Source organism: Ferrimonas sediminicola, from assembly GCF_005116715.1.
GTDB classification, from domain to species: Bacteria; Pseudomonadota; Gammaproteobacteria; order Enterobacterales; family Shewanellaceae; genus Ferrimonas; species Ferrimonas sediminicola.
Map to the genome: position 1 here is coordinate 225,605 of NZ_SWCI01000002.1, position 57,671 is coordinate 283,275.

General features: G+C 61.8%; 45 protein-coding genes and 1 pseudogene (2 of these 46 running past the window's edge). 39 read left to right on the forward strand and 7 right to left on the reverse strand.

Annotation, left to right across the window (positions count from 1 at the left end; all coding sequences use genetic code 11):
- From prc to FCL40_RS04550, 17 genes are all read left to right on the forward strand, one after another.
- A protein-coding gene (prc, locus tag FCL40_RS04470) for a carboxy terminal-processing peptidase (RefSeq protein WP_229360268.1) crosses the window boundary here: on the forward strand, positions 1–1,444 show its 3' portion. Its footprint begins 599 nt before the window's first position; 1,444 of the gene's 2,043 nt are visible here — the last part of the coding sequence; its start codon lies off the left edge, out of view; its stop codon occupies positions 1,442–1,444.
- 289 nt (positions 1,445–1,733) lie between these two features.
- On the forward strand, positions 1,734–3,101 hold the full coding sequence (locus tag FCL40_RS04475) for a sodium-dependent transporter (RefSeq protein WP_136851767.1): 1,368 nt from the start codon (positions 1,734–1,736) through the stop codon (positions 3,099–3,101).
- A 148-nt stretch (positions 3,102–3,249) separates the two neighbouring features.
- Positions 3,250–5,829 carry an aminopeptidase N gene (gene pepN / locus FCL40_RS04480; RefSeq protein WP_136851769.1) on the forward strand — a complete coding sequence of 860 codons (2,580 nt, stop codon included), beginning with the start codon at positions 3,250–3,252 and terminating at the stop codon, positions 5,827–5,829.
- 34 nt (positions 5,830–5,863) lie between these two features.
- Positions 5,864–6,082 (forward strand): DUF2835 domain-containing protein, encoded by a 219-nt coding sequence (locus FCL40_RS04485; protein ID WP_136851771.1) that lies wholly within the window; start codon positions 5,864–5,866, stop codon positions 6,080–6,082.
- A 302-nt stretch (positions 6,083–6,384) separates the two neighbouring features.
- Entirely contained in the window at positions 6,385–8,460 is a 2,076-nt protein-coding gene (locus FCL40_RS04490) for a DUF1302 domain-containing protein (protein WP_136851773.1), read from the forward strand.
- Between the two features lie 15 nt (positions 8,461–8,475).
- A complete protein-coding gene (locus tag FCL40_RS04495; RefSeq protein ID WP_136851775.1) occupies positions 8,476–9,840 on the forward strand; it encodes a DUF1329 domain-containing protein in 1,365 nt (454 codons plus the stop codon).
- Positions 9,841–9,893: 53 nt separating this feature from the next.
- The gene (locus FCL40_RS04500) at positions 9,894–10,916 is read left to right on the forward strand and encodes a WD40/YVTN/BNR-like repeat-containing protein (protein WP_169306999.1); all 1,023 of its coding nucleotides are present in this window, start codon (positions 9,894–9,896) and stop codon (positions 10,914–10,916) included.
- A gap of 9 nt (positions 10,917–10,925) precedes the next feature.
- On the forward strand, positions 10,926–13,289 hold the full coding sequence (locus FCL40_RS04505) for an efflux RND transporter permease subunit (RefSeq protein WP_136851779.1): 2,364 nt from the start codon (positions 10,926–10,928) through the stop codon (positions 13,287–13,289).
- Positions 13,290–13,542: 253 nt separating this feature from the next.
- On the forward strand, positions 13,543–18,369 hold the full coding sequence (locus tag FCL40_RS04510; protein ID WP_136851781.1) for an NAD-glutamate dehydrogenase: 4,827 nt from the start codon (positions 13,543–13,545) through the stop codon (positions 18,367–18,369).
- A gap of 59 nt (positions 18,370–18,428) precedes the next feature.
- On the forward strand, positions 18,429–19,454 hold the full coding sequence (gene pyrD, locus FCL40_RS04515; RefSeq protein ID WP_136851783.1) for a quinone-dependent dihydroorotate dehydrogenase: 1,026 nt from the start codon (positions 18,429–18,431) through the stop codon (positions 19,452–19,454).
- A 207-nt stretch (positions 19,455–19,661) separates the two neighbouring features.
- The gene (locus FCL40_RS04520) at positions 19,662–20,192 is read left to right on the forward strand and encodes a cell division protein ZapC (protein WP_229360280.1); all 531 of its coding nucleotides are present in this window, start codon (positions 19,662–19,664) and stop codon (positions 20,190–20,192) included.
- Positions 20,193–20,287: 95 nt separating this feature from the next.
- Positions 20,288–22,411 carry a bifunctional 23S rRNA (guanine(2069)-N(7))-methyltransferase RlmK/23S rRNA (guanine(2445)-N(2))-methyltransferase RlmL gene (gene rlmKL / locus FCL40_RS04525; RefSeq protein ID WP_136851787.1) on the forward strand — a complete coding sequence of 708 codons (2,124 nt, stop codon included), beginning with the start codon at positions 20,288–20,290 and terminating at the stop codon, positions 22,409–22,411.
- Positions 22,404–22,631 (forward strand): glutaredoxin family protein, encoded by a 228-nt coding sequence (locus FCL40_RS04530; protein WP_136851790.1) that lies wholly within the window; start codon positions 22,404–22,406, stop codon positions 22,629–22,631. Before rlmKL ends, FCL40_RS04530 begins: the two co-directional genes overlap by 8 nt.
- Entirely contained in the window at positions 22,628–24,541 is a 1,914-nt protein-coding gene (uup, locus tag FCL40_RS04535; RefSeq protein WP_136851792.1) for an ATP-binding cassette ATPase Uup, read from the forward strand. The genes FCL40_RS04530 and uup overlap by 4 nt, the downstream gene beginning before the upstream one ends.
- 9 nt (positions 24,542–24,550) lie before the next feature.
- On the forward strand, positions 24,551–26,488 hold the full coding sequence (locus tag FCL40_RS04540; protein WP_136851794.1) for a DUF3466 family protein: 1,938 nt from the start codon (positions 24,551–24,553) through the stop codon (positions 26,486–26,488).
- Between the two features lie 200 nt (positions 26,489–26,688).
- The gene (gene rmf, locus FCL40_RS04545) at positions 26,689–26,865 is read left to right on the forward strand and encodes a ribosome modulation factor (RefSeq protein WP_136851796.1); all 177 of its coding nucleotides are present in this window, start codon (positions 26,689–26,691) and stop codon (positions 26,863–26,865) included.
- A gap of 101 nt (positions 26,866–26,966) precedes the next feature.
- Positions 26,967–27,449, forward strand: a complete 483-nt coding sequence (locus tag FCL40_RS04550; RefSeq protein ID WP_136851798.1) for a glutathione peroxidase — start codon at positions 26,967–26,969, stop codon at positions 27,447–27,449.
- Between the two features lie 51 nt (positions 27,450–27,500).
- On the opposite strand, the gene fabA is transcribed toward FCL40_RS04550, so the two are convergent.
- Both fabA and FCL40_RS04560 read right to left on the reverse strand, forming a co-directional pair.
- Positions 27,501–28,040, reverse strand: coding sequence for a bifunctional 3-hydroxydecanoyl-ACP dehydratase/trans-2-decenoyl-ACP isomerase (gene fabA / locus FCL40_RS04555; protein ID WP_136851800.1), 540 nt, complete (start codon positions 28,038–28,040; stop codon positions 27,501–27,503).
- Positions 28,041–28,105: 65 nt separating this feature from the next.
- The gene (locus FCL40_RS04560) at positions 28,106–29,704 is read right to left on the reverse strand and encodes a S16 family serine protease (RefSeq protein WP_169307001.1); all 1,599 of its coding nucleotides are present in this window, start codon (positions 29,702–29,704) and stop codon (positions 28,106–28,108) included.
- A gap of 126 nt (positions 29,705–29,830) precedes the next feature.
- On the opposite strand from FCL40_RS04560, the gene FCL40_RS04565 reads away from it, so the two are divergent.
- From FCL40_RS04565 to FCL40_RS18555, 9 genes are all read left to right on the forward strand, one after another.
- The gene (locus FCL40_RS04565; protein ID WP_205729087.1) at positions 29,831–31,111 is read left to right on the forward strand and encodes a tyrosine-type recombinase/integrase; all 1,281 of its coding nucleotides are present in this window, start codon (positions 29,831–29,833) and stop codon (positions 31,109–31,111) included.
- Between the two features lie 291 nt (positions 31,112–31,402).
- Positions 31,403–31,759 carry a hypothetical protein gene (locus FCL40_RS04570; protein ID WP_136851804.1) on the forward strand — a complete coding sequence of 119 codons (357 nt, stop codon included), beginning with the start codon at positions 31,403–31,405 and terminating at the stop codon, positions 31,757–31,759.
- A gap of 245 nt (positions 31,760–32,004) precedes the next feature.
- Positions 32,005–33,258 carry an efflux RND transporter periplasmic adaptor subunit gene (locus FCL40_RS04575; protein ID WP_136851806.1) on the forward strand — a complete coding sequence of 418 codons (1,254 nt, stop codon included), beginning with the start codon at positions 32,005–32,007 and terminating at the stop codon, positions 33,256–33,258.
- Between the two features lie 11 nt (positions 33,259–33,269).
- Positions 33,270–33,983, forward strand: coding sequence for an ABC transporter ATP-binding protein (locus FCL40_RS04580; protein ID WP_136851808.1), 714 nt, complete (start codon positions 33,270–33,272; stop codon positions 33,981–33,983).
- A gap of 10 nt (positions 33,984–33,993) precedes the next feature.
- Entirely contained in the window at positions 33,994–35,307 is a 1,314-nt protein-coding gene (locus FCL40_RS04585) for an ABC transporter permease (RefSeq protein WP_136851810.1), read from the forward strand.
- Between the two features lie 10 nt (positions 35,308–35,317).
- Positions 35,318–36,520, forward strand: a complete 1,203-nt coding sequence (locus FCL40_RS04590; protein WP_136851813.1) for an ABC transporter permease — start codon at positions 35,318–35,320, stop codon at positions 36,518–36,520.
- Between the two features lie 70 nt (positions 36,521–36,590).
- Entirely contained in the window at positions 36,591–37,922 is a 1,332-nt protein-coding gene (locus tag FCL40_RS04595; protein ID WP_136851815.1) for a sigma-54-dependent transcriptional regulator, read from the forward strand.
- A complete protein-coding gene (locus FCL40_RS04600; RefSeq protein WP_229360269.1) occupies positions 37,919–39,286 on the forward strand; it encodes a sensor histidine kinase in 1,368 nt (455 codons plus the stop codon). Before FCL40_RS04595 ends, FCL40_RS04600 begins: the two co-directional genes overlap by 4 nt.
- Positions 39,287–39,372: 86 nt before the next feature.
- Entirely contained in the window at positions 39,373–39,549 is a 177-nt protein-coding gene (locus FCL40_RS18555) for a hypothetical protein (RefSeq protein ID WP_169307002.1), read from the forward strand.
- Positions 39,550–39,558: 9 nt separating this feature from the next.
- On the opposite strand, the gene FCL40_RS04605 is transcribed toward FCL40_RS18555, so the two are convergent.
- Entirely contained in the window at positions 39,559–41,601 is a 2,043-nt protein-coding gene (locus FCL40_RS04605; RefSeq protein WP_136851817.1) for an OPT family oligopeptide transporter, read from the reverse strand.
- 272 nt (positions 41,602–41,873) lie between these two features.
- Between FCL40_RS04605 and FCL40_RS04610 the strand changes: the two genes are divergently transcribed.
- On the forward strand, positions 41,874–42,506 hold the full coding sequence (locus tag FCL40_RS04610; RefSeq protein ID WP_136851819.1) for a trimeric intracellular cation channel family protein: 633 nt from the start codon (positions 41,874–41,876) through the stop codon (positions 42,504–42,506).
- Positions 42,507–42,517: 11 nt separating this feature from the next.
- Here FCL40_RS04610 and FCL40_RS04615 read toward each other — a convergent pair whose 3' ends face one another.
- The gene (locus FCL40_RS04615) at positions 42,518–43,327 is read right to left on the reverse strand and encodes a hypothetical protein (RefSeq protein ID WP_136851821.1); all 810 of its coding nucleotides are present in this window, start codon (positions 43,325–43,327) and stop codon (positions 42,518–42,520) included.
- Between the two features lie 120 nt (positions 43,328–43,447).
- Between FCL40_RS04615 and FCL40_RS04620 the strand changes: the two genes are divergently transcribed.
- Positions 43,448–45,913, forward strand: a complete 2,466-nt coding sequence (locus FCL40_RS04620) for a cation:proton antiporter (protein ID WP_136851823.1) — start codon at positions 43,448–43,450, stop codon at positions 45,911–45,913.
- Between the two features lie 5 nt (positions 45,914–45,918).
- Here the strand turns inward: FCL40_RS04620 and trpB are convergent, their stop codons facing one another.
- On the reverse strand, positions 45,919–47,121 hold the full coding sequence (gene trpB / locus FCL40_RS04625) for a tryptophan synthase subunit beta (RefSeq protein WP_136851825.1): 1,203 nt from the start codon (positions 47,119–47,121) through the stop codon (positions 45,919–45,921).
- Between the two features lie 346 nt (positions 47,122–47,467).
- Here trpB and FCL40_RS04630 point away from each other — a divergent pair, with 346 nt between their 5' ends.
- Positions 47,468–48,190: a YebC/PmpR family DNA-binding transcriptional regulator gene (locus FCL40_RS04630; protein WP_136851827.1), complete on the forward strand. Its 723-nt coding sequence runs from the start codon at positions 47,468–47,470 to the stop codon at positions 48,188–48,190.
- Between the two features lie 55 nt (positions 48,191–48,245).
- The gene (locus FCL40_RS18730; RefSeq protein WP_407644137.1) at positions 48,246–49,301 is read left to right on the forward strand and encodes a phosphotransferase family protein; all 1,056 of its coding nucleotides are present in this window, start codon (positions 48,246–48,248) and stop codon (positions 49,299–49,301) included.
- Here the strand turns inward: FCL40_RS18730 and FCL40_RS18890 are convergent.
- Together FCL40_RS18890 and FCL40_RS04640 are read right to left on the reverse strand one after the other, a co-directional pair.
- A pseudogene (locus FCL40_RS18890) lies at positions 49,292–49,339 on the reverse strand (hypothetical protein); the annotation flags it as partial. The gene FCL40_RS18730 and the pseudogene FCL40_RS18890 sit on opposite strands and share 10 nt — an antisense overlap.
- A gap of 129 nt (positions 49,340–49,468) precedes the next feature.
- Positions 49,469–49,882: a hypothetical protein gene (locus FCL40_RS04640; protein ID WP_136851829.1), complete on the reverse strand. Its 414-nt coding sequence runs from the start codon at positions 49,880–49,882 to the stop codon at positions 49,469–49,471.
- 247 nt (positions 49,883–50,129) lie between these two features.
- Between FCL40_RS04640 and ccoN the strand changes: the two genes are divergently transcribed.
- The 9 genes from ccoN to etrA all read left to right on the forward strand — a co-directional run.
- A complete protein-coding gene (ccoN, locus tag FCL40_RS04645) occupies positions 50,130–51,587 on the forward strand; it encodes a cytochrome-c oxidase, cbb3-type subunit I (protein WP_136851831.1) in 1,458 nt (485 codons plus the stop codon).
- 11 nt (positions 51,588–51,598) lie between these two features.
- Positions 51,599–52,210, forward strand: a complete 612-nt coding sequence (ccoO, locus tag FCL40_RS04650; RefSeq protein WP_136851833.1) for a cytochrome-c oxidase, cbb3-type subunit II — start codon at positions 51,599–51,601, stop codon at positions 52,208–52,210.
- A gap of 11 nt (positions 52,211–52,221) precedes the next feature.
- A complete protein-coding gene (locus FCL40_RS04655) occupies positions 52,222–52,383 on the forward strand; it encodes a cbb3-type cytochrome oxidase subunit 3 (RefSeq protein WP_136851835.1) in 162 nt (53 codons plus the stop codon).
- A 5-nt stretch (positions 52,384–52,388) separates the two neighbouring features.
- On the forward strand, positions 52,389–53,348 hold the full coding sequence (gene ccoP, locus FCL40_RS04660; protein WP_136851837.1) for a cytochrome-c oxidase, cbb3-type subunit III: 960 nt from the start codon (positions 52,389–52,391) through the stop codon (positions 53,346–53,348).
- Between the two features lie 123 nt (positions 53,349–53,471).
- Positions 53,472–53,948 carry a FixH family protein gene (locus tag FCL40_RS04665; protein WP_136851839.1) on the forward strand — a complete coding sequence of 159 codons (477 nt, stop codon included), beginning with the start codon at positions 53,472–53,474 and terminating at the stop codon, positions 53,946–53,948.
- Positions 53,949–53,960: 12 nt separating this feature from the next.
- On the forward strand, positions 53,961–56,327 hold the full coding sequence (locus tag FCL40_RS04670; protein WP_136851840.1) for a heavy metal translocating P-type ATPase: 2,367 nt from the start codon (positions 53,961–53,963) through the stop codon (positions 56,325–56,327).
- A complete protein-coding gene (gene ccoS, locus FCL40_RS04675) occupies positions 56,324–56,482 on the forward strand; it encodes a cbb3-type cytochrome oxidase assembly protein CcoS (protein WP_136851842.1) in 159 nt (52 codons plus the stop codon). The genes FCL40_RS04670 and ccoS overlap by 4 nt, the downstream gene beginning before the upstream one ends.
- A complete protein-coding gene (locus FCL40_RS04680) occupies positions 56,475–57,164 on the forward strand; it encodes a sulfite exporter TauE/SafE family protein (protein WP_136851844.1) in 690 nt (229 codons plus the stop codon). The genes ccoS and FCL40_RS04680 overlap by 8 nt, the downstream gene beginning before the upstream one ends.
- A gap of 59 nt (positions 57,165–57,223) precedes the next feature.
- A protein-coding gene (gene etrA, locus FCL40_RS04685; RefSeq protein ID WP_028108498.1) for an electron transport transcriptional regulator EtrA crosses the window boundary here: on the forward strand, positions 57,224–57,671 show its 5' portion. 299 nt of this gene lie beyond the right edge of the window; the window shows 448 of its 747 coding nt (coding positions 1–448); its start codon is at positions 57,224–57,226; its stop codon lies off the right edge, out of view.

Genomic DNA, 57,671 nt, shown 5'->3' on the forward strand with positions numbered 1-57,671 from the left:
GAGCCAGACTCACAGCGAGGATGTGTTCCAGAACGTCATGGGTGCCTTCGCCTATACCATCGAACCCCACACCAGTTACCTGTCACCGCGCAACGCCGATCGCTTCCAGACCGAGATGAATCTCTCCCTGGAGGGGATCGGAGCCGTGCTGCAGGTGGAGGATGACTATACCACCATCCGCTCGCTGGTCCCCGGCGGCCCGGCGGACAAGAGCGGTGGCGTCAAGCCCGAAGACCGGATCATCAGTGTCGGTCAGGAAGGGGAGAAGCCGGTGGACGTGATCGGCTGGCGGCTGGATGACGTGGTGGATCTGATCAAGGGTCCCAAGGGCACCAAGGTGACCCTGGAGATCCTGCCCAAGAAGGGCGGCAACAACGCCAAACCGAAGAAGGTGGTGATCGTCCGCGACAAGGTGAAGCTCGAGGACCGGGCGGTGAAGTCCGAGGTATATGTCCCGGAACAGGGGCCGAACCAGGGCCGCCGCATCGGGGTGATCGAGATCCCCAGCTTCTACGTCAACATCAGCCAGGATGTCTCCAAAGAGCTGGAGAAACTTGAGCAGGAGAACGTCGAGGCGATCCTCATCGACCTGCGCAACAACGGCGGTGGTTCTCTGTCAGAAGCAACCCTGCTGACCGGCCTGTTCATCTCCCAGGGGCCGGTGGTTCAGATCCGTGACCAGCGCGGCCGCATCAACATCAACCGGGACAGTGACGGTCGCATCAGCTATGACGGCCCGCTGACCGTGCTGGTGAACCGTTACAGTGCCTCCGCCTCGGAGATCTTCGCGGCGGCGATGCAGGATTACGGTCGGGCCATGGTGATCGGCGAGCCCACGTTCGGTAAGGGTACGGTGCAGCAGCACCGCAGCCTGGGTAAGTCCTACGACCTGTTTGACAAGCCCATGGGGCACGTGCAGTACACCATTGCGCGGTTCTACCGCATCAATGGCGGCAGCACCCAGATCAAGGGGGTCACCCCGGACATCGAGTTCCCCAGCTTCTTCCAGCCCGGGGAGTATGGTGAGTCTCAGGAGGACAACGCCTTGCCCTGGGACAGCGTGCCCAAGGCGAACTACCAGTCGCTGGATCTGGTGCCTCAGAGCATGGTGACCACCCTGAGTGCCAACTACGCCAAGCGCATCCAGACCAACCCGGAGTTCGGCTACCTGGCCGAAGATATCGACACCTACCGAGCGGAGAAGGACAAGGGCTACGTCTCCCTGGTGTTGGCCGAGCGCAAGGCGAAGGAGCAGAGTGAGGACGACCTGGCGCTGAAGCGGATCAACGAGCGGCGCGCGCGCCTAGGGGAGGCCCCCATCCAGTCTCTGGACGACGAGCCGGAACGCGAGGGTGATGACCAGGACAACGACTATCTGCTGGCCGAGTCCGCCAACATCACCCTGGACATGGTGGACTGGACCCGGCTCGCCAAACAGAAGTAGCTCGCTCCCACCATCGAAAAGGCCGCCTCGCGGCCTTTTTTTGTCTCTGTCGGGATTGTTTGTGATCCCGCTCCCAATCAGACATCCCCGCCTTTTCGGGGCCAACAGCCAGAGAATGTGGCTGCCCTGGGCCGCCCGGACAGGGATATCCGCCGACTGGTCGTCGGTTCACAGTCTGGCCAGAGTGACTCCGCTGTGGTAAAGCTATAATAAATAAACATTATATTAACAAATGTGGCCGGGTGTCGTCCCCTTCAGCAAGGCACCGGAGCTTCAAGGGAGTCGCAAGATGTCTGAGTATCACGGCAGATGGTCAAACCGTTTCACCTACATTCTGGCGGCCACCGGCGCCGCCGTCGGCCTGGGGAACATCTGGAAGTTTCCCTACATCATGGGGGAGAACGGCGGTGGCGCCTTCGTGCTGGTGTACCTGGTGTGCATCGCGCTGATCGGGGTGCCGGTGATGATGGCGGAGGTGATGATCGGCAAATACGCTCGCCTGGCGCCCTCCCGATCCGTGGTCAAGCTGGCCAGGGACACCGGACGATCCAGCGCCTGGCGGGTCACCGGCTGGGGTGGGGTGATTGCCGGTTTCCTGATCCTGTCGTTCTATGTGGTGATCGCCGGCTGGGCGGTGGCCTACACCTGGTACGGCTTCAGCGGCAGCTTCACCGGCCGGGATGCGGCGGAGATCGGTCAGCTGTTTGCCAGCCTCAATGCCAGCCCCTATCCGCTGCTGGGCTGGAGCGGTTTCATTGTCCTTGGGACCAGCATCGTCGTGGGCAAAGGGGTGCAGAAAGGGCTGGAGAAAGCGGTCAACTACATGATGCCGGTGCTGTTCCTGCTGCTGACCATCATGGTGATCTATGCCGCCAATACCGGTGAGTTTGCCGAAGCGGTCCGCTTCATGTTTGAACCGGACTTCTCCAAGCTGAGCTGGAACGGGGTGCTGATCGCCCTGGGCCACAGCTTCTTTACCCTCTCCCTGGCCTCGGGGATCATGATCATGTACGGCGCCTACCTGCCGGAGGGCACCTCACTGGTGAAAACCTCGGTCTACATCGCCATGATGGATACCCTGGTGGCGCTGATGGCTGGTCTGGCGATCTTTCCGGTGGTGTTCGCCAACGGACTGCCGGCCGGCGCCGGCCCGGGACTGATCTTCCAGAGTCTGCCCATCGCCTTTGGGCAGATGCCCCTGGGGTCACTGTTTGGCGGCAGCTTCTTCCTGATGGTGGTGGTCGCCGCCTTCACCTCCTCCATCGCCCTGATCGAGTCCAGCGTTGCCTGGCTGGTGGAGCATCGGGGCCTGCAGCGCTGGCAGGCGGCGACTCTGGCCGGCTTGGGCATCTGGCTGATGAGCCTGCTAACAGTGTTCTCCCTGACCGGTGCCGAGTGGACCATCTTGTCGCTGTGGGGCGATCTGCGCATGAGCTTCTTCGACTTGCTGGACTACGTCACCGCCAACATCCTGCTGCCCCTGGGCGGGCTGATCATCTCGGTGTTCAGTGCCTGGGCGGTGAAGGAGGAGATCAGCCGCGAAACCCTGGCCACTACCGATGGCCTCTATCGGCTGTGGCAGGTGTGTCTGAGGTACATCGCCCCGGTCTCCATTTCTCTGGTGTTCCTCAACCTGATCGGGGTGCTCAACCTGTAGGGCAGTTGGGTAAATCTGCAGCAAACGCGCCGCGACCGTCAGGAGCGGCGCGTTTTCTTGATATACTGCGCCATCACTCTCACTTCGGGCGTTCACCGGCACGGACTCGGTGGCGACAACCGCCCGTTACGTCCCCAGGAGGAGCAGCATGTCGCAACCCACAGCCCGCCATCGTCTCGATTACCGTCCCAGCCCCTATGTCATCGACACCCTGAACCTGACTGTCGAGCTGGATGATCACGCCACCCTGGTGACCGCGGTCAGCAGCGTGCGGCGCACAGAGGCCGACGCCACCGAGCTGGTACTGGTGGGGGAAGCCCTGGAACTGGTATCGGTGGCCGTCGATGGCATCCCGCTGCCTGGGGAAGCGTGCCGCCTGGAGCAGGGCCAGCTGGTGATCCCCCTGGCTCGGGAGCGGGCCGAACTGACCGTGGTAACCCGCATCGATCCCGCCAATAACACCGCCCTCGAGGGGCTGTATAAGTCTGAAGGCACCTTCTGTACCCAGTGTGAGGCGGAAGGGTTCCGTCGCATCACCTACTACCTGGACCGGCCCGATGTACTGGCCCGCTATACCACCCGCATTGAGGCGGACCGCGCTGCCTACCCCTATCTGCTGGCCAACGGCAACCAGGTGGAGAGTGGCGAACTGCCTGACGGGCGCCACTTCGCCACCTGGGTTGATCCCTTCCCCAAACCCAGCTACCTGTTCGCCTTGGTGGCCGGCGACTTCGATCTGCTGGAGGACAGCTTCACCACCGCCAGCGGCCGCGACGTGGCCCTGCAGCTGTTCGTCGACAAGGGACAGAAGCATCGGGGCCACCACGCCATGGCCAGCCTGAAGCGGGCGATGAAGTGGGACGAGGAGAGGTTCAATCTGGAGTACGACCTGGACATCTACATGGTGGTCGCCGTGGATTTCTTCAACATGGGGGCCATGGAGAACAAGGGGCTGAACGTCTTCAACTCCAAGTGCGTGCTGGCAGACAGTGACAGCGCCACCGACGCCGAGTTTGACCGCATCGAGTCGATCATCGGCCACGAGTACTTCCACAACTGGACAGGCAACCGCATCACCTGCCGGGACTGGTTCCAGCTGAGCCTGAAAGAGGGACTGACCGTATTCCGTGACCAGGAGTTCTCGTCGGATCTCGGCAGCCGGGCGGTAAACCGCATCGAGGCGGTCAAGGTGATCCGCGGCATTCAGTTTGCCGAGGACGCCGGTCCGATGGCGCACCCCATCCGCCCCGATAAGGTGATCGAGATGAACAACTTCTACACGGTGACCGTGTATGACAAGGGCGCCGAGATCATCCGCATGCTGCACACCCTGCTGGGTGAACAGGGGTTCCAGAAGGGGATGACCCTGTACGTGGCGCGCCACGACGGTCAGGCGGTCACTTGTGATGACTTCGTCCAGGCGATGGAGGACGCCAGCGGCGTCGATCTCGCCCTGTTCCGCCGCTGGTACAGTCAGTCCGGCACCCCGGTGCTGACCGTCACCGAAACCTTTGACCCGGCCAACTGTCAATACCGGCTGCACTTCAGCCAGCACACACCCGCCACCGCCGACCAGGCCGAGAAGCTGCCGCTGCATCTGCCTATCAGGCTCGAGCTGCTGGATCAACAGGGTAGGACCCTGGCTCCCCGCGTCAAAGGTCGGCCGTTCGACGGCCTGTTCAGCCTGACCGACGCGGAAGCGACCCTGGTGTTTGACGGGGTGACCGCCAAACCGATCCCCTCCCTGCTGCAGGAGTTTTCCGCGCCGGTGAAGCTGAATTTCCCCCAGAGTGACCAGGAGCGCATCCACCTGATGAGCTACGCCGGCAATGCCGTGGCCAGGTGGGACGCGGCCCAGGGAATTCTCGCCGACGCTCTGTTGGCCAGCCTCGATGACCGCCAGCCGGCGATGGACGCGATCACCGACGCCTTTGGCCGGGTGCTGCGTGATACCGAGCTGGATCCGGCCCTGGTGGCCCAGATGCTGACGCTGCCCTCGGTTGCCACCCTGATGGAGCTGCGCAGTGGCTGCGACGTCCTGGCGCTGTGTCGGGCACGTCGGCAGTTGCAAGCCGATCTGGCCGTCCGGCTTGGCCGGGTGATGGCCGAAGCCTATGATCGCTGTGCCACTGCCGGCGACGCCCCTCATCGCGCGCTGATGAACCTGGTGTTGGCGTACCTGGCCCTGGACGGTGACAGCGGGCGGGTAACGGCCCAGTTCCAGAAGGCGATCAACATGACGGAAACCCTGGGTGCCCTGCGGGCCGCCAACCAGGCACTGTTGCCCCAGAGGACTCAGATGATGAGCCAGTTCGAGGCGCGCTGGCGTCAGGATCCTCTGGTGATGGATAAATACTTTACCCAGCTGGCCACCACCCCCCTGGCAGCCGACGACCTGCTGACGCAGCTGGCAGAGGCGATGAACCACAGCGCCTTCGACATCAGCAACCCCAACCGGGTCCGAGCCCTGGTGGGGGCCTTCGCCGACGGCAACCCCGAAGTGTTCCATCACCCGTCCGGTGTCGGATACCGCTTCCTGACAGAGCAGCTGGAGAGACTCAACGCCATCAACCCCCAGTGCGCGGCGCGCCTCATTACGCCGTTGATCGGTTTCAAGCACCATACGCCGGAACGTCAGGCACAGATGAGGGCCTGCCTGGAGCGGCTGATGGCCAGGGACGATCTCTCCACCGATCTCTACGAGAAAGTCAGCAAGAGTCTGGCCTAGAGGACAGGGGGCGGCGCCAGCCGTCCCCCCGCCCATGATCTACCTCTTCGATCTTTCCATCGGATGGCAGCAGATGCAGCGCTACTACCAGGGCAAGGCCCAGGTGGTGGTGGTGCGCTGCCTGCAGGGCAGGGTGATCCACCTGCACCCTAGGTACCTGCGCCCCTTCCTCACCGCCCGTGGCATTCAAGGCCGCTTTCGGCTGACCCTGGACGCCGATGGCCGCTTCGCCGATCTGCAGCGGCTGATGTAACACACCATTAATAGAGTAATAACTTCAAACGGGTGTTGCATTCTGAGCCGGCGTCGACGCGCGGGGTAAGATGCAAAAATATCAATGACTTACGATATGGCTGAGTGTCAGAGCGTGAGCTGAATCAAATTTTAACCTCTTTTTCCCGCGATAACCTTAGATAAGCTCCTAAAAATTCAGCGGATTTTCCCTGCTAAAAAGGTTGCTCCCCCCAAGCCGTTGTTGTAACAATGGGGTTAATGTGTCGTTACACTGACGACACCCAACAAAACTATAAATTCAGGGAAGGGAGAACCGCGACAATGAGACAAGGCGCTAAGGTTTTTCGCCGCTCTGCGCTGGCTGCCAGTATCGGTATTGTACTGGCGGCTCCGGCCTCAGCCGTTACCTTTAATTGGGGAGAGATAGAGGGGAGCTTTGACTCCACCTGGACCGTAGGGGCGGCCTGGCGGGTCGAAGACCGTGACTACGACAGGGTCGCCAAATCCAGCCAGCCCGGGCTGGACTGGAGCGGCTACGGATTTGATTTTGCCGGGGGCGGGTTCAACGAAGTCTATGGCGGCGATCAGTTGTTTGCCCTGCCTGGCTCCTACTCCGCCAACCAGGACCTGGCCAACCTGCTCTACGACAACGGTGACACCTTTACCGAAGTGTTCAAGGGATTGCACGAGCTGGAACTGGTGTACGACAACATGGGTGTATTCATCCGTGGCATGTACTTCTATGACAAGCGTCTCGAAGACTCAGACTTCGATTACCGCAACCCGGTCTCCGGCGCCAAGTACGACGTGTGCCAAGACTCCAAGGCGTCCGAGTACGCCTGCTCCGACATCCGCCTGCTCGATGCCTACTTCTTTGCCGACTGGCTGATCGGCGACATGCCGCTGTCGGTGCGCATCGGTGAACAGGTGGTCAGCTGGGGGGAAAGCACCCTGATCGCCCACGGCATCAACTCCATCAACCCGGTCGACCTGGCCCGTCTTCAGGCCCCTGGCGCCGAACTCAAGGAGGCCTTCATCCCGGTCGGCATGGTCTGGGCCTCCCTGGGCCTGACCGAAAACGTTAACTTGGAGGCCTTCTACCAGTACCGCTGGGAGCAGACCCGCCTGCCGGTCACTGGCACCTACTTCTCCAGCAACGACTTCGCCGGGGCAGGGGGCTACGTCAACAACGCCCAGCTCGGCTTTACCTCCAACCCGGACAACACCCTGGACTGGGTACTGAGCCAATACGCCCAGCTGAGCAGCGTCGCCGCTCAGACCGCCGGCGCCATGGGGCCGGAAGCCCTGGCGCAGCTGGCGACGGCGGCCATCGCCTATCCCACCAAGGTCACCCTGATCAACCATGAGCAGGAGCCCGATGATCAGGGGCAGTTCGGTATCAAGCTGGGGTACTACGCGCCGGAGCTGAACGACACCGAGTTTGGCCTCTACTACATGAACTACCACAGCCGTCGCCCCCTGATCAGCGGTCAGACCGCCAACTTCGGTGCCGAGGCGATCGGGGCGGATCTGGCGACCCTGGCCGCCCTCAACGGTGAGGTGACCCGCAGTGATCTGCTGGGACTGGACACCTTCTCCAAGGCGGCCCTGGAGTACCCGGAGGACATCAAGCTCTACGGCCTCTCCTTCAATACCACGGTGGGGGACACCTCGGTGGCCGGTGAGATCGCCTACCGCCAGGATGAACCCCTGCAAATCGACGACGTGGAGCTGCTGTTTGCGGCGATGCCGGAGCAGCTGTACAACGCCGATCCCGAGACCTTCGCCATCTTCGAAAACCTGTCCCAGTACGTCAAGCCTGACGGCAGCAAGGTGGGCCCAGGTGAATACGCGCCCGGCTATGTGCTGACCGACAGCACCCAGGCGCAGATGACCCTGACCCACATCTTCGGCCCGATGATGGGCGCAGACAACTTCTTGATGCTGGCGGAGTTTGGCGGCGTCTGGCTCCATGACATGCCCGACGAGGCGGTATTGCGGATGAACGGCCCGGGTACCGAGCGGGCCGGCGCCAAGGGGCGGGAAGACAACCTGGCGGTACTGGATATCCTGCACAACGGGCCGGAGGAGGATGCCTTCCCCACCGACAGTGCCTGGGGTTATCGCCTGGTGGCCAAGTGGGACTACTCCAACGTCGCCTTCGGCTGGAACCTGTCACCCCGGGTGGTGTTCTCCCACGACGTCAGTGGCACCACCCCGGATCCTCTGTTCCTGTTTGTCGAAGATCGCAAGTCCGCGTCGTTGACCCTGGCATTCGATTACCAGAGCCGCTGGTCCGCCGACCTGGCCTACAACGCCTTCTGGGACGGAGAGGGCTCAACCAACTCTATGGAAGACAAAGATTTTGTCTCCTTTAACCTGAAGTTCTCAATCTAAGAGGGGAGAGGAGTAATGCAAGTAAAACCACTTTTTGCGGCCATGTTGGCCCTGAGCTGCAGCTTTGGCGCCCTGGCCAAGGTGACCCCGGAACAGGCAAAGGCCCTGGGTGACACCCTGACCCCGATCGGCGCCGAGAAGGCTGGCAACACCGACGGTTCCATCCCCGCCTGGAGCGGCGGCATCACCGAGGCGCCGGCCGACTACAAGAAGGGGGAGTTTCACACCGACCCCTACGCCGACGATAAGCAGCTCTACACCATTACCGCCGACAACATGGGCGACTACGCCAAGCTGCTGACCCCGGGTGTCAAGAAGATGTTCGAGATGTATCCGGACACCTACAAGATGAAGGTCTATCCGACCCGGCGCAGCGCCTCCTATCCGCAGTTCATCTATGACGCCTCCATCGCCAATGCCACCACCGCCGAACTGGTGGCCGGCGGCAACGGCCTCAAAAACGCCTCCATCGGTGTGCCGTTTCCCATTCCTCAGAATGGCCTGGAAGCGATCTGGAACCATATCCTGCGTTATCGCGGCACCGATGCCCAGATCCTGCGTGGCCAGGCGGCCCCCACCGCCAGCGGCAGCTACACCCTGGTGAAGACCGACGAGAAGATCAAGTTCCTCTACTCCCGCCCCGATGCCGACGCTGTCCAGCTGCAGAAGGACAACCTGCTGTTCTACTTCAAGCAGGTGGTCACCTCGCCGGCGCGCCTGGCCGGTACCGCACTGCTGGTGCATGAGACCATGGATCAGGAGAAGGAGCCCCGCAAGGCATGGACCTACAACACCGGTCAGCGTCGGGTACGCCGAGCGCCCAACGTGGCATTCGACACCCCGGGCACCGCCTCTGACGGCATGCGCACCACAGACGATTTCGACATGTACAACGGTTCGCCCTCCCGCTACAACTGGGCACTCAAGGGCAAGAAGGAGATCCTGATCCCCTACAACAACTACCAGTTGCACGGGGCGGACATCAAATATGAGCAGATCCTCAAGCCGGGCCACATCAACATGGACCTGGTTCGCTGGGAGAAGCACCGGGTATGGGAGGTGGAGGCCACCCTGAAGGAGGGGATCAGCCACCTGTACAAGACCCGCACCTTCTACCTGGATGAGGACAGCTGGCAGGTCAGCCTGGTGGATCTCTACGATAAGCGGGATCAGCTGTATCGCGTCGGCATGGCCCATGCGGTGAACTACTACGACCTGCCGACCCTGTGGACCACCCTGGAGGTGTTCTACGACCTGAGCTCGCGCCGCTACCTGGCGATGGGGCTGGACAACGAAGATGGCGTGGCCAGCTTCGACGAGGAGTTCAGCGTCAAAACCGAGTTTACCACCAACGCCCTGCGTCGCAGCGGTCGGCGCTAAATCTTAAAACAACAATAAGGGGGCAGGTCACTGCCCCCGGTATGGATACCACTATGCGGCTAATGATGTTGATTCCGCTGGCCCTGACGGGCGGTTTCGCCGTGGCGGAGCCACCGGCCCCCACCCCCCTGGCGGCGATTGAAGCGCCGAAAGCCCTAACCAGTCCGATGATGAGCCTCGCCCAGGCGGGCGATGCCCTGGTTGCGGTCGGCAGCCGGGGACAGGTGCTGGTCAAACCCGGGGGAAGTGATGCGTGGCAACAGGCCCAGGTGCCGGTCAGTACCCTGTTGACCCGGGTGTTTATGCTGGACGGTCAGCTGGGCTGGGCCGTCGGCCACGACGCCACCATCCTCCACACCAACGACGGCGGCCACAGCTGGCAGCTGCAGCAGTGGCGGGCCGACCTCGAGGTGCCCCTGCTGGATATCTATTTCCGCAACCCCCGCGAGGGCCTGACGGTCGGCGCCTACGGCCAGTTGTTTCGCACTGCCGATGGTGGCAACTCCTGGCAGTTCGAGTACCTGGACAGCCTGCTGAATGAGGATGACCGGCTCTACCTGAAGGAGTTGCGTGCCGACAGCGAAGAGGATTACCTGGCCGAGCGGGCGGCGATGCTGCCCCATATCAACCGGCTGATCGCCTTGCCCGGAGGCGAACTGTTCATCGTCGGCGAGATGGGGCTGATGGCCCGCTCCGACGACTTCGGCGCCTCCTGGCAGCGTCTGCCCGAGATCTATTTTGGCTCACTGCTGGATATGGCCATGGACGACGAGGGGCGCTGGGTGGCCGTGGGCCTGCGCGGCAATGCCTTCGAGAGCCGCGACCGGGGAGAGAACTGGATGCCGCTGGATCTCGACACCAAAGGCACCTTCAACAGCATCCGGCGCCTGGCGGACGGCACCCTGGTGATGGTGGCCAATGGCGGCGATCTGGCCTATCGCAAACCGGGACAGGCCCAGTTTACCCTGATGCGGGTGGCCAAGGGCCAGGACCTGGTTGACCTGGCACAGAACGGCGACGGCAACCTGTGGCTGGCAGGCAGCCAGGGTGTTCAGGCATTCACCATTGAGAAGTAAGGAGTGTTTATGACCACAAGGATGGTGAACTGGATTGAACAGATGCTGTTCCGTGCCAGGGAGACGGTATTGCTGATGTTCCTGGTGGCCACCGTTGCCCTGGGTTACGGTGCCAGCCAGTTGAGGATGGACGCCGCCTTCACCAAGAACATCCCCCTCAACCACCCCTATATGGCCACCTACCTCAAGCACCGGGAGCAGTTTGGCGGCGCCAACAGCATCATGGTGGCGGTAGAGGACAGCAGCGGCGACATCTTCAATCCCAAGTTCTTCCAGGTACTGCGTGAGATCCACGATCAGCTGTTCTTCATCGAGGGGATCAACCGCAGCCAGGTCAAGTCGCTCTACTCGCCCTCCACCCGCTTTACCGAGGTGGTGGAGGATGGCTTCCAGGGCGGTCCGGTGATCCCCGCAGACTTCAAGCCCACCGAACAGGGGCTGGCGGTGGTTCGGGCCAACATCGAGAAGGCGGGAGCGGTGGGCCGCCTGGTGGCCGACGACTTCAGTGCCGCCATGGTCAGCGCCCAGCTGATGGACAGGGTCTCCCTCGGCGAAGAGGAGCGGGCGCGGGCCCAGAAAGAGGGGCGAACCGACATGACCAAGCCCCTGGATGTGCTCGCCCTGGCCGACACCCTGGAGCGGGAGCTGCGTGCCAAGTACCAGGATGACAGCATCAAGATCCACATCATCGGCTTTGCCAAGATGGCCGGTGATGTGGCCGAAGGGGCCGCCGGGGTGGTGGGGTTCTTTGGGGTGGCCCTGGTGATCACCGCGTTGATGGTGTTCTACTTCTGCCACTGTCCGAAGCTGACCATCCTGCCGCTGTTTTGCTCCATGGTGGCGGTGGTGTGGCAGCTGGGGGGCTTGACGGTGCTGGGGTTTGGGCTGGATCCGATGTCGATCCTGGTGCCCTTCCTGGTGTTCGCCATCGGCGTCAGTCACGGGGTGCAGATGATCAACGCCGTGGGTCACAAGGTGGCCGAAGGGCACAGCGCCAAGGCGGCTGCTCAGTTGGCGTTCCGCAGCCTGCTGGTACCCGGTGGGGTGGCGCTGCTGTCCGATACCATCGGTTTTCTGACCCTGCTGTCCATCGACATCGGCATCATTCGCGAGCTGGCGATCACCGCCTCGCTGGGGGTGGCGGTGATCATCCTGACCAACTTGGTGCTGCTGCCGATCCTGCTCTCCTATGTGAATTTCGGTGAGCGCTACCTCAACCGGGTCAGGGAGGAGCACGCCCGGGTGTCCCCGGTGTGGCAGGCCATCTCGGTGTTTGCCGCCAAGCCCTGGGCACTGGTGATCGTGGTGGTGGCGGTGATCGGCTTTTTGGCCGGGTATGAGAAATCGCAGCAGATGAAGATTGGCGATCTCCACGCCGGCGCCCCGGCGCTGAAGGAGGACAGCCGCTACAACCTGGATACCGCCTTCATCACCGACAAGTTCACCATCACCACCGACGTACTGACGGTGATCGTCGAAGCGTTTCCTGAAGCCTGTACCTATCACCATGTGCTGGAGCGCATCGATCGCTTCCAGTGGCAGATGGCCAACGTGCCCGGGGTGGAGTCCACGGTCAGCCTGGCGTCGGTGGCCAAGGTGGTCAACGGTGGCTTTAACGAGGGCAACCCCAAGTGGCGGGTGCTGCCTCGTACCACCCCAACCCTGGTGCAGTCCGTGGCGCAGATCCCCACCTCCACCGGCCTGCTGAATAACGACTGCTCGGTGATGCCGGTCTACCTGTTCCTCAAGGATCACAAGGCGGACACCATCAACACTGTGGTGGACGAAGTGAAGGCGCTGCAGCAGCAGTTCGATAACGATGAGCTCGGCTTTCGCCTGGCGTCCGGCCCTGTGGGGGTGATGGCCGCCACCAATGAGGCGGTGGAGGCGGCCCAGGGGCCGATGATTCTCTATGTGTATGGCGCCGTATTCCTGCTCTGCCTGATGAGTTTCCGCTCCATTCGCGCCACCATCGCGGTGATCGTGCCCCTCTACCTGGTCTCGACCCTGGCCCAGGCTCTGATGGTGGCCCTGGATATCGGCCTGACCGTCAGCACCCTGCCAGTGATCGCCCTTGGGGTGGGGATCGGCGTGGACTACGGCATCTACATCCTTTCGAGCATGTCGATCATGTTGCGTGAGGGCAAACCGGTGCAGGAGGCCTATCTCAAGGCGCTGTGTGACCGGGGCAACGCCGTGGTGTTCACCGGCATCACCCTGGCGGTTGGGGTCAGCACCTGGGTGTTCTCGGCCCTGAAGTTTCAGATGGACATGGGGATAATGTTGACGTTTATGTTTCTAGTCAACATGTTGGCCGCGATTATTCTCCTTCCGGCAATGGTTAAGTTGTTGTGGTTTAATCGAAAAGCCTGATTGATTTAATAGCACCCCTGAATAAAAAGGCCGCATTTGCGGCCTTTTTTGCATAGAAAGCGTACATTATTGACGCTTTTTTCAGAACTTCCTCATTAACCACTTATAAAGCCCGATTTTGAAAGTGGATTCCGCTCACAGTTCCCCGGAAATGGTGATACACTTCGCTGCATCCGCGGTGCCGAAGGGGCGCCGAAACGGAGCTTAAAAATTACAAAAATCTGGTGCCATTGCAGCAGAGGGAATAAGCAACATGGCTAATAACGACACCATCCCTTCCGTCCTACTCGAAAACGTTGTGGGTCTCATCCACAGCAACCTCCCCAAGCAGGAAGCACTCCTGCTCGAACGCTTTGCCCACGCCTTGTATGGCACGCTCTCCCGTGAAGACCTTCATGCCCGTAGCGACAGCGATCTCTACGGCGCCATCCTCAGCCTGTGGAACAGTCTGAATCAGGTCACGGGCGGTAAGACTTTCAACCGGGTGTTTAACCCGGCCCAGAGTACCCATGGTTGGCAGTCCAACCACACGGTCATCGAGATGATCCAGCCCGACATGCCGTTCCTGGTGGATTCGGTCTCGATGGCGTTCAATCGCCTGGGGGTGACGTCGCACCTGCTGATCCACGTCCCCCTGGCGATCCAGCGGGACAAACAGGGCAGGGTGGTGGAGCTGCGATCCCTGGCGGAAGCCAAGGCCAACGACGAGCGCATCGCCGTGTTCCTCATCGAGGTGGACAGCCTTGCCACCCAGGCGGAGATCGACTCGGTTCACCGTGAGCTGAACTCGGTGGTGGGCGACGTGGCCGCCTCGGTCAACGACTGGGATGCGATGCGCGCCCAGCTCGGTGCCACCGTCAAGGAGATGGAGCAGAGCGACGTCGAGGGCAAGCACGCGGAGGCCACCGAATTCCTCAAGTTCCTGCTCGATCATCACTTTACCCTGCTGGGCTATCGTCGCTACGATCTCAAACCGGTGTCCGGGGACGTGGAACTGAATCCCCGCATGGAGACCGGACTGGGGATGATGCGCAGCAAGGATGACAACAGCCGCCATCTTCTGCTCTCCTCCTTGCCGGAATCCGCCCGCAGAGAGGCCCTGGGCCCGGCGCCCCTGGTGCTGACCAAGACCAACTCCAAGAGTCGGGTGCATCGGCCCGCCTACATCGATTACATCGGCGTGAAGCGCTTCGATAGCAAGGGGCGGGTGATCGGCGAGGACCGCTTCATCGGCCTCTATGCCAGCTCGGTATACAACCGCAGCCCCAGGGAGATCCCTCTGCTTTCCGGCAAACTCAACCGGGTGATGGAGCGATCCAGGCTGGCACCGCGCTCTCACGATTACAAGGCGCTGCTGAACGTCCTGGAAACCTATCCCAGGGATGAACTGATCCAGGCCACCGAGCAGGAGCTGCTGGAGATCGGCCTGGGCGTGCTGCAGATGCAGGACAGGGACAAGGTTCGCCTGTTCCTGCGCCGGGATCTGTTTGGCCGCTTTATCTCCGCCATGGTGTATGTGTCCAAAGACAGGTACAACACCCAGCTGCGGGTAAAAACCCAGAAGCTGCTGGCAGACTATTTCCGCGCCGAGGAGTCGGTGGAGTTTACCACCTTCTTCTCCGAGTCGACCCTGGCGCGCACCCACTACCTGGTAAAAGTTGAAGATAACGATATGGATATTGACGTCATCGAGCTGGAGAATGACCTGGTTGAGCTGGCCCGTTCCTGGGAAGACAAGGTGGACAGCGCCTTGCGCAAGACCTTCGGCCAGGCGAAGGGCAAGGCGATTGCCAACAACTACATTCCCGGCTTCCCCCGCAGCTATAAGGAGGACGTCCTGCCCTCCGCCGCCGTGGTCGATGTGGCCAAACTGACCAAACTGGATGATGCCCACCAGCTGGGTATGCTGTTCTACCAGCCCCAGGAGGCGGTGCTCGATGCCAGCCAGGTCAGGTTGAAACTGTTCCACAAGGATGAGCCCATCCACCTGTCGGACGTGCTGCCGATGCTGGAGAATTTCGGCCTGCGGGTGATCGGGGAGCGTCCCTACTGCATCAACACCAGCGACGGTCAGGTCTACTGGGTCCTCGATTTCAACATGACCCTGTCCGCCAAGGCGGACACCGACATCAACGCCTCCCAAAATCGCTTCCAGGAAGCCTTTGCCCAGGTGTGGGCTAGGGAGCTGGAGGATGACGGCTTCAACCGTCTGGTCCTCTCCGCCGGCATGACCGGTCGCGAAGCCAGCGTGCTGCGCTCCTACGCCAAGTACATGTGGCAGATCGACGGCACCTTCTCTCAGACCTATGTGGAGGAGACCCTGGCCGAGTATCCTCACATCGCGTCACTGCTGGTGAAGATGTTCGATCGCAAGTTCAACCCCAGCTCCAAGGCCAAGCGCGACCTGGAGAAGCAGATCGCCCAGGCCAACACCTACCTGGACGATGTCTCCAACCTCGACGATGACCGCATCATCCGTCGCTACATCTCACTGATTCAGGCGACCCGGCGCACCAACTTCTATCAGCCGGACGCCACCGGCGCGGACAAGAGCTACATCTCCTACAAGTTCTGTCCGGCAGAGATTCCGGAGATGCCGCTGCCGCTGCCCAAGTTCGAAATCTTCGTCTACTCGCCCCGGGTCGAGGGTGTCCACCTGCGTGGCGCCAAGGTTGCCCGTGGCGGCCTGCGCTGGTCCGACCGTCGCGAGGACTTCCGTACCGAGGTGTTGGGACTGGTGAAGGCCCAACAGGTGAAGAACACGGTGATCGTACCCTCCGGGGCCAAGGGCGGCTTTGTCTGCAAGAACCTGCCCACCGACCGTGACGCCATGCTGGCGGAGGGACAGGCCTGCTACAAGATCTTCATCAGTGCGCTGCTGGACATCACCGACAACATCGTCGGTGGCGAGCTGACGCCGCCCAACCGGGTGGTACGTCACGACGAGGACGACCCCTACCTGGTGGTGGCGGCGGACAAGGGGACGGCCACCTTCTCCGACATCGCCAACGCCATCTCCGAAAGTTACAACTTCTGGCTGGGAGACGCCTTCGCCTCCGGCGGCCAGTACGGCTACGACCATAAGAAGATGGGCATCACCGCCCGCGGTGCCTGGGAGTCGGTAAAGCGCCACTTCCGCGAATTGGGGATCAACTGCCAGAGCACCGACTTCACCGTGCTGGGCATCGGTGACATGGGCGGAGACGTGTTCGGCAACGGCATGCTGCTCTCACGCCACATCCGGCTGCAGGCTGCCTTCAACCACATGCACATCTTCATCGACCCCACCCCGGATGCGGCCAGCTCCTACGCCGAGCGCGAGCGCCTGTTCAATCTTCCCCGTTCCACCTGGGAGGATTACAACGGCAAGCTGATCTCCGAGGGCGGCGGCGTATTCAACCGCAGCGCCAAGTCCATCAAGCTGACTCCGCAGATCAAGGCGATGATCGGCACCAGCAAGAATCAGCTGACCCCCAATGAGCTGATTCGCCACCTGCTGATGATGGAGGTGGATCTGTTGTGGAACGGCGGCATTGGCACCTATGTGAAAGCCAGCTCCGAGACCAACGTCGATGTGGGTGACCGTGCCAACGACGTGCTGCGGGTCAACGGCGCCGAGCTTCGCGCCAAGGTGGTCGGCGAGGGCGGCAACCTGGGCCTCACCCAGCTGGGGCGGATCGAATACGCCAAGCGGGGCGGCCGCATCAACACCGACTTTATTGATAATGTCGGTGGGGTCGACTGCTCCGATAATGAGGTCAACATCAAGATCCTCCTCAATCAGTTGGTGACGGAAGGAGATCTCACCGTCAAACAGCGCAACCAGCTGCTGGAGAAGATGACCGACGAGGTGGCCGAGATTGTGCTGCAGGATTGTCGCGACCAGGCCCAGTCCATCTCCGTCACCGAGGGGCTCAACTCGGATCAGCTCAAGGAGCAGATCCGCTTCATGCAGCACCTGGAGAAGGCCGGCAAACTGGACCGCGGCCTGGAGTTCCTCCCCAACGAGGATGAGCTCAATGAGCGCCAGCTGTCCGGTGTCGGTCTGACCCGTCCTGAGCTGTCGGTGCTGGTCGCCTACGCCAAGATGGTGCTCAAGGAGCAGCTGGTGTCGCCGGAGATCACCGACAATGAGTTCCTGGCCCGCCGCCTGGTGAACTACTTCCCGGTGGAACTGCAGCAGCGATTCTCCGCCCAGATGGCCACTCACCCGCTGCGGGGTGAGATCATCGCCACCAGCCTGGCCAACGACATCATCAACGAGATGGGCCTTAATTTCATCCAGCGTATGCAGGATGAGACGGGGGCCGCAGTTGAAGAGGTGGCAATCTGTTACACTATCGCGTGTCAGGTCTTTGATCTCGAAGATCTTAAACAACAAATCAACGCCCTTGAGGACGTTGATGCCCACAGGCAGACCGAACTGCTGAATCAGGTGCGGCGCACGTTGAGGCGGGTAACCCGTTGGTTCCTGCGTCACCGCAACCGTAGCCTGAGCATCGAAGCCGAAGCCGAGTTCTATCGCGGCGTGGTGGAGGAGCTGAATGCAGGCTTCGACAACTTCCTGGTGGAGGACGAAGTGGCGCAACTCTCACAAGAAGAAAGCGCCATGGTGGAGCAGGGCATTACGCCACAACTGGCGCGCCGCATGTCCCACCTCAGTACGCTGTTCTCCGCCCTGGACATCGCCGAAGTGGCCAAGTCTGAAGGCAAGCCGGTGGCCCTGGTGGCCGAAACCTACTTCAAACTGGGTGCCGGCATCGAACTGCACTGGTTCCTGAATCAGATCAGCCAGCAGCCGGTAACCAACCACTGGCAGGCGCTGGCGCGGGCAGCGTTCCGCGAAGATCTGGATTGGCAGCAGCGCCTGCTCACCTCGGTGGTTCTCAAGAACTGTCAGGGCGAGTGCGACGCCGATGCCATCATCAACCAGTGGGTAGAAGAGAACGAACAGACCCTGGATAGATGGTTACACATGATGGCTGAGTTCCACAGCTCCAAGACACATGAATTTGCGAAATTCTCTGTTGCCCTGCGGGAGCTAAACCTGCTGATCATGCGTTGTAATTCCCATGGTTAACCCATAACAACAGAAGCCTCGGCAATTGCCGGGGCTTTTTTTAGCAAGGAGAAAACACATTGTTCTATAAGATTGCACAAAAGTTCTTGTTCCAGACCAATCCGGAATTCGCCCACAACTTTGCAATCACCTCCCTGCGCTGTACCGCCGGCACCCCGCTGGCGATGTTCTACAGCCAGAAGCTGCCCGCGGCGCCCGTGGAGTGTATGGGTCTGACGTTTCCCAATCCGGTCGGCCTCGCCGCCGGCATGGATAAGGACGGCGAAAGCATCGATGCCTTCGTCGCCATGGGCTTTGGCCATATCGAAGTGGGCACCGTTACCCCCAGGCCACAGCCGGGCAACGACAAACCCAGGGCGTTCCGTCTGCGTCCCGCCAAGGCGATCATCAACCGCATGGGGTTTAACAATCTCGGCGTCGATAACCTGGTAAAGAACATTAAGAACAGCAACCGAGGGGACGCGATTATCGGGGTCAACATCGGCAAAAATAAAACCACGCCGTTGGAAGAGGGGAAAAACGATTACCTCTTCTGCATGGATAAAGTGTATGAAGTGGCGGATTATATAGCGGTGAATATTTCATCGCCTAACACTCCGGGTCTGCGCTCTTTGCAGTACGGCGAGATGCTCGATGACCTGCTGTCTGCGCTGAAAGAGCGCCAGTCAAAACTGGCAGAGCAATATAATCGCTATGTACCCATCGCATTAAAAATTGCTCCGGATCTGAGTGATGACGAACTCAAACAGATCTGTGACGCCCTGGTTAAATTCAAATTTGACGGGGTCATTGCCACTAATACCACCCTGGACCGTGAGGCGGTAAAACATCTGCCGGAGCACGCCGAAGCCGGCGGTCTCTCCGGCGCGCCCCTGACCCAGAGAGCCACAGAAGTCATTGCAAAGACAGCTGAATACTTGGACGGGGCCCTGCCGATCATCGGGGTCGGCGGGATCGGCAGTGGCCAGGATGCCATGGACAAGCTGGATGCCGGGGCAAAAATCGTCCAGATCTACACCGGCTTTATCTATGAAGGTCCTGAATTGATTAAGTCGATCACCGAAGATTTTCTCAAGAGAAAATAGAGATCGATCAAATATTGATCAGGCCGCCATTGGCGGCCTTTTTTATTTCCGATCTAATTATGATCGGCGATCGAAAAGATCGCAGTTTCAGATCTTTATTTTTTAAAATAGATCCTTAAAATAATTGGTTTTATTTCTTGCCCAATCCTGAATAGATGGATTAGTATAAAATTCATCCACAAAGAAAGGATGCGTCTCATGTTGCTTATGCCCAGTGCAAATTGGCGTTGGTTTTTCGAACCGCAACACTCCAGGTTGGCGTTAGACCTTGGAGAGGAGATGCTATTCCTCACTCCCTACACCCCCAGCCAGTTGATTCCGGACGCGCTGCACGGCACGGCGTTCTGCGCCGAGCAGGCGGAGTTCTATACCCGCTGCATCAATGAGCTCGGCAAGCAGCTGACTCTGAGCGACCCGCAACTGGTGCAGATCGCCCTCAATGCCACCGCCCTGAGCTTCTTTGCCCTGCCCCGCATGCCCAAGAGCTGGTACTTTAGCCACAGCCAGAGCATCGTCTACAGCAAACCCGCCAAGGTGTGTCGCCTCGACACCGAGCAGGGCGCCGGCCTGTTCGTCGTGGTTCAGGCGGAGGAGCGCAGTTCCCTGGTGATGCTGATCTCCGACTCGCTCGAGCTGGGGTGCAACAAGCGTCTGGCCCCCTTTGAGGCGATCAAGGTGATGAACGATCGCCTGGCACCGGCCCCCAGGGCGGTAAACCACGCCTTTACCGCCGCCTGATTGGCGGTATTTCCATCAGCTTTTAGCCATTTCGGTCAGCTCTGACCGGCACTTAAGGGTATACTAGTGCCTTTAATATCAACTGCCGGAATAGCATGAAGCGTTTCTACGCCGCCGTCCCCAAGGGTCTCGAGTACCTGTTGGTGGATGAGCTGAACGAATTGGGGGCCCAGGAGGTCCGAGAGGGCCTGGCCGTGGTCCACTTCCAGGCGGATCTGACCACCGCCTACCGCATCTGTCTCTGGTCACGCCTGGCCAGCCGGGTGGTGATGGTGGTCACCGATCTGGAGTTTGACGATGCCGACGATCTCTACGTCAAGGTCAAGGCGATCCACTGGCCCTCCCTGTTTAACAGCCTGCGCGGTTTCATGGTGGACTTCCACGGTACCAACCGCGAGATTCGCAACAGCCAGTTTGGCGCCCTCAGGGTGAAGGACGCCGTAGTGGATTGCTTTATGGAGGAGTGCGGTCAGCGTCCCGGCATCACCAAGAGGGACCCGGAGATCCGCATCGACGCGGTGCTCAAGGGCAACAAGCTGAGCCTGGGCCTGAACTTTGCCGGTGCGCCCCTGCATCAGCGCGGCTACCGCACCGAACGGGGCCAGGCGCCGCTGCGCGAAAACCTGGCCGCCGCCATGCTGATCCGCTCCGGCTGGCACAAACAGATGACCCTGCCGCTGGCGGATCCCTTCTGCGGCTCCGGCACCCTGCTGATCGAAGCCGCCCTGATGGCCGCCGACAAGGCGCCGGGGCTGCTGCGTGAGCACTGGGGGTTCCACGCCTGGCTGGGGCACGACGAAGCACTGTGGCAGCAGCAGCACGCCGACGCCACTCTGCGTGCCAGCCGCGGCATCAAACGCTGCCAGACACCACTGTTCGGTCGGGATCTGGACGGCCAGGTCTTGACCCTGGCCAAGCAGAACGCCAAGCGGGCAGGGGTGCGCGAGCTGATCCAGTTCGACCAGGGCGATGCCCTGGAGGCGCGGCCCCTGGGCGATGAGCCCGGGTTCCTGGTGACCAACCCGCCCTACGGTGAGCGCCTGGGCAACCTGTCCGGGCTGATCGGCCTCTACAGCGAGTTGGGCCAGATGCTGAAGCGCCACTGGGGCGGCTGGCGACTGAGCCTGCTCTGTTCCGAGGAGATGCTGTTCAACGCCCTGAGGATGCGCGCCGACAAGGAGTACCGGCTGTTCAACTCCAACCTGGAGGTGAAGCTGTGCAACTACACCATCAAGGGGCGCAGCGAGGCCGAGCTGGCCCTGGCGGCGCCGGCCTCTCTGGGAGGAGAAGAGTTTGCCAACCGTCTGCGCAAGAACCTCAAGCAGCGCAAACGCTGGCTGAAGAAGCAGGCGATCGACTGCTACCGCCTGTACGACGCCGATCTGCCCGACTACAACGTGGCGGTGGACCTCTATCAGGACTGGGTGGTGGTGCAGGAGTACGCGCCACCCAAGAGCGTCGATGAGGCCAGGGCCAAGGCGCGTCTGGTCGACATCATGGGGCAGATCCCCCAGGTGCTGGAGGTGGACCCGGCACGGATCATCCTCAAGACCCGTCAGCGCCAGAAGGGCAAAAGCCAGTACGAGAAGCGCAGCACCCGCTCTGTCGACCTGGTGGTTAACGAATACGGTGCCAAGTTCAAGGTCAATCTGACCGAGTACCTGGACACCGGCCTGTTCCTGGACCACCGCCTGGCCCGCCAGACCATCCAGCAGATGGCCAAGGGCAAGAGCTTCCTCAACCTGTTCGCCTACACCGGCACTGCCTCGGTGCACGCGGCACTGGGGGGCGCCAGCGCCACCACCACCGTGGACATGTCCAACACCTATCTGAGCTGGGCCGAGGAGAACTTTGCCCTGAATGGCCTCCGCGGCCGCCAGCACCAGTTTATCCAGGCCGACTGCCTGCAGTGGCTGGAGCGGTGCAATCAGCAATACGACTTCATCTTTATCGACCCGCCGACCTTTTCCAACTCCAAGAGGATGCAGGCCAGCTTCGACGTCCAGCGGGACCACCTGTTGCTGATGCGCAGCCTCAAACGATTGCTGCGCCCGGGGGGCACCATCCTGTTCTCCAACAACAAGCGCAACTTCAAGATGGATCAGGCGGGACTGGCGGAGATCGGCCTGAAGGCGGAGAACATCAGCGCCCGCACCCTGTCCGAAGATTTCGCCCGCAACAAGCAGATTCACAACGCCTGGCTGGTGACCCATGGCTGAGCCCATCCTCTACCATACCGACGGCTGCCACCTGTGTGACCAGGCGGCTCAACTGCTGGACCGGCTGGGGGGCGGTTACCGAAGGATCGATATCGTCGACTCCGAGGAGTTGGTCGAGCGCTACGGGGTGCGCATTCCCGTCGTGCGCCGCCCCGATGGCGCCGAACAGGGCTGGCCCTTTGACCTGGCCGAGCTACAACGATTTTTGGAAGACTCATGAGCCTGATACGCATCAACGACGGCCAACTCGCCTTTGGCCACATCCCCATGCTGGATCACGCCGAATTTGTCCTGGAGCCGCGGGAAAGGGTGTGCCTGGTCGGCCGTAACGGCGCCGGGAAGTCCAGCCTGCTCAAGGTGCTCGCGGGCATCCAAGAGCTGGACGATGGCACCATCACCAGCGACAGCGGCGTCAAGATCGCCTACCTTCCCCAGGATCCGCCGCGGACCCAGCAGGGCAACGTCTACCATTACGTCGCCCAGGGGCTGGCCGACGTGGGCGACCTGCTCGAACGCTACCAGGGGCTGAGCCAGGCGGTGGCCCAGGACGCCAATGAGACCAACCTGGCCCGGCTGCACCGGGTGCAGGAGGAGATGGAGCAGAAGGGCGCCTGGAGCTCCGAGCAGCAGATCAGCCAGACTCTGAGCCGATTGCACCTGGACGGCGACACCGCCATGTCCGATCTCAGTGGCGGCTGGCAGCGGCGGGCGGCCCTGGCCCGGGCCCTGGTGCGGCAGCCCGACGTGCTGCTGCTGGACGAGCCCACCAACCACCTGGATATCGACGCCATCGAGTGGCTGGAGGAGCTGCTCAAGGGGTTCGACGGCAGCATCGTCTTCGTCTCCCACGACCGGGGATTCATCCGCCGGGTGGCCACCCGCATCGTCGATCTGGACCGGGGCCAGCTCAACAGCTTCCCCGGCAACTACGACAGGTATTTGCAGGCCAAGGAGGAGCTGCTCAGGGTCGAGGAGGAGCAGGCGGCGGAGTTTGACCGCAAGCTGGCCATCGAGGAGACCTGGATTCGACAGGGGATCAAGGCCCGGCGCACCCGCAATGAGGGGCGCGTCCGTGCCCTGAAGACGATGCGCCAGGAGCGCGCCGAACGCATCGGCCGCCAGGGCAATGCCAACATGAAGATGGAGGGGGGCTCCCTCTCCGGCAAGCTGGTGTTCGACATCAAGGGACTGGGGTTCGCCTGGGGGGAGAAGACCATTGTGGCCCCCATGGATCGGCTGGTGAGCCGGGGCGACCGCATCGCCCTGATCGGCCCCAACGGCTGCGGCAAATCGACCCTGATTAAACTGCTGCTGGGCAAACTCACGCCGCAGCAGGGAGAGGTGAAGCAGGGCACCAAGCTGGAGGTCGCCTATTTCGATCAGCACCGCAGCGACCTGGACCTGGACAAGTCGGTGCAGGACAACGTTGCCGACGGCAGGCAGACGGTCACCGTCAACGGCAAGGACCGCCATGTCCTGGGTTACCTGCAGGACTTCCTGTTTGCCCCCGCCCGAGCGCGCAGCCCGGTGCGTTCGCTCTCCGGTGGGGAGAAGAATCGGCTGCTTCTGGCGAAACTCTTCCTAAAGCCCGCAAATTTGCTGGTTATGGATGAACCCACCAATGATCTTGATGTCGAAACCCTCGAGCTGCTCGAAGCCAAACTGGCGGAGTACCCCGGCACGCTGCTGCTGGTCTCCCACGACCGGGAGTTTATCGACAACACGGTCACCAGCACCTGGTGGTTCGGCGGCCAGGGCCAGTGGCACGAATACGTCGGTGGCTACAGCGATGCCCAGAGGCTGGGAGCCCGTTTCTACAGTGAGCAGGCCGCCACGGCCGAGCCCAAAGCCGCCGCCCCCAAGGCGGAGAGGGAGCAGAAGGTCGACATCGCTAAACCGAAGAAGCTCTCCTACAAATTACAACGTGAACTTGATGCGCTTCCTGCTAAGATGGAGGCCCTTGAAGAGGCCATCGAAGCGGCACAGCAACAGATTGCCGAGCCTGGTTTTTTTGACCAGGATCCGAATGACACAAACAAAATTCTGGCCAAACTGGCCGAGGATGAACAGGAATTGGAGTGGTGTTTCAGCCGGTGGGAAGAGCTGGAAACCATGAAAAGTTCAGGCTAAGGGGAAATAATGAGCCTTAAGACGTTTAACTATAAAAAAACCACCCTGGCGTTGGCCCTGGTTACCGCCTGGGGCACCCAGGCCGGCGAACGCCAGTGGCCCGCCTACGAGATCGCCAACCTCAGCGACACCTTCTCCCTGGCAAACAGTCAGCTCGCTGAGACGCGCAACGGCTTTGCCGGCAAGATCAACGATCAGGGGGTGGTGGTCGGCATCGCCCAGGGGATCAACGACACCAGCACCGACGACGACGACAACAACAACGTGGTCGGCGAGGTCGAGGATGTGGTCTACGGCACCGTGGAAGCACTGACACCCAGCACCACCCGTCCGTTCAGGGGGAACAACTTCCCCTTTGAACTGGACGAGTCCGATGGCTGGAAGGCCAACCACGCCGCTCTCGACGGTCAGCTGGCGCCCAATCTGGACGCCGATGCCACCACCGATGCCTTCTACTACGGCCTCAAGCGCTCCAGCGACATCCGGGTCGGGTCGGTGACCGGGCCTCAGCAGAAGATCGACGACCCCAGCCCGTCCGAGGGTGATACCGATCCCTTTTTCTATGTTCGTGACTTCGAGACACGCGCCATCGTCCAGGCCGGCGGCAATGAACTGCTGATCCCACCGGCCTACACCACCTACGAGTCGGACAAGGCCAATGCCTCACCGCTGGAGATCGGCGGTTTCTCCCTGGCGGCAGACATCAATGCCACCGACATGATCGTCGGTTACATGAGCACCGGCTTGAGCAAGGGGGGCGCCAACGCCCTGGATACCTGCTGGGACCGCGAGGCGGACAGCGCCATCGACACCCCCCTGGCGGTGTGTGTGCAGGCGGCCAAGAATAACAACACCATCCTCTATCAGCGCCGGGCCGCGGTATGGCAATACGACAGCGCCGCCAACAGCGCCACCCTGGTTAAGACCCTGCCGCTGCCCTTTACCCCCAGTGACAGCGACACCAATGTCTATGTAGCCCGGGGCCTCGGCATCAACGACAATGGCATCGTCGTCGGTGAGTCAGACCAGCGCAACGACGACGGCAAGCTGATGAGCTACGACTGGGCACAGATCTGGACCACCGACGGCAACGTCATCAGTCCCACCGATCTGAAGAAAGATGGCCTGCGCGGCTCGACCGCCGTCGCCATCAATAACAGCAACATTGCCGTGGGCTCGGTGGAGCGTTACATCGGCGGCTACGCCCGCACCAAGTTCTGGGTGTACGACGTCGACGCCGGTGAGGACACCTTCACCGAACCGCGCGACTTCAACCCCAATGCCGAGACCGAGTTCTCCTCCCTGGCCCGGGACATCAACGATGCCGGCCTGGTGGTGGGCAACATCGAGGTGGACATCCAGACCGGGGTGCTGCGCCGCCGCAACGGCTTCATCTACGACTACAACGCCGATCAGGCCGGGGACAGCAACACCTTTGTCAACGTCAACAGCCTGCTGACCTGTGAATCCCGTGGTTATGTGGCCGATGAGCAGGGCGCCACCGTCGACGGTGAGGGCAACCGCTGGTCCAAGTACACCGTGACCGACGAGACCTCGTTCGCCCAGCCCATCACCTATGAAGTGGACTTCACCGTGGTGGAGGCCAACAGCATCAACGACAACGGCGATATCGTCGGGACCGCCCTGGTGCGGCTGCCCCGGGTAAAGGTGGAGGACGGCAAGGTGGTGACCGAGGAGGTGACCGACCCCAACACCGGCGAGACGGTCACCAAGATCGTCATCGAGACCGACGGCTTCGGTAAGCCGATCACCGATCAGCTGCCCCGTCCCATCGTGCTCAAGGCCAACGGCTCAGCCAGCAGCTGTACCATTCCTCTGGAAACCGCCATCGATCCCAAGCCCAACGAGCGCTCCGGTGCCTCCTGGCCGCTGGCCGGGATCCTGGCGCTGTTGCCTCTGGCCTGGTGGCGTCGTCGTCAGGCGTAACTGACCAGAAAGCCGAACGGGGGGAGCAGTGGCTCCCCTTTTTTTGTACAAAATAGTGCGTTTATTCTCAGTAGCTTAATCTTGCCGTCATCATTTTGTCTTTTTCAGGGGGTTGAACGGGGATGAAAAATCGCCAATAGTGGTGACTGAAGCGCAAGCTTCCTCAACCTGTAGAGACAAAAAAGAAGGATGAGTGTTAAATGAAGAGACAGAAGCGGGATCGTTTGGAAAGAGCAGAAGCACGAGGATTTCAAGCCGGTTTGTCAGGGCGCTCTAGGGAACAGTGCCCCTACCAGTCCCTAGACGCCAAAATGAGATGGTTGGGCGGTTGGCGAGACGCCATCGACAACCGGGTGTCGGGACTATTTAACAAGTAATCCATCTTAAGCCTCCAATTTCGGAGGCTTTTTTCTGCCCGCCTTGTCAATTCGGGACTGGAGTGGGATGCTAGGACCAGAGTTCACTCAGGGAGAGAATGATGAGCCAGCAACAGTTCTACGATTTTTCCGCCCCCTCCAACCGCCACGACAATATCAGCATGGCCACTTACCGGGATACCGTAGTGCTGGTGGTCAATACCGCCAGTGACTGCGGTTTTACCCCCCAGTACCAGGGACTGGAAAAGTTGCAACAGCGCTATGGCGACCAGGGGTTCACGGTACTGGCGTTTCCCTGCAACCAGTTTGGCAACCAGGAGTCCGGCAGCGATGAAGAGATTCGCCAGTTCTGCGATCTGAATTTCAACATCAGCTTTCCGCTGTTCGCCAAGGTGGAGGTCAACGGCCGCGGTGCCCACCCGCTGTTTCAGTGGCTGAAGAGTCAGAAGGGCGGGTTGCTGGGCGACGGCATCAAATGGAACTTCACCAAGTTCCTGATTGATCGGCAGGGCAGGGTGGTGAAGCGCTACGCGCCAACGGTCAAGCCGGAGCAGATCCGCAAGGATATCGAAGCCTTGCTCTAGGACAAAACAGGGGGAGCCTGAGGCTCCCCCTGTTTCTGTCAGCCAGTCGGCTTAGAAGCTGCTGGTGTCCTGGAACACGCCCACCTTCAGGTCGGTGGCCTGGTAGATGAGACGGCCATCGACGAACAGCTCGGCATCGGCCATGCCCATGATCAGCTTGCGGTTGATGGTGCGCTTCAGGTGGATATGGTAGGTCACCTTCTTGGAGGTCGGCAGAATCTGACCGGTGAACTTCACCTCACCCACACCCAGGGCACGCCCCTTACCCTTGGCCCCTTGCCAGGCCAGGAAGAAGCCCACCAGCTGCCACATGGCGTCCAGACCCAGACAGCCAGGCATCACCGGATCGGACTCGAAGTGGCAGTCGAAGAACCACAGGTCGGGGTTGATATCCAGCTCAGCGATCAGCTCACCCTTGCCGTGCTTGCCACCGGTGTCGCTGATGCGCAGGATGCGATCCAGCATCAGCATGTTGTCCTTGGGCAGGCGGGGGGCATCGGTGCCAAACAGTTGGCCGTGGCCGCTTTCGATCAGTTGTTCTTTGCTAAAGTGGTCTACCCGCTCTTGGGGCAGCTCGGCGGTAGCTTGCATAGCTGGACATCCTCTGATTAAGATGCCGACAGATTAGCGAACACCTGTTCTCTGAACAACTCCGATCAGCTGAATCCGAACCGATTTCTGATCCTTTGCCACAGTGTCTGGTGCTCATCCTCTGAGCCGACCAGTTGTTCAAGCCGCAGTTGCACCTTGCCATACAGGCTGTTTTCTGGGTATCGCCCCTCGTTGTCCGCCTCGGCCAGCGGGATGTCGCACACCAGTTCCAGCGCCTGCTCCACCTTATCCACCTGGTAGAGATGGAAGCGGTTCTCCGCCACGGCCCGGATCACTTCGCCGGAGAGATTCAGCTGACGCGCGTTAGCCGTTGGCAGGATCACACCCTGGTTTCCGGTCAGGCCACGGCTGTGACAAACCCGGAAAAACCCCTCGACCTTCTGATTGATGCCGCCGATGGCCTGGACATTGCCAAACTGGTCCACCGCCCCGGTCAGCGCCAGGTTCTGGGCGATGGGGGAGTCGGTGATGGCGGAGATCAGGCTGCAGTACTCCGCCAGGGAGGCGCTGTCGCCGTCGATAGTCTGGTAGGACTGCTCGAATACGATGTTGGCGTTCAGGTGCAGCGGCGCATCCCGGCCAAACAGGCGGTAGAGGCAGGCAGAGAGAATCATCATCCCCTTCGCGTGGATGTTGCCTCCCAGCTCCGATTTGCGCTCGATGTCGGCCACCTCGCCATCCCCGTAATGGACGGTAGTGGTGATCCGCGCCGGCTCGCCGTAGCTGTGGCCACAATAGTCCACCACGGTGAGGCCGTTGATCTGTCCGACCGCTTCTCCCTGGGTCTGCACCAGCACCATCTCCTCCTGAATCGACTCGTGAGCCGACTCCTCCAGGGCATTGTGCATCCGGGTCTGGGCATTGAGGGCCCGCTCAATCTCATCGACGGTCACTTCGTCCAGGCCGGCAGAATCGAGTCGCTTCAGCAACCGGGTCATCTCCGCCCAGCTGAGGCTCAGCTTTTGTTGATGCTCTACCAGCCGACTGGCATGGCGAGCCAGCCGCTGGGCGGCCTCGAGGGAGAGCGGGCGGCCACAAAGTTCCGCGCACAGGGTGGCCACGGCGCTGAGCCAGAGGGGCAGGGCGCCTCTGACGCCGATATCCAGCTCTGGCTGGCACTCGCCGTAGAGCTCAACCACATCGCCGAAGTCACCGTCAAAGCCGCACAGGTTGTCGTACTCGCCACTGGAGCCGATCAACACCAACTGGCACTCGACTCGGCGTTGTTGCCCCTGGTCATCCTGGAAGTAACCCCGGGTCAGCGCCTGGCGCAGTGGCCACCAGGCGGCGGGACGCTCTAGCAGGAACTCCACCGGCATCAGCAGCAGACCGTTGAATGACAGCAGACCCGGGGTATCGCGGTTGCCATACAGGGCGGCGCGGCTGATCACCCGATCCACCAGCCTGGTGGGACGACCGTCGCCCCGGTTGAGCTGGTCGATCAACGCCAGGGGGTCGAGGCCGGGCAGGGTAGCCAGGTAGAGGTGCCGATCCTCACGCTGGCTCAACGCCTGCCAGCACTCCATCACCCGCGGCTGTCCCAGAAGCAGGGGCGGTTGCGGTTGAGGGTGGAAGCCGGCGTCGTCGCCGAATTGTAGGGTCAGCTGAGCTGCACTGAGCCGATAATGTTGCCGATTGACCAAGAGGGTCGGTCTCCGTGGGGAAAAAGGGCGACTATACCATAACTGCTCACCAAAACTGAGCGCCTTGCAGTCGCTTCGGAACATGATACTGTATATGTATACAGCTTATTCTTGATTGGTGACAAAATGACCCCCAGGGCGATGCCGCTGTTCGATACCCTGAGCCGGTTCGAGCAGCCCAACCACAGCGTCAACCTCTATCTGGCCGGCCTGATCCAAGCGGGAATCGCCGACGCCGGCGTGACCTATGAACACAGCTACGACTGGCTGCTGGAGCAGCGCAGCGTGGAGAACAATTTCAAGAGCCACCGCAGCGAGCTGACCATCTTCTTTCACTGGCTGTGGCGGGTGGAACAGCGCTCCATCACCCAGGTGGACCGGCAGGTACTGTCGCGCTACCTGGAGTATTGCCGCCAGCCGCCGCCAGCGCTGATCGGCTACTGTAATCTGTCGCAGTTTAAGAGCTGCGAAGGCGAGCGCCTGCCCAACGACAGCTGGAAGCCGTTCCTCGGAAAATCCCGAGACGGGGCGCCTTTGGCGTATCAACTGTCGCATTCGGCGATACGTACCAAGCTGGCGTTGCTGTCGGCCTTTTTCAGTTACCTCATCGATGTCGATTTCCTCGACCGCAACCCGGCGGCGATCCTGCTCAGGGCCGGTCGCTACAAGCTCAGCCAGCAGCACCAGCGCGCCGGAGAGGATGATGAGCAGCTCAAGGCGTTCAGTGAGCTGCAGTGGTCCTACGTCATGGAGTGCTGTGACCGGCTGGCCGACGCCGAGCCCGAGGTTCATCAGCGGACCCGGTTTTTGATCCACCTGATGTACAGCTGCTATCTGCGCATCTCTGAAGTCGCCGCCAGGCCAGGATACACGCCGGTGATGGGTCAATTCCGGCGCGACCGCAAGACTGGCGTTTGGGGCTTTTTCGTGCCCATGAGCAAATCAGGCAAGTCCGGTACCGTGGCGGTGTCGGATCAGTTGCTGCAGTCGTTGACACGCTACCGCCGTTTCCTGGGACTGAGCGAATTGCCGGCGCCGGATGAGCAGACGCCGTTGCTGGTCCGCCACAGGGCTTCGGGCCGGGGCCGGGACGCCGGCATACGCCAGGCCAACCTGGGAATTCGTCAGCTGCGGGAGATCATCGACGGCGTCATCGCCCAGGCGGCGGAACTGGCCGCCGCGGACGGATTGCACCAGGACGCAGCGGAGATGCGCGCCTTGTCCAGCCACAGCCTCAGGCACACCGGCATCAGCCACGACATCAATCTGCACGGCCGGCCGTTGTCCCACGTGCAGGCGGACGCGCGCCACGACAGCATCGACACCACCAGCCGCTATCTGCACACCAGCCGGGTTGAGCGCCATGAGAGCGCCGCCCGCAAGCCGATGGAGACCCTGGGCCGGTAAAGCCGATAACGCCATTTATCGGCATTGGGAGCAGCCATCCTGCCAATGCCGTGACTCTGACGTCGATGTGCGCACAATGTATATTATGGTAAAAAATATAGGGAGAGGTTGGAGGGTGCAAACCGGCCCCGTCGCCCTCGCTCGAACCCATGCTGCTCGGCGCACCTCCCCGTCAACCCAGGCGTCACTGTTCTCCGGACTCGCAACCCGGGTTTGTGCTGCCTCTTCCTCATCCGATAAGTTGGGAAAGCCGTGTACCCGAGGCGCGTGCTCGCGTCCAGGAAAGCCTGGATGAACGTCATCGACACCCAGACTTTATCCACCCTAGGATCTGACCGAGTGACGGTGAACAACAGGGTCGTCGTGTTTGGCCAGCCTGACGGTGGCAAGTTCACCCTATGCAAGCGCTTCTGCGAAGCCGGCGCTATTCCGCTGCGCTTCCTTGATGCCGTCCTCTCTTATCAGCTGCCGGCTGGTCACCAAGCGGATGGGAATGGTCCTGTTCGTTCAGCCGCGAAGTCTCCAAAGCTAGCAAACCCTGCGACTATGCCCCGGGCTGTGGCAATCGGTGTTGTTAACCCAACTGAAGCCTCTGTCCGAAGGAGTGAGATTTCATGTGGTCCGGTTGCTCAAGCAGCGGCAAACTAAAGTAGCACTGGACCACGACGTACTCTGTCGGCGAAGCCCAACTCACCTTTCGCGTCTACGCCTCATCTGGTCGGACAGCCAAAAGTGTCCGCGGCGGACACATCGGACAGCGCGGACACCGGCGCCCTGCCCTAGCCAAGCTATAAATACCAAACAATTACAATCAGTTAAAAAACATCTCCCTGTTGGCACAACTCCTGCTTTATTCATGGCAAAGGACAATTCAGAGACAAACGGACACTGTGATGATTCAGGATACCTCAGGACAAGATGTCACCCGTCAGCGTCGGCCCAAGCGCCGTTGGCTTGCTCCGGCTATCGGTTTAAGCCTGGTGCTGGCCAGCAGCGGTTACCTATGGGCCAGCTATGGTCAGGGCCAACAAAGCATCAGCGGCAGCCGGTTACAGCTGGCTACGGTCGAGCGTGGAGACATGATTCGTGAAATTGCCGTCCGCGGCCGCATCGTTGCCGCTAATGCGCCGGTGATCTACAGTCCGTCGGCCGGGCGCATCTCCCTTAAGGTTCAGCCGGGCCAGTTGGTGGAAACCGGTCAGCCGTTGGCGATGATTGAAAGCCCGGAGCTGGAATCCGAGCTGTCCCAAGAACAGGCCGTGGCCGCCAGCCTGGCCCTGGATCTGCAGCGCCGGCAACTGGATGCCAGGCGCAAGGAGCTGGAGCTTCAACGTCGTCTGGATCAGGCCAAGGTGAAGCTGGTCGCGGCGGAGCGGGAAAAGCGCCGGGCAGACAAGGCGGCACAAACCTCACTTATCAGCGACATCGACCATCAGCAGGCCCAGGATGAGTTTGCCAGCGCCAAAATCGCCTTTGAGCACGCAGAGCAGGAGATCGCCCTGGCCCACGACACCCTCAAGTTTGAACATCAGGCTGCCGAGGTGGAGCTTCAGCGTCAGAACCTGAAAGTCGCCGAGCTCAGCCGTCAGGTCGATGCCCTTGGCCTGCGCGCTCCGCTTTCCGGGCTGGTGGGCAACACCCTGGTGGAGGAGCGCGAGCAGGTGGCAGCCAACCAGGCGCTGTTGTCGGTGGTAAGCCTGACCGACTACCAGGCAGAGCTTGAGGTACCGGAGAGTTACGCCGATGAGCTGGGGCTGACCATGCCGGTAACACTGTCGGTGGGTGGTCAGGCGCTGCGGGGGGAGATCGCCGGGATCTCGCCGGAGATTGTCGCCAACCAGGTGAAGGTGCGGGTCAGTTTCGACGGCAGCGATCTGCGCCTGCGCCAGAATCAACGGTTGACGGCGCAAATCCAGCTGGAATCCCTGGAAAACGTGCTGATGGTGCGCCGCGGTGCCTTCATTCAGTCCGGCCAGAGCCGAATCGCTTATCGAGTCGAGGGGCAATTGGCCCGTAAAACCCCCCTGTCTCTGGGCGCCACCAGCCTGACCCACGTCGAAGTGGTCGATGGACTCAGAGCCGGCGACCAGATCATCATTTCCGATCTCTCAGGGCTGCTGAAGAGCAGCGAGATCATCATCAAGTAAAGGAGTGCCCCATGCTGCACATGGACAACATTGGCAAGGTGTTTCGCACCGATCTTATCGAAACCCACGCCCTGAGAGGCTTTCATCTTGAGGTGAAAGAGGGAGAGTTTGTCGCGGTCACCGGCCCTTCGGGCTCCGGTAAAACCACCTTCTTGAACATCGCCGGTCTGCTTGAGAGCGCCAGCAGCGGCCGCTACTACCTGGACGGTGAGGAGATCAGCATGCTCAGCGATCGCGAGCGATCCCAGCTGCGCAACGAGAAGATCGGCTTTATCTTCCAGGGCTACAACCTGTTGCCTGATCTCAACCTGTTCGACAACGTCGATGTGCCGCTGCGCTATCGCGGATTCAATGCCGCAGAGCGCAAGCGCCGCATCGAGCAGGCCCTGGAACAGGTGGGCCTGGCGGCCCGGATGAAGCACCTGCCCTCTCAGCTTTCCGGTGGTCAGCAGCAACGGGTGGCCATCGCCCGCGCCCTTGCCGGCGAACCGCGCATGCTGCTGGCGGACGAGCCCACCGGCAACCTGGACTCGATGATGGCCCGCCAGGTGATGGAGCTGCTGGGGGAGATCAACCGGGCCGGCACCACCATCATCATGGTCACCCACGATGCGGAACAGGCGGCTCAGTCCCAACGCAACATCCACATCGTCGACGGTCAGGTGTGCGATCTGGCCATGCTGAGCCGCCGCCCTGCCCCAGAGGCCACTGTGGCGCAGGCCTGAGGAGACAACCATGCTCACTTACTACCTGAAGCTGGCGTGGCTCAGCCTGAAACAGAGCCCGGTGATCAGCGCGCTGATGGTGCTGGCCATCGCCATTGGCATCGGCACCGCCGGCACCAGCCTGACAGTGCATTACACCATGAGTCATAACCCCATGGCCCACAAGGATGGCCGCCTCTACGCGGTGCAGTTGAAAAGTCACCCCGACGGCCAGGATGCCGCCACCGCCGATGGTCTCTACCGCCAGATCACCTACCAGGACGCGGTAAACCTCAGCCGGCAGGCGGGGCCGGTGCGCCAGTCCCCCATGATTCGAACCGGCTTTACCATCAAGCCGTCCAAGCCGGAGGCCTACCCCTTTATCGCCGATGGCCGCGCCGCCACCCGGGATTTCTTCCCCATGTTCGAGGTGCACTTCCTCCACGGCGCCCCCTGGAGCGCCGAGCAGGATCAACTCGCCGCCCCGGTCACCGTCATCAGTCGCAGCCTGAACCACAAGCTGTTTGGCGGCGGCGACAACGTCGGTAGGACCATCGATGCCAACGGCAAGAGTTACACGGTGGTGGGCATCATCGAGGACTACCGGCCTCAGCCGCTGTTTTATGACGTCAACAACGGCGCCTTCCATTCCCATGAGGAGATGTTCATCCCCTTCAGCCTGTTGCCAGTGCACAAGGTGCGAGCCTGGGGTAACACCGACGGCTGGAAGCAGGAAGAGATCAACAGCTACGCCGATCGCCTCGGTTCAGAGCTCTACTGGATTCAGTACTGGGTCGAACTCGACGGTCCCGAGCACCGGGCGCGGTATCAGCAGCAACTGGCCGCCTACATTGAGCAGCAGAAGCCGTTGGGCCGTTTCCCCTCCGAGACCGCCTTTGCCAGCCTGCGCAGCGTCAGCCAGTGGTTGGAGTACAACGAGGTGGTCAGCGAAGACAACCGCATCTTGCTGGCCCTCTCCTTCCTGTTCCTGCTGGTGTGCCTGGTGAATATGGTGGGGCTGCTGCTGGCCAAGTTCCTGCGCCGAGCCAACCACGCCGGCATCCGCCGGGCGCTGGGTGCCAGCCAGGGCCAGATCCTGGCGCAGCACATGATGGAGGTGATGGTGATAGGCGTGCTGGGCGGCCTGCTGGGCAGCCTGCTCTCCCTGTTCGGCCTGGCGGGACTGAGACAACTCTATCCCGGCTACGATCAACTGGCGCGGATGGACTTCACCATCCTGGGTTCCTTGATCGCCCTGTCTGTGGTGGCAGCGCTGCTTGCCGGGTTGTTTCCCGCCTGGCGCATCGGCCGCACCAATCCTGCCAACTACCTGAAGAGCCAGTAAGGAGCCCGACATGTTTGAACTCAGACCCATCCTCTCGGCACTGCTGCGCAGCCGCGCCGGCCCCCTGCTGATCATCCTGCAGCTGGCCCTGACCCTGGCGGTCGTGGCCAATGCCGCCCACATCATTCAGGAGCGCCTGGCTCTGATGGCCCGGGATACCGGCACCAGCGAGTCGGAGCTGATCGGCTTTACCCTGTCCGAGATGCACATGGACAAAGACTTTATCAGCCAACGCCGCCTGGATGAGCAGGCGCTTCGCGCCATCCCCGGGGTGATCGATGCGGCGGCCACCAACCAGATCCCCCTGACCAACAGCGGCAGCTCCACCACCATCTCCTCCAGCCTGGATGATCAACGCGTGGACCTGAATATCGGCTATTTCCAGGGCAATGAACACCTGTTTACCACCCTGGGACTGAATCTGGTGGAGGGTCGGGCCTTTACCGCCAACGACATCATGACCGATCCCGGCCTCGGTACCCTGCCTACCCAGGTGATGTTGAGTCGCTACGCGGCCGAGCGCTACTTTCCCGGCGAGAGTGCCGTCGGCAAGCAGGTGTATCTGCATGATACACCCATCGAAGTGATCGGCGTCTACGACAGGCTGCAAACCCCCTGGGCCCACCGCAACCATACCTACGCCAGTGTCCTGGTTCCCATGGAGAACGCCTCTTTCTTTGCCCGTTATCTGGTGCGCGCCGAGGCCGGTCAGCGGGATGCGGTACTCAACCTGGTAGAGCAGACCCTGCTGAAGGTCAATCCCGATCGGGTGATCACCGGGCTGCGTACCTTCGATGAGATCCGACAGCGGGCCTATCGCAACGACAGCGCCATGGCCAAACTGCTGGGGACGGTGATCGTCCTGCTGCTGGTGGTGACTGCCCTGGGAGTGGTGGGCCTGGCAAGCTACAGCGTCGGCCAGAGACGCAAGCAGATTGGCACCCGCCGGGCGTTGGGGGCGACCCGAACCGCCATCGTCCGTCACTTCCTAACGGAAAACCTGATGATCTGCCTGGCAGGGATGGTGCTGGGGACCCTGGCCACCTTCGCCCTCAACCAGTTGCTGATGCACCATTATGAGCTGTCGCGACTGCCGCCGAGCTACCTGTGGTTGACCCTGGCCGGGCTGGTCACCCTGAGCCAGTTGGCGGCGGCCGCGCCGGCGATCAAGGCGGCTCGGGTCTCCCCAGCCCTGGCCACCCGATCAATTTAGCGGTGATGGCATTGGATACCTTGTTAAAAATACGTAACCTAAACCCAGAGAATCAGGACAAAGAGCGACCATGGACAGGATCTTAATCATCGACGACAACCCGGCCATCGGCGAGGCCCTCTCCCTGCTGCTGGAACTGGACGGGCACGCGCCCCTGTGCTGTACCTCTGCGCAGCAGGCACTGGATACGCTCGAGCAGGAGGAGATCGCCCTGGTGATCCAGGACATGAACTTCAGTGCGGACACCACCTCCGGTGAGGAGGGGCGGGCCCTGTTTCATGCCCTCAGGGCCAAGCAGCCGGACCTGCCGGTGATGCTGCTCACCGCCTGGACCGATCTGGCCATGGCCGTAGAGTTGGTCAAAGCCGGGGCGGCGGACTACCTGGGCAAACCCTGGGACGACCAGAAGCTGCGGCTGACGGTCAACACCCTGCTCGAGCTGTCGCGGCTGCGCCGGCAGGAGCGCGCCCGCCGCTATCACCAGGAAAACCGCCTCAGCCAGCTGTCCCGGTTCGATCTGTGTGGCATGCAGCTGCACAGCCCAGCGATGATTGCCCTGCTGGAGACCGCCATCCGGGTGGCGGCATCGGATCTTCCCGTGCTGATTACCGGGCCCAACGGCGCCGGCAAGGAGCGCATCGCCGACATTCTGCAGGCGAACTCGCCACTGAGGGACAAGCCCTTTATCAAGGTCAATGTGGGAGCGATGCCGCCGGAGCTGATGGAAGCGGAACTGTTTGGCGCCGAGGCCGGCGCCTTCACCGGGGCCACCAAGACCCGCCTGGGCCGGTTCGAAGCCGCCGACGGCGGCACCTTGTTCCTGGATGAGATGGGCAACCTGCCCCTCTCCGGTCAGGTGAAGCTGTTGCGGGTACTGCAAACCGGTGAGTTTGAGCGATTGGGCAGCCACCAGACCCGACGCGTCCGAGTGCGGGTGATCAGCGCCACCAACGCCGACCTGCCCTCGGCCATCTCCGCCGGAACGTTTCGGGAGGATCTCTATTACCGGCTGAACGTGGTGCAGCTGGCTCTGCCTCCCCTGGCGGAACGTCCCGAAGAGGTACTGCCACTGGCCGAGCACTTTCTGGCCGGCCGGGCCCAGCTCAGCGACGGTGCCCGCCACGCCCTGGCGGCCCACAGCTGGCCGGGTAACGTCCGCGAACTGGAAAACGCCATCGCCCGGGCGGCGCTGTTGTGCCGTGGCGGCACCATTGAGCAGTCCGATCTGGCCCTGGAGCCACCGCCGCCACCCCCAGCCAACGCCCCGACGGACCTGGATGAACAGGCGATCACCGAGGCCCTGGCCAAACATGGCGGGGTGATGGCCCGGGCGGCCCGCGCCCTGGGGATCTCCCGTCAACAGCTGTACCGACGAATGGAAAAACTGGAGATGGCCCGGTGAGCCTGCGTCTGCTGCTGGTACTGTTGGCGGGGCTGGTCTCGGCGGTGGCCGGCGCGGTGGCCATGGTCATTACCCGGTCGTTACCCAGCTTCGGACCTGTGCCGGGCTGGCTGCAGGCCCTGCTGATCGCCGGCCTGCTGTTTCCGCTGCTGTTGGGGCTGATGTTCAGCCTGACCCGGCCCCTGCGTCACGGCCTGGCATCACTGGAGGCCGGTGTGTTGAACTTCTCCGACGCCGACTTCAGCGCCACCCTGCCGCTGCGGGGATCGCCGGAGATCCGCGCACTGGCGTCTCACTACAATCAGATGGCGGTCAAGCTGCGTCAGGAGCGCTATACCCTGCACCAGAGGGAGCTGATCCTGGACAAGGTGATCCAGAACTCCCCGGTCCTGGTGCTGCTAACCGACCCCGGCCAGAGGGTGATCCTGGCCAACCGGGAAACCGAACGCTTCTTCGGCCGCTCCCGGCTCGAGGGGTTGCCTCTGGATGAACTGCTGGCCGACCAGGGTGAGCCGGTGCAGGCGATGTTCCGCTCTCAGCAGGACGGTCTGTTTCAGCTCAGCGACGGCCAGCAACAGAGTGACGCCTACCACCTGGTCCAGGGACAGTTTCAGCTGCACAACCGGCCCCACAGGCTGATCCTGCTGCGCTGTCTGACTCGGGAGTTAGCCAGACAGGAGGCGGCGGCATGGAAGAAGGTGATCCGGGTGATCAGCCACGAGCTGAACAACAGCCTGGCCCCCATCAGTTCCATGAGCCACAGCGGCCTGGCACTGCTGACCGAGGCGAGCGATCCCCGGCTACAACGGGTGTTCAACACCATCGAGGAGCGATGCGCCAGCCTCAACCAGTTTATTCAGGGCTACGCCACCTTTGCCAAATTGCCGGCCCCCAGGGCCAAAGCGGTCGACTGGTGCCCCTTTGTCGAGGGGCTTCGGGCCCAGTACCCCTTTCTCCTGACCGGGTCTCTGCCCCGCCAACCGGGCTGGTTTGATCTGAACCAGATGGAACGGGTATTGGTCAACTTACTGAAAAATGCTGGCGAAAGCGGCAGTCCCGAGACGCAGATCACCCTGGAGATCAAAAGGCGCGAAGGGGGCGTGGCCATGGTGGTGTCTGATCGCGGGGCTGGCATGAGCGACGCCACCCTCAACCAGGCACTGCTGCCCTTCTACTCCACCAAGCACCAGGGAACCGGCCTGGGGTTGGCGCTGTGCCGGGAGATCACCGAAGCCCATGGCGGTCAGATTCAGCTTCGCAACCGCCAGGGGGGCGGTCTTAGGGTCAGCTTGTGGCTGCCGGACCGCGGCGCAGCCCTTACCGACGGCGCGAACGGCTCCCGCGTTAAAATTGACGTTGATTGATCTAGGTCGTATCGGGACGTTCATCGGCTTGTTAGCTTGGTCCATAGAGGACCGTGGTCTAATCACTTCATTATCAAGGACAGATTATGAGGCTGTGTTCCAAGTGCGGTCAGGCCCTGCCCAGGCACCATGGCCGCTGCACCCGCTGTCACCCCCCCTTACTGAGAGAACGGGCGCTGGACCTGTTGCAGGGGCGTCCGAAAACCCTGGCGCTGGTCACCCTGCTGGGGGGGATTGGGCTGTACTGGCTACCGCCCTGGTAGCCCTGCGGTTCAACCGTCCCCCTCGCTCAGGGTTGTCCGGTACAGATAGAGGCAGATCAGTAACAGGGCAGCCAGACCGGAATAGCCGCCAAACCAGGCGGGAGGCATTGGTGTGCCTATAAAGGCGACATATAGGGCCAGGCACACCCCCATCAAGGCCTCGCCGGTGATCAGCCCCGACGCCAGCAGCAAGCCACGGTTGGTTTGGTCGCGTGCCTGGTCGGCCGGGAGAGACCGGGCGCGACGCCGAACCAGCTCCGCCAACACCCCGCCGACAAAGATGGGCACCGACAGGCCGAGAGGCAGGTAGACCCCCACGGCAACCGCCAGCACCGGGAATCGGAAACTCGCCCCCCGACGCTCCTGCACCCGGTCCAGCAGGATAAGCAGGGCTGCCAGGATGAACCCGATGTAGATGAAGTTCCACTCTATCCCCTGGCCGAAGATCCCCTGCGCCAACGCCATCATCAGTCCCGCCTGGGGGGCGGAGAGGAACCGGGCCGGATCCCCACCCGGGGCCGGTCGGCCGATGCCATAACCAGCATCCAACACGCTGAGGATCAACGGGATCACCAGGGCTGCCGCCGCCACTCCGACCACCTGAAACAGCTGTTGGCGCCAGGGGGTGGCCCCCACCAGGTGGCCGCACTTCAGGTCCTGCATGTTGTCGCCGGCAATGGCGGCCGACGAGCAGATCAGCGCCGCCAGGTAGATCACCGCAATGGGGCCCATCACCGCCGCCGGGCCCTCCTTGCCCATGATGGAGACCAGAATCAACGCCGAGGTGATCACCGTGGCAATGGTCACCCCGGAGATCGGGTTGTTGGAACTGCCCACCAACCCGGCCATGTAGCCGGCAACGGAGGCAAACAGGAAGCCGAGCACCAGCATCAACAGGGTCATCAGCCCGGCGATCATCACCTTGTACTGATAGTCGGTCATGGCGATGTAGAAGATGGCGTACAGCGGGATCACACAGATCAGCACCACCGAGGCCACGATGGAAAAGGGGGTGTCCGCCTCTGTCCTGGGGAAGGCGGTCGCAATCTCGGACTTGCGGCTCTGGTAGGCTTTCAAAGACGCCTGCACACCCGCCGCCAGGGGGCGCGCCAGGGACACCAGCGACCAGAGTCCACCGACCATCATGGCGCCAACACCGATGTAACGGCACTTCTGCCAGGCCGCACCCGCTATCGCCGCCCACTGTTGCCCGGAAAGCCCATCCAGCAGCTGACCCTGATCCAGTCCAGCGGCCAACAGCAGCGCGTCGCGGTTGAGTATCCAGTTTAGCGGCACGCCGACCAGGGTGCCGATCACCCCTCCGGCAAACACCAGCACCGCCACATTCAGGCCGACAATGTAACCGACCCCGATCAGCGCCGGACTCAGGGTGATGCCGCCGCTGAACAGATAGCTTCCCCCGATCCAGCTTCGCACCGTGGACACGCCGCCGGCAAACAGTCCCAGCCCCGACTCCAGCAGCTTGTAGGCACCGCCGAGGGCAGCGGAGCGGATCAGCATCCGGAAACCCTGCACCGGGGCGCGCTCCTCATCCGCAGTGGCACCGCTCCGGAGTGTCTCTATCCCCCCGGTCTTCAGCACCTCGGCGGTGGCCACCCCCTCCGGGAAGCCCAGCCTGGCCTCGACGATCAGAGCCCGCCGCAGCGGAATGGTGAACGCCACCCCGAGCACGCCCCCCACCATGGCAATGGAGACCATGGGCCAGTACAGGTAACCGTGCCAGGCGTGCATCATCACCAGGGCCGGTATGGTGAAGATGATCCCGGCGACCAGGGACTCGCCGGCGGAGGCGGCGGTCTGAACCATGTTGTTCTCCAGGATGGTGGCGTGGCGAAACAGCCGCAGCAGCCCCAGGGAGGCCGCCGCCGCCGGGATCGAGGCCGACACCGTCATCCCCACCAGCAGGCCAATGTAGGCGTTGGCCGCTGCCAGGAGCACGGAGAGGAGGATACCCAGCAGCAATCCCTTGACGGTGATCTCCGCCAGGGTGCGCTGTGGACCGACGACAGGAGGAGGAAGGGGTTGATTCATCTTATTTGTTCCGGTGACCTGTCCTAGTTTCAAACTAGCAGAGTGTAGTCGAAACGCACGATGGGGCCGGTGCCGGCCGTGTTAACCGCAACGCAATGAACGGCGGCCGTTGAGTTAGCCCGACGCCAGTCGCTACACCAACAAGGCCACACCCGCGCAACATGGCATCAATGGGGGTAATCCGAACCCGCTAATCTTTCATTTCCAAGGACATTGGACCTTTGCCACAATCGCTCCCCCTACCCTGGTCTGTGGCGCTGATGGAGAGTGAGATGAGTGAAGTGCAGTTGATTCTGGTGCTCTGGTTTGTCGGGGTGCTTACCGAGGCGATCACCGGCGCCCTGGCGGCCGGAAGAAACCGCATGGATCTGTTCGGCGTGGTGATGGTCGCCTGCATCACCGCCATCGGCGGTGGCACGGTTCGCGACATCCTATTGGGCGGCTATCCGCTCATCTGGGTTGCCCATCCTCACTACCTGCTGGCGATCGCGCTGGCGGCGCTGATGACGGTGGCGTTTTCGCCGCTGATGCGCTATCTCACCCGACTGTTTCTGACCCTGGATGCACTGGGACTGACGGTGTTTTCCATCATCGGTGTGCAGAAGGCCCTGTCGCTGGGCCACCCACCGCTCATTGCCATCGCCTCCGGACTGATCACCGGTGTCTTCGGCGGCATATTGCGGGATCTGTTCTGCCAGAGGGTGCCCCTGGTGTTTCGTAAGGAGCTGTACGCCATGGTGTCGCTGGTAACGGCGGCGCTGTACATGGGCCTGACCATGGCGGAGGCGTCAGAATGGCTGAAGCTGGCCATCTGTCTGCCGCTGGGGTTCGGCCTGAGGCTGTTGGCGATACGCTACCGCTGGTCGATTCCCACCTTCGACTACCAGGAACAGGGCGTCCACTAGGGAGCAGCGGCCTAGGCGTCAGCCAGGGAGAGGTGGATCCGCTCGGCGTTCCAGGGCTCGATGATCTTGCGGGTCCTGGCCTGGTTCCAGTAACACTTGCCGAACAGCATGATGCCGGCCCCTGCCAGGGCCTCGCGGTCCTCAATGCCATAGCGGGTCAGTATCGTCCGCCGGTGGCGGCGAATGGGTATGCCCACATCGGTGCACTCTGCCGGGTTGAGCCAGTCGAGGTCGCCGTCGGCATGGGACAGGGTGCCCCAGAACATCTTGGGCCTGGCCTCCTTGGCACTCTCCGCCGCCCTGGCGTCGGCGAAATTGACAAACAGGTTGCTCGCCTTGAACCGGTAGCCCTGATCCAGTTCGATCAGGGTGTCACTGTCGGCGAGATCGCTGCCCCTCATCAGGCTGTGCAGCGCCTTCGCCAGGGTCAGCGGCCTGGGCGTGCCGGCTCGCGCCGGCCGAAGGCCTTCCCGAGCGGCACCGACCGTTGTCGCCCGGCTTCGTTCCCCCTGTTTCCCCGGATTGAAGCTGAAGGGGATCACCTCCTCGGTCAGCATCTGCGCCACCTCGGCCGCATCCCTCTGCTCCAGCTCCTGCCCGGGAGAGCTCTGTGCCAGGCTGCACCCCTCAGTATGGTAGCGGGAGCCGAAACAGGCCGAACGTCCATCACGGCTGGCTTTGCGGTAGTAGGCCCGCCCATGGCACTCCGGGCAGTACAGATGCTGCCTGAATCGCTCGATCTGCTCTTCGGCCAGAGCCTGGAAGCAGATGATGGAGTAGAGGTGACGCCGTTCCTGGCAGATACAGAGTGCATCGAACATGTGGTCAGTCCCGGGGTGAACGCTGACCCGTTTATACCACAGCGGCACCGTTACCGACATCATCGCGCCCGGTAAGGCTAACTATAATTGGTGGGTTATCCGGCAAATATGGTGTCGCCGATGATCCACGAACCCGGTTTGCTCATCCTGGTGTTCATCATTCTGGCGCTGCTTATCGGCGCCGCGGTTCGCCACGCACTCAAGGGAAGCGGGCTGCCCTACACCGTGGTACTGCTGCTGGTGGGGCTGACCATGGGGCTGGCGCACAGGCTGGATCTGCTGGCGAGTCAGGCACCGCTGTTTCACCACAGCGTCGATCTGGTGTCCGGCATCAGCCCCCACCTTATCCTCTACGTCTTTCTGCCAACCCTGATCTTCGAAAGTGCGTTCTCCCTCGAAGCGCATCTGTTTCGCCGCATGTTCATGCAGATCGCCCTGCTGGCGATCCCCGGACTGATGGTGGCGGCGCTACTCACCGCCCTGCTGGCCAGGTGGGCCTTTCCCTGGGAGTGGAGCTGGGCACTGTGCCTGCTGTTCGGCACCCTGATCAGTGCCACCGATCCGGTGGCGGTGGTGGCGCTGTTGAAGGAGGTGAGCTCGCGCAAACGCCTGGAAACCCTGATCGAGGGGGAGTCACTGTTGAACGACGGCACGGCCATCGTCCTGTTCTCCCTGTTCTATGCGCTGGTCACCCTCGGCAGCGGCGACGCAAGCGCACCACTGCGGGTGGTGACCGAGTTCAACCAGGTGGTCCTGGGCGGCTTCGGGGTGGGCCTGGCGATCGGCGGCCTGGCGATCTGGTGGATAGGACGGGTATTCAATGATCCCCTCATCGAGATCAGCCTGTCGGTGGTGGCCGCCTACCTGGTGTTCTTCGTCGCCGAGCGGCTCCACGTCTCCGGCGTGGTTGCCCTGGTCACCCTGGCGCTGCTGTTTTCCGGCAGCGGACGCACCAGGATCAGTCCCGAAGTCACCGGCTTCCTCCACCATTTCTGGGAGGTGATGGCCCACGTCGCCAACACCATCATCTTCCTGGTGGTCGGCGTACTGATCGCCAGCCGGGTTCCGCTGGATCAACCCGCCTTGTGGCAGACCCTGGGGGCCCTCTACCTGGGGCTGATCGCCATTCGGGCCGCAACCATCGGCCTGTTTCTGCCGTTGCTGCAGAAGGTGGGGGCCCCCTTAACCCGGGCCAAGGCGATGGTACTGGTCTGGGGCGGATTGAGGGGGGCGGTGTCGCTGGCCCTGGCCCTGACCATTGCCGCCGATGGCCTGCTGGCGCGTGAACTGACGGACCAGATCCTGTTCCTCTGTGCCGGTATCGTGGTGCTCACCATCGTCCTCAATGGCGGCACCATGGGACAGCTGCTCCGCCTGCTCCGCTTGGATCGCCTGCCCGAAGCCAAGCAGGCCACGGTGGATCGGGTCGTCACCGTAGTGAACCGCGACCTCAATGAGATGCTGCCGGGGATGATGACCCATGAGTTTCTCAAGGGTTCCGACTGGGAGGCGGTGCGCCGCCATGTCCAGCTCGGCGACCAGCTGGCCGACACAGGGGGCGCCGACCTGGCCGCCGACGAGCTTGAGGTGGCGTTCCGGCGCCGGCTGCTGGAGACGGAACGACGCAGCTACTGGCTGCAATTTGAGCAGGGAACCCTGGGGCGAACCGCCACCGAGCAGCTGGTGCATGCCGTCGAACGGGTGCTCGATGGCCCACCGCAGATCGGCCCCCGCTCCGGGCTGGCATCGATCTGGCGTACCCCGCCCTGGCTGGAGTGGTTGCGCCGGATCGCCGGGGTCCGCCGTCTGGTGAACTCTATGCTCTATCGGCGACTGGCTTTGGGATACGATCTCGCCCGAGGCTTCATTCAGGCTCAGGAGGAGCTGCGCTCCCACGTGGAGGCGCTGGCGCCATCGCCGGCTTCCGCCGAGACGATCAACCGCCAGGTGGCGCTCAACTGCCGACTGGCGTCAAACTACATCGCCCAGGTGCGCGACTGCCACCCGGAACTGATCCAGGCTCTGGAAACCCAGGCGGCGAGCCGGCTGTTGCTGAACCGAGAACGTGCAATCATCAGTCAGCAGCTGCGCCTGGCGGTCCTGGACCAGCCGGAAGCGACCAGGCTGCTGAACGATGTGGAGCGGCGCATGGTGGCCTTGCAGCGCAGCCCCATGGCGCGCCATCCGGCCAAGATTGAACAGTGGCAACGGCTGGTTCCCTGGGCCCGCGACTGCAGCGAAGAGACCCGCGCCGCCCTGGTGGACGTGCTGGAGACGGAACTGTGTAACTCCGGCGATCAGCCGATCAAGCAGGGGCAGCCCCTGTCGGCTCTGGGGGTGGTGATCGAGGGCAGCCTGCAACTGACCTGCCTCGGTCAGGAGTCGCGGCGGTGTCGCCAGCTTGGCCCCGGGGAACCCTTTGCTGCCCTGGCGCTGATCTCCGGCCGGGCCCCGGCCAGTTACCGGGCGTCGACGCTGTGCCGTATCGGTTGGCTCAGCGCCGATGCCCTGCGAGGCATAATGGCCCGAGATCCAGAGCTGTCTCGGGCGGTGGCCAGCCTGGTCGCCGCCGAGGTCAGGGAGTAGCCCGGCTACAGCGCCAGTTTGGCGGCCACGTAGTCGGCGTCCTTGTCGCCGCGACCGGAAAGGTTCACCAAGATGCGCCGCTCCCTGGGCAGACGGCGGGCTTCCCGCATCGCCCAGGCAACGGCGTGGGCGCTCTCCAGGGCGGGAATGATCCCCTCCACCCTGGAGAGGGTCATGAAGGCGTCCAAACACTCCTGGTCGGTCACCGTGTCATACTCGACCCGCTCCAGCTCCTTGAGGTAACAGTGTTGCGGTCCCACACCCGGGTAGTCCAGGCCGGAGGCGATGGAGTGGACCGGCAGCGGCTCACCGGCCTCATCCTGCAATACGTAGCATTTGAACCCATGCAACTCGCCTGGCGATCCCAGGGTCAGGGTGGCGGAGTGCTGGTCGGTGTCCAGCCCCTTTCCGGCCGGTTCCACTCCGACGATACGCACCGGCTCGTCGGCCAGGAAGGCGGTGAACAGGCCAATGGCGTTGGAGCCGCCGCCGACACAGGCGGTGATGACATCGGGCAGTTGCTGATGACGCTCCTGGAACTGCTGACGCGCCTCGCGGCCGATGATGCTTTGAAAGTCCCGCACCATCTTGGGAAACGGATGGGGGCCCACGACAGAGCCGATGGCGTAGATGTAATCCTGCGGGTTCTCCATATAGGCCACAAAGGCACTGTCGACGGCGTCCTTGAGGGTGGCGGTTCCCTGGGTCACCGGAACCAGGTCGCAACCCAGGATCTTCATCTTGGTAACGTTGGGGTGCTCCTTTTCGATGTCCACCTGGCCCATGTGGATTTCGCAGGGGATCCCCACCAGGGCGCAGGCGGTGGCCAGGGCCACACCGTGCTGTCCGGCGCCGGTTTCGGCAATCACCTTCTTCTTGCCCATGTATTTGGCCAGCAGCGCTTCACCGAGGCAGTGGTTGATCTTGTGGGCACCGGTGTGATTGAGATCCTCGCGCTTGAGGTAGATCTGCGCCCCACCCAGCTGTTCACTAAGCCGCTTGGCGTGGTAGATGGGGCTGGGTCGACCGACGTAGTCCTGGAACAGTTGCATCAGCTCCTGCTGGAACTCCTCGGTTTGACGGATCTCCTCGTAAGCCAGGTTGATCTCATCCATCACCAGTTTCAGCTCGGGGGGGATCACCTGTCCGCCGAAGGGACCAAAGAAACCCTGCTCATCGGGCATGGGGGCAAACTCGAAACGACTCATGACTCGGCTCCTTGACGATTTGGCGATGCCTGGCTGTTCCAGGCTCATGGCCAGCACCTTACCAGTGTCATGTTTTCATTCCAAGCGTCATTAAAGCGTTACACAACACTGATAACACTAAAGTATTGATTGGATTCCTTGGTGTAATGTTTTCTATACACCCGTGCGGGCTGAGCTGTCGGCAATGAATCCCGCTCAGGGGGGCCGGGGGTAAAAACTGCCCGGTTGCCATCAATACACCCCGCTGAGGCCACAATTTGCCCCCCGGCCGTTTGAGGCTTGGGCTCAAGCTGGTATTATCGGCGGTCACCAATTTCGTTTGACTGACAACACAGAGCCGATCCTTATGGGAAGAAGTTTCGAAGTCCGCAAGCTGTCCATGGCAAAGACCGCAGCGGCAAAAACCAAGGTGTACTCCAAGTACGGAAAAGAGATCTATGTAAGCGCCAAGAACGGCGGCCCTGACCCGGATGCCAACCTTTCCCTGCGCCGGCTGATCGACAAAGCGAAGAAGGATCAGGTTCCCGCCCACGTAATTGAAAAGGCGATCGACAAGGCTACCGGCGGCGCCGGTGAAGACTACGTTCCAGCCCGTTACGAGGGTTTCGGTCCCGGTAACTGCATGGTGATCGTCGACTGCCTGACCGACAACGGCAACCGCACCTTTACCGAGGTGCGCCAGTGCTTCGTCAAGACCGACTCCAAGATCGGTGCGCCGGGCGCCGTGGCCCACATGTTTGATCACCAAGCGGTCCTGGCGTTCGAGGGAGACGACGAAGATGCCGTTCTCGAAGCGCTGATGATGGCCGACGTGGACGTGACCGACGTGGAGCTGGAAGATGGCACCGTTACCGTGTTTGCCCCCCACACCGAGTTCTTTAAGACCAAGACCGCGCTGATCGAGGCGTTCGGCGACATCAAGTTCTCCGTAGAGGAGATCACCTTCATTCCTCAGACCTACACCACCATCGAGGGCGATGACGTGGCCAGGTTTGAGAAGTTCATGGCGATGCTGGAGGACTGCGACGACGTGCAGCAGGTCTACCATAACGTCGAGAGCCAGGATTAACCATCCCACGCTTTGCAAACCCGGCCAAGTGCCGGGTTTTTTCATGGAGCATCCGATGAGCTTTCCCTGCCAACTGCTCAGCCAGCTTACCGGCCTTGAGGCGGTCGCCGCTATCCACCTGCTCCAGCCCTTGTGGGGCGACTATGGTGGCCTCTACCGCATCACCCCCGAGGGTGGGCACGCCTCCCTGGTGGCCAAGTGGATAGTGCCGCCGCCGGCAGCGCAGGGGTATGGCCACAAACGCAAGCTGCGCTCCTACCGGGTCGAGGTCAACTGGTACCGGGGGTTTGCCAACGACGGTGACAACGACTGCCGGATCCCCCGCTTTATCGGCTGCGGTGACGGCGATGCGGGTACCCTGATGGTGATGGAGGACCTGGCGGCGGCGGGCTTCCGGCCCATGAGCCGGAGCCAGGGCGAAGCGCACCTGGGCGCCCTGGTGGAGTGGCTGGCGGCGTTCCATGCCCGTCATATGGGCCGGTCGCCCACCGGCCTGTGGGAGACCGGCTGCTACTGGCATTTGGCGACGCGGCCGGACGAGTGGCGGGCGATGCCTGCCGGCCCCTTGAAGGCTGCCGCCGAGGCCATCGATGCCGAGCTTGCGGCTGCCGAGCATCAGACCCTGGTCCACGGTGATGCCAAGCTAGCCAATTTCCTGGCCGATGACCGCGGCCAGGTTGGCGCCGTGGATTTTCAATATGTGGGCCGGGGGCCCGGTGTGCGGGATCTGGTCTACCTGCTCGGCAGCGTCCTGGATGACCAGCAGCTGGCACGGAGCAGCTTCTTCTGGCTGGATCACTACTGCCAAAGGCTTGCCCACCTGCTGGGTGAAGGGGGCTGGAGCCGGCCGCGGCTGGCGTCCCTCACCCGTGAACAGTACCAGCTGTTTCCCTTTGCCTGGGCCGATTTTGAGCGTTTCCTCATCGGCTGGAAACCGGGCCACTGGAAACTGGGGCGCTTTTCCGAGGCGATGACCCAACGGGCGCTGGCGCAGATCGCCCAGAAGGGGCCCTCAGGCCCCTCTGCGCCTTCGCCACCCCGGCCTTCCCAGCCCCGTTCGTCGGCCCGGGCGGCTTCTAGGGCGGCATTGACCACCAGCAGGTTGGTTTGATCGGCAATCAGATTGATAACCGCACGTATAGCCTCGATCTCGCGGCTGTCCCACCCCTAACGCCTGTTCGACAGTCAGGGCAAGTTCGCCGATGGCATCGGAGGTGACAGTCACATTGGCGCCCTCCACTGGCCGACGGCATCGCCCATGCTTCGCGGCGGCGGCCGCTAGTGATCGGCCAGCCAGTCGAAGGCGACATGGTGCTCCAGCCCGGCATCGTCCTCCATCAGCAGGTTCAGGCGCCAAACCATGTAGCCGGAGGCACAGCTGCCGTACATCAGGCTGCCCCGGCCCCGCTCGTCGAAACTGACCGGCAGCCGCCCCATAAACATGTCCCGTCCCTCCACCACCGCCGAGATCAAGCGCCATCCCTCGGGTTTGTCCAGGATCAACGCCAGCGGCTGCTCGCTGGGCGCATTGCCCGGCGACAGGGAGAGGGAGAGGGTTTTGCCCGCCTGGGTGGTGTGACAGGCGCCCTGGTCGAACCGGCACAGACCAGGCTCGATCTCGGTGCCTTTTTGGCCACAACCGCTCATCAGCAGCAGCCAAAATGTGAAGCCCGTCATCCTTTTAAACTTCATTCAATACCACCTTGAATTTGCAGGATTTTATTTACAACATTTCCACAACAAAACTTGATCGCGATCAAACCCGATAAAGGGCTTTGTGCTAGGTTTTTTGACCGACCTCAAGTATCATGGTCGTGCCTTGATGCATATCACGCCAGACACGCTGTCACTTCTATCGTTTGCGTTAATTTGCATCGGTTTTTGGGGTAGCGACACCTGTCGTGGAAGTTAACATGCAATTGCAGTGGAAGCTAAAAATATGAACCTGACCAATACCAGCAACGACTACAACTATACGGTTGTGCGTCAGTTCGCTGTCGTGACCGTCATTTGGGGGATTGTTGGAATGCTGGTGGGTGTGTTTATCGCCGCCCAGCTGATCTGGCCCGCCCTGAACTTTGACATTCCCTGGCTGACCTACAGCCGCCTTCGCCCGTTGCACACCAACGCGGTGATTTTCGCCTTCGGCACCAGTGCCCTGTTCGCCACCTCCTACTATGTGGTCCAGCGTACCTGCCAAACCCGTCTTTTCGCGCCCAAACTGGCTGCCTTCACCTTCTGGGGTTGGCAGGCGATCATCGTGGCCGCCGCCGTTTCCCTGCCTCTGGGATACAGCACCGCCAAGGAGTACGCGGAGCTGGAGTGGCCCATCGACATCGCCATCGCCGTCGTCTGGGTCAGCTATGCCCTGGTATTCTTCGGCACCCTGATGAAGCGTAAGGTTGCCCACATCTATGTGGCCAACTGGTTCTTCGGCGCCTTCATTATTACCGTCGCCGTGCTGCACATCGTTAACTCCCTGGCCGTGCCCGTGGTGGACACCGCTTCCGGCCTGTGGACTATGAAGTCCTACTCCATCTATGCCGGTGCCGTGGATGCCATGGTGCAGTGGTGGTATGGTCATAACGCCGTAGGCTTCCTGCTGACCGCCGGCTTCCTGGGGATGATGTACTATTTCGTTCCCAAGCAGGCTGGCCGCCCGGTCTACTCCTACCGCCTGTCCATCGTCCACTTCTGGGCCTTGATCTCCCTGTACATCTGGGCCGGTCCGCACCACCTGCACTACACCGCCCTGCCCGACTGGACCCAGTCCCTGGGTATGGTGATGTCGCTGATCCTGTTTGCCCCCTCCTGGGGAGGGATGATCAACGGCATCATGACCCTGTCCGGCGCTTGGCACAAGCTGCGCACCGATCCGGTGCTGCGCTTCCTGGTGGTCTCCCTCTCCTTCTACGGTATGTCTACCTTCGAAGGTCCGATGATGTCCATCAAGACCGTGAACGCCCTGTCCCACTACACCGACTGGACCGTCGGTCACGTGCACTCCGGCGCCCTGGGCTGGGTAGCCATGGTCTCCATCGGTTCCCTGTACCACCTGATCCCCAACCTGTTTGAGCAGGGTCGCATGTACTCCAACAAGCTGGTGAACGTGCACTTCTGGCTGGCCACCATCGGCACCGTGCTGTACATCGTCTCCATGTGGATCTCCGGTGTGATGCAGGGCCTGATGTGGCGCGCGGTCAACGCCGACGGCACCCTGACCTACTCCTTCGTCGAGTCGCTTGAGGCCTCCTACCCGTTCTACTTCGTTCGCTTCCTCGGTGGTGTGTTCTTTGTCACCGGCATGTTGCTGATGGCGTACAACGTATACCGCACCATCACTGCGCCTAAAGGCTCCCTGAACGCCGAGGCGGAACTTCAGCCTCAGGCTGCTTAAGGAGAAGCGCAATGAAATTCAAACATGAAATTATCGAAAAGAATGTCGGTCTGCTGGCGATCTTCACCATCATCGCCATCAGCTTCGGCGGCCTGGTGCAGATCACTCCGCTGCTGTTCCAGAACGAGACCACCACTCCGGTGACCGGCCTCAAGCCCTACACCGCGCTGCAGATGGAGGGTCGCGACGTCTACATCCGTGAGGGCTGTAACTCCTGCCACAGCCAGATGGTGCGCCCCTTCCGCTCCGAAACCGAGCGCTACGGGCATTACTCCGTTGCCGGCGAGCACGTCTGGGAACACCCCTTCCTGTGGGGCTCCAAGCGCACCGGTCCGGACCTGGCCCGTGTGGGCGGCCGCTACTCCGACGACTGGCACCGTGTTCACCTGCGCAACCCGCGCATCGTGGTCCCCGAGTCCAACATGCCGGGCTTCCCCTGGCTGGAGGAGAACACCCTGGACGGCGTGAGCACCCTGAAGAAACTTCAGATCTTCCGCGACCAGTTCGGCGTACCCTATGGTGACGACGAGGCACTGAAGAAGGATGTGGAGTCCATCAAGGGTAAAACCGAGATGGATGCCCTGATTGCCTACCTGCAGTCTCTGGGAACCGCTCTGAAATAAGGAGGCCTTCGATGGACTACGGAACGTTTCAAGGCATCATAACCCTTGTTTTATTGCTGATTTTTCTGGCCATCGTTGGCTGGGCCTACAGCGCCAGGCGCAAGCCCGCCTTCGAGGAAGCGGCCAACCTCGTCTTCGACGACGAGCAGAAGCACCAGGGATCTAAGGAGTAATCTAGATGACCAGCTTTTGGAGTATTTTTATCACCGTGATCACCCTGGGGGTGATCTTCGGGTGTCTTGCACTGCTTATCTGGTGCATGAAAGACAAGATGGGCGTTGAAGAGGGTGAAGGCATGGGCCACACCTTCGACGGCATTGAGGAGGTGAACAACCCCCTGCCCAAGTGGTGGTCCTACATGTTTGTGTTCACCATCGTGTTCGGTCTGGGCTACCTGGCCGCCTACCCAGGCCTGGGCAACTGGAAAGGCCTGCTGGGCTGGACCTCATCCAACCAGAGTGTGCTGAACATGGAGGAGTCCAAGGCGGCCGCCGCCGAGGCCCGCGACGGCGAATCCGGCTGGGTTCAGTACGACCAAGAGGTGGTCCTGGCCGACGCCCAGTATGGTCCCATCTTCAAGAGCTTCGCCGCGAAGCCCGTTGAAGCGCTGGTGGCCGACGCCGAAGCACTGAAGATTGGCCAGCGTCTGTTCTTGCAAAACTGCGCTCAGTGCCACGGTTCCGATGCCAAAGGGGGCCCCGGCTTCCCCAACCTGACCGACGGATCCTGGCTCTACGGTGGCGATGCGGCAACCATCAAGGCGACCATCATGAATGGCCGTCGTGGCATGATGCCGCCCAAGGGCGGCCTGCCGGTCACCGACGAGGAGATTCCGGCCATTGCCGAGTACATCTACGGCCTCAACGGTCGCAAGCATGATGCCGCACTGGCCGCACAGGGTCAGGCCGGCTTCATGAAGGGCTGCTTTGCCTGTCACGGCATGGATGGCACCGGCAACAAGCTGATGGGCGCCCCTAACCTGACCGACAAGGCCTGGCTCTACGGCGGCAGCCGCAAGGTGATCGAGGAGAGCATCCGTAACGGCCGCGCCGGAGTGATGCCCGCCTGGAAAGAGGTACTGGGTGAGGACAAGGTTCACTTGATTACCGCCTACGTCTACAGCCTCAGTCAGGGCTAATCCCCCTGCAGGAAAGCCCCGTCCTTCGGCGGGGCTTTTTTTTACTCCGCCAATTTCTGTGGCAATGGTGTCCCAACAGGGAAACCAGTATTATGGACCCCAGTCCATTGGAAGGTACGATAGATGAACAACACCCCCTGGTATAAGCAGTTCTGGCCATGGTTTCTGATCCTTCTTCCCGGATCCGTCGTCATCGCGGCCCTGATTACCATCAAGGTTGCCACCGATAATCCCGTCGCCCTGGTCGCCGAGGACTACTACAAGAAGGGCAAGGCGATCAATCAAGACCTCTCCCGCATCACCCAGGCTCGAAACCTCGGACTGGTGTTCGAGATGAAGCAGGAGGCGGGTCAACTGGTTCTGATTCAACATGGTGGCCCCGCCACCGGCGCCGCCCTGGAGATCGAGTTCCACCACACCACCCTGCCCCACCACGACCTGACCCAGATGGTCACCCAGGACGCTCAAGGCCGCTATCTGCTACCCGGCGACAAGCTGATTGACGGCAAATGGCAGGTGATGATCGATGCCCACGATCAAAGTTGGCGCCTGCAAAAGCGGCTGCACCTCCCCCTGAGCCATCCCGTCTGGTTCCAGTAGCAGGGGGCAACTTTGAGCAGTAACGCCTGTTTCCACTGCGGACAGCCCGTGCCGCTGTCCGCAACGTTCTCCGTCACCATCGACGCCCAGCCCAGGGAGATGTGTTGCCCCGGCTGCGCCGCCGTGGCCCAAACCATCTGTGATGCCGGGCTGGGGGACTACTACCGTTACCGAACCGAATCCGGCAGCAAACAGAGCCTGGACGCGATCATGGCCCAGCTTGATGCCTATGACCTCGAAGAGGTGCAGCGGGAGTTTGTCGCCCGGGAGGGGGGGCTGAACTCGGTGGTGTTGTCGGTGCAGGGGATCAGCTGTGCCGCCTGTGCCTGGTTGATCGAGCGCCACTTCCGCAAGCTCGATGGCATCCACAGGGTCAACGTCAACACCACCACCATGCGCGCCACAGTGAGCTGGTATCCCGACAGGATCAAGCTGTCGGCGATCCTCAATCAGCTGGCCGCCATCGGCTATCCGTCAACTCCCTTCCAGCCGGACGCCAAGGAGCAGACTTATGCCCACAGCACCCGGCAGTTCCTGTTCCGTCTGGGGCTGGCCGGCATGGCCACCATGCAGGTGATGATGCTCGCGGTCGCCCTCTACATGGGCTACTTCACCGAACTCGATCCCCTCTACCGTGACTACTTCCGCTGGGTGTCGCTGCTGTTTGCCACCCCGGTGGCCCTCTACTCCGCCCAGCCGTTCTACTTCAGCGCCCTGAGGGCGTTGATGTCGCTGCGGGTCAATATGGACCTCCCGGTCTCCATCGCCATCCTCGGGGCCTTCGGTGCCAGTTGCGTGGCCACCTTCAAGGGCGCCGGCGAGGTCTACTTCGAGTCGGTCTCCATGTTCACCTTCTTCCTGTTGCTTGGGCGGTTCCTGGAGCAGCGGGCCAGGCGCAAGGCGGCGGAATCGGCCTCCAACCTGCACCGACTGGTGCCGCTCACCGCCGAACTGGTCACCGAACAGGGCCAGCAGCAGGTGGCGGCCAAGACCCTAAAGATCGGCGACCTCTGCCTGGTGAAGCCGGGCGACGCCATCCCCGCCGACGGTGAGCTGGTGTCCCAGGCCGCTGCCGTGGATGAGTCCATGCTGACCGGCGAGCAGGAACCGGTAGCCAAGCGCGCCGGCGACCCGCTCTACGGCGGCAGTGTCAACTTCGATCAGAGCATCGAGATTCGCATCACCCGGGTCGGCACCGAACAACTGATTCACACCATAGTGAGGATGCAGGAGCAGGCCGCCCAGGAGAAGCCGGAGATCGCCAGGTTGGCGGACCGGGTGGCTCGCTACTTTGTCCCCGGCGTTCTGGCCCTCTCAACCTTGACCTACCTGGCTTGGCACTTCATCGACCCCGCCCGGGCGTTCTGGGTGACTCTGTCGGTACTGGTGGCCACCTGCCCCTGCGCCCTCTCCCTGGCGACCCCGGCCGCCCTGACCTGCGGCAGTACCGCCCTGCGCAATCACGGCCTGCTCTCCCGCAGTTCACGGGTGCTCGAGACCCTGCCGAAAATCGATACCCTGCTGTTCGACAAGACCGGCACCCTGACCCAAGGCAACTGGTCACTGACCCGCAGCCACAGCCTCGATGGGCACCCGGTGGCCCGTCACCTCGCCCTGGTGGCGGCATTGGAGCGGGCCAGCAGCCATCCCCTGGCGCAGGCGTTCCGGGCCTTCGACCAGCCCGGCCTTTCCGTCGAGTCCCTGGAGCACATCCCCGCAGGGGGCATTCAGGGCAGGGTGAACGGGGTCCGCTACCGGGTGGGCCACAGCCGCTTTATTGGCCTGGAGCAGCAGGATGACCGGCTGTGGCTGGCCGACGAGAGGGGGTCACTGGCCTGGTTCCGGCTGGAGGACACCTTGCGCGAAGACGCCGCCCCGACCCTGGCCCGGCTTCAGTCCCAGGGACTTCGCTGCGAGATGCTCTCCGGCGATCCCAGCCCCCAAGCCCCCGCCCTGGCCGCCGAGCTGAAGATGGACGACTGCCACCACGGCATGACCCCCGCAGAAAAGCACACCTACCTGAAGAGCTTGCAGATGGACGGCCACCGGGTGGCGATGTTCGGCGACGGTGTCAACGATGCCCCGGTTCTGGCCGGGGCGGATCTCTCCATCGCCATGGGCGCCGGCACCGAACTGGCCAAGAGCAGTGCCGACCTGGTGCTGTTGGGTGACCGGCTGGGCCCGGTGGTCGACGGCATCGCCATCGCCAAAAAGACCGTTCGCGTCATCCGCCAGAACCTGATTTGGGCCCTGGGGTATAATCTGGCCATCCTGCCGCTGGCGGTCTGCGGCCTGGTGCCCCCCTACGCCGCTGCCATCGGCATGTCGGCCAGTTCGCTGATCGTGGTCGGCAACAGTGTGAGACTATTGAAACTATGAGCATCATCTTTACCCTGATCCCGGTGGCGATCCTCTTTGTCATCATCGCCGTCATCGTCTTCTTCTGGGCGGTAAAATCCGATCAGTTCGAGGACCTGGACCGCCAGGGATCCAGCATCCTGTTCGACGACGAACAGAAGCCGCGCGATGAGTGAGTTCAGCCTGTGGGCCGCTCTCTCCATCGGCCTGCTCGGTTCGGCTCACTGCGTGGGGATGTGCGGCGGCATCATGGCCGCCCTCAGCCATGGACTGCCCGGCCGTGATCAGCTGAACCTCTCCAGGCGGCTGGGCCTGCTGGCCGCCTACAACCTGGGGCGGGTGACCAGCTACGCCGCCGCCGGCGCGCTGCTCGCCTCCCTCGCCGGCGGAATCGGGGTGCTGTTTGACCTGGATCACTGGCTGACCGGGATGCGGTTGCTGGCGGGAATCATGCTGATCCTGATGGGGTTCTACCTGGCCAACCTCTCCTCCGCCCTGGTGATGGTGGAGAAGCTGGGCAACCCGCTGTGGAGCCGCCTGGCGCCCCTGGCGCGGCGGCAGTTGCCGGTCACCTCACCCGCCAAGGCCCTGGCGGCGGGTATGCTGTGGGGCTGGCTGCCCTGTGGCCTGGTCTATTCGACCTTGATCTGGGCCCTCTCTCTCGGTTCGGCGCTGGACACCGTTATGGCCATGACCGCCTTCGGCCTGGGAACCCTGCCCAGCATGATACTGGTAGGTGCGGCGGCCGATGCGTTTAAGAAGCTTTTGGTTAATAAAGGATTTAAGCTTTTCAGCGCCCTGTTGTTGATCGTCTACGGTGTGCACACAATGACTATTGCGCTAGGTCAATTTTTCTAGCTTCAAGAGAAGGTTTTGGTTTACCATGTGTCATGAGTTGACCCAATCGGGAAAGAGCCTTGGATAACAATCGCGCAAAAAGGACGGCGTTCGGTGGCTGTGCTATTCACTGCCACGATTGCAGCATGTCAGAACTCTGCATACCGTTCACGCTCAATGCCAATGAGTTGGACAAACTGGACGCCATCATCGAACGAAAGAAGCCCATTCAGAAGGGTGAGATCCTGATTCAGTCAGGCGAGCCCCTGAAGAGTCTGTTTGCCATCCGATCGGGCACCATCAAATCCTATACCATCACCGAAAACGGCGACGAGCAGATCACCGGCTTCCACCTGGCCGGCGACGTCATCGGCTTCGACGGTATCCACTCCGAGCAGCATCAGAGTTTCGCCCAGGCACTGGAAACCGCCATGGTGTGCGAAATCCCCTATGAAACCCTCGACCAGCTCAGCGGTGCCATGCCCCGGTTGCGCCAGCAGATCATGCGGCTGATGAGCAATGAGATCA

Excerpts from the sequence above, each read along its gene's own strand:
- FCL40_RS04475 (WP_136851767.1), top strand. The coding sequence starts at position 1,734 with ATGTCTGAGTATCACGGCAGATGGTCAAACCGTTTCACCTACATTCTG.
- pepN (WP_136851769.1), top strand. The coding sequence starts at position 3,250 with ATGTCGCAACCCACAGCCCGCCATCGTCTCGATTACCGTCCCAGCCCC.
- FCL40_RS04485 (WP_136851771.1), top strand. The coding sequence starts at position 5,864 with ATGATCTACCTCTTCGATCTTTCCATCGGATGGCAGCAGATGCAGCGC.
- FCL40_RS04490 (WP_136851773.1), top strand. The coding sequence starts at position 6,385 with ATGAGACAAGGCGCTAAGGTTTTTCGCCGCTCTGCGCTGGCTGCCAGT.
- FCL40_RS04495 (WP_136851775.1), top strand. The coding sequence starts at position 8,476 with ATGCAAGTAAAACCACTTTTTGCGGCCATGTTGGCCCTGAGCTGCAGC.
- FCL40_RS04500 (WP_169306999.1), top strand. The coding sequence starts at position 9,894 with ATGCGGCTAATGATGTTGATTCCGCTGGCCCTGACGGGCGGTTTCGCC.
- FCL40_RS04505 (WP_136851779.1), top strand. The coding sequence starts at position 10,926 with ATGACCACAAGGATGGTGAACTGGATTGAACAGATGCTGTTCCGTGCC.
- FCL40_RS04510 (WP_136851781.1), top strand. The coding sequence starts at position 13,543 with ATGGCTAATAACGACACCATCCCTTCCGTCCTACTCGAAAACGTTGTG.
- FCL40_RS04520 (WP_229360280.1), top strand. The coding sequence starts at position 19,662 with ATGCCCAGTGCAAATTGGCGTTGGTTTTTCGAACCGCAACACTCCAGG.
- rlmKL (WP_136851787.1), top strand. The coding sequence starts at position 20,288 with ATGAAGCGTTTCTACGCCGCCGTCCCCAAGGGTCTCGAGTACCTGTTG.
- FCL40_RS04530 (WP_136851790.1), top strand. The coding sequence starts at position 22,404 with ATGGCTGAGCCCATCCTCTACCATACCGACGGCTGCCACCTGTGTGAC.
- uup (WP_136851792.1), top strand. The coding sequence starts at position 22,628 with ATGAGCCTGATACGCATCAACGACGGCCAACTCGCCTTTGGCCACATC.
- FCL40_RS04540 (WP_136851794.1), top strand. The coding sequence starts at position 24,551 with ATGAGCCTTAAGACGTTTAACTATAAAAAAACCACCCTGGCGTTGGCC.
- rmf (WP_136851796.1), top strand. The coding sequence starts at position 26,689 with ATGAAGAGACAGAAGCGGGATCGTTTGGAAAGAGCAGAAGCACGAGGA.
- FCL40_RS04550 (WP_136851798.1), top strand. The coding sequence starts at position 26,967 with ATGAGCCAGCAACAGTTCTACGATTTTTCCGCCCCCTCCAACCGCCAC.
- fabA (WP_136851800.1), bottom strand. The coding sequence starts at position 28,040 with ATGCAAGCTACCGCCGAGCTGCCCCAAGAGCGGGTAGACCACTTTAGC.
- FCL40_RS04565 (WP_205729087.1), top strand. The coding sequence starts at position 29,831 with ATGACCCCCAGGGCGATGCCGCTGTTCGATACCCTGAGCCGGTTCGAG.
- FCL40_RS04570 (WP_136851804.1), top strand. The coding sequence starts at position 31,403 with ATGAACGTCATCGACACCCAGACTTTATCCACCCTAGGATCTGACCGA.
- FCL40_RS04575 (WP_136851806.1), top strand. The coding sequence starts at position 32,005 with ATGATTCAGGATACCTCAGGACAAGATGTCACCCGTCAGCGTCGGCCC.
- FCL40_RS04580 (WP_136851808.1), top strand. The coding sequence starts at position 33,270 with ATGCTGCACATGGACAACATTGGCAAGGTGTTTCGCACCGATCTTATC.
- FCL40_RS04585 (WP_136851810.1), top strand. The coding sequence starts at position 33,994 with ATGCTCACTTACTACCTGAAGCTGGCGTGGCTCAGCCTGAAACAGAGC.
- FCL40_RS04590 (WP_136851813.1), top strand. The coding sequence starts at position 35,318 with ATGTTTGAACTCAGACCCATCCTCTCGGCACTGCTGCGCAGCCGCGCC.
- FCL40_RS04595 (WP_136851815.1), top strand. The coding sequence starts at position 36,591 with ATGGACAGGATCTTAATCATCGACGACAACCCGGCCATCGGCGAGGCC.
- FCL40_RS18555 (WP_169307002.1), top strand. The coding sequence starts at position 39,373 with ATGAGGCTGTGTTCCAAGTGCGGTCAGGCCCTGCCCAGGCACCATGGC.
- FCL40_RS04605 (WP_136851817.1), bottom strand. The coding sequence starts at position 41,601 with ATGAATCAACCCCTTCCTCCTCCTGTCGTCGGTCCACAGCGCACCCTG.
- FCL40_RS04610 (WP_136851819.1), top strand. The coding sequence starts at position 41,874 with ATGAGTGAAGTGCAGTTGATTCTGGTGCTCTGGTTTGTCGGGGTGCTT.
- FCL40_RS04615 (WP_136851821.1), bottom strand. The coding sequence starts at position 43,327 with ATGTTCGATGCACTCTGTATCTGCCAGGAACGGCGTCACCTCTACTCC.
- FCL40_RS04620 (WP_136851823.1), top strand. The coding sequence starts at position 43,448 with ATGATCCACGAACCCGGTTTGCTCATCCTGGTGTTCATCATTCTGGCG.
- trpB (WP_136851825.1), bottom strand. The coding sequence starts at position 47,121 with ATGAGTCGTTTCGAGTTTGCCCCCATGCCCGATGAGCAGGGTTTCTTT.
- FCL40_RS04630 (WP_136851827.1), top strand. The coding sequence starts at position 47,468 with ATGGGAAGAAGTTTCGAAGTCCGCAAGCTGTCCATGGCAAAGACCGCA.
- FCL40_RS18730 (WP_407644137.1), top strand. The coding sequence starts at position 48,246 with ATGAGCTTTCCCTGCCAACTGCTCAGCCAGCTTACCGGCCTTGAGGCG.
- FCL40_RS04640 (WP_136851829.1), bottom strand. The coding sequence starts at position 49,882 with ATGAAGTTTAAAAGGATGACGGGCTTCACATTTTGGCTGCTGCTGATG.
- ccoN (WP_136851831.1), top strand. The coding sequence starts at position 50,130 with ATGAACCTGACCAATACCAGCAACGACTACAACTATACGGTTGTGCGT.
- ccoO (WP_136851833.1), top strand. The coding sequence starts at position 51,599 with ATGAAATTCAAACATGAAATTATCGAAAAGAATGTCGGTCTGCTGGCG.
- FCL40_RS04655 (WP_136851835.1), top strand. The coding sequence starts at position 52,222 with ATGGACTACGGAACGTTTCAAGGCATCATAACCCTTGTTTTATTGCTG.
- ccoP (WP_136851837.1), top strand. The coding sequence starts at position 52,389 with ATGACCAGCTTTTGGAGTATTTTTATCACCGTGATCACCCTGGGGGTG.
- FCL40_RS04665 (WP_136851839.1), top strand. The coding sequence starts at position 53,472 with ATGAACAACACCCCCTGGTATAAGCAGTTCTGGCCATGGTTTCTGATC.
- ccoS (WP_136851842.1), top strand. The coding sequence starts at position 56,324 with ATGAGCATCATCTTTACCCTGATCCCGGTGGCGATCCTCTTTGTCATC.
- FCL40_RS04680 (WP_136851844.1), top strand. The coding sequence starts at position 56,475 with ATGAGTGAGTTCAGCCTGTGGGCCGCTCTCTCCATCGGCCTGCTCGGT.